This window comes from Rhodococcus sp. 06-470-2, assembly GCF_002258235.1.
Lineage (GTDB): Bacteria > Actinomycetota > Actinomycetes > Mycobacteriales > Mycobacteriaceae > Rhodococcoides.
The window spans coordinates 1-57,671 of the sequence record NZ_NOYB01000002.1 but is presented as its reverse complement, the minus strand read 5'-3'; the positions used below and the strand labels follow the sequence as shown (position 1 = coordinate 57,671).

The window sequence follows — 57,671 nt, the reverse complement described above, 5'->3', positions numbered from 1 at the left end:
GAGCGATTTGCTCTAGCGTGCATCGAAGCGAAGCCATCGCCCGGTCGTCGTCTTCCAACCACAACCAGTATGCGGACCGCAACGTCGACGACACCAGAGCCAGGGGAGTCGATGCTGCTGGTATCAGAGGACCGTTGCGTGTCCACAGAGCAGCAAGAGCCGCCAACTCGGCAACCACGATGTAGTTCGTCCCGCGCGAGGCCACCGAGTCAATGTTGAAATCGTCGCCTAGTTCGTCTCGCTCGGCGGCGAGGGCTCGTAGCGCAAACGATGCACTCGCCTGGCGATGAGCGCCGAAGGCTAACGTCGCAAGCTCGTCGTCCCGATACAAGCGACCTGCGGGCCGATGATTCCAGGCCAGCGACTCGTACGTGGATCGTTGATCGTCTAGGTAGCGAACAAACACCGGCAAGAGGCCTTCATCGGGCGACAATGGCATGACGGTAGGCAATCTCGGCAGTACGAACGATGACGAATACGGGAGGGCATCGTCTGGTGGTTCTTCACCCGCGACGTCAGCCGAAGGCCGTACGGCAAGGTTGATACTTGCTATCAACGTCACGGCGTCCTCGGGATCGCCCTGCCGATACAGGCCAGCAGCCGTCATGTATTGAATCTGGGTAAGGCTCAAGCTCAACGCATCCGCTATGCAGTCCACCGCGCCGTATACGACACTTGGTACATCGAATCTGCTCAGGAGCGCGGCCGACTCCCACCACATGGCTTCCTCGAAGAGTCGCGCATGCATTATTTCGCTGAGAACGCCGTAGACGACGGCTGGGCATACTTCACGTCCGTTCGCCAGGACGACGTGCTTATGAGGCGCGGTTGGCTCCTCTGTGCTTGCGGAGCTGTCGTCGCCCTCGATATCTTGCGCAGTAGTCGGGTCTGCGTCGCCCTCGATGTTGGATGATTCCGGCGGTGCGCCAGGATTTGGCATGCGCTCGGCGTATGCGGTCCACGCACGCGCAATGAAGTCCTCCACTTTTTCAGACGGATGTTGCTCGACTCCGACGACAGGTGCCATGACCGCAGTCCATCGTTCGAGTTGTTGTCGGGCGATCGTGGCAGCGGCCACCACTTGTCCTGCGAGAAGCAGTCGGGTGGCCGCGACGCAGCTGTCCACTCCCCAGCCGAGGTCGTGAGGCCATTTGCCATAATAGGCTGACGGTGCGCGATCCAAAGTAAGGTTCAGCTTGCGATGCGCGATATCCAGTATTGCTATCGGTGCCAGAAAAAGGATTGCTTCGAATCGGAATCCATCCGGCAGCTTCTCCGTGTTCTTCATCCTGACGTTGTGGCGCGCAATCAGAGTCTCGGCCAATCGATCGGGTCCAGATCCGCACATGCGCTCGTAATCGCGCACGTTGGTGCCGACTCGCCGTCCACGGTCATCTTTGCGCTTCGCTTTGCGTTCTGCGCTGCTCAGATGGTCCATATCGCCAGGCGACGGAATGCTTGCTCTGTCCATTCGTGCAGCCTACGAGGTCGAGCAATGCTAGGTCGCCGAATGCAGTCAGCCAGCTGTAGAGTGGTCCCAGCATGCACGACGCCTCCGGGGTGATTGAGGCGAGGTCTTGAATCGTTTTGGCCGGTGATCCGGGAAGTGCTATCGCAGGTATCGAAGCGGTCAATTCCGTAAGGTCTGCCGGGCAGCGGCGCGGCAGAATTGATGCGACAATAGGACTACTTAAAGTATCTGCCTTCTACTCTTCGCAGAGTTCGTTATCATCGTTTGGAGGAATGGGTTGCTCAAGCGAAAAGGTGAATTACCTGCTATAATTGGTGGATGCCGGAAAAGCATCGGTAAATCTATTGAATGGAGGACCTATTTGAATCGTGATAGATAAATTATACACCTTAGCGGCGATCATTGTTGCCGTGACAGAAGTAATTAAGGCAACAACGGGATTGGTTGTAGCAGCGTCTACATTGATCCCTTCGATATTAATGTTGATTTGCATTATTTCGGCGCTTTAATCGATGGAAAGACCCGTCACTCGACCTAGGGTGGCGGGTTTTCTGTATCTGTAATGTCAGTTGTCATGGTCGTGTTTTCGTTTCGGTCGGTCAGTGGTTAAGAATGCTGGTCGTGGCGACTTCGGCCAAGACGTCAATCAGGTGCTGACAGACAGAATAGGCCTATAAAATTCTAAATCCCACGCACGTTACAGCGTTCCGAGCAGTTCCATCCAGGGACAAAGCCGAGAGGTCAACCGGCCGGTGAACTAGCGAGTTCCTGAACGGGTAGTCGAACTGGAGTAGTTTGCGATCCGTTGGGTCAGCTGTTCTGCGACCGCCTCGGTGGAGGCGGGGTTCTGTCCGGTGATGAGGGTGTCGGTGATTTCGATGTGCTGCTGCCACGGGTGTCCTGCGGTGTACGTGCCGCCCCGGCGCCGGATTTCCTGCTCGACGGTGAAGGGGAGCGTGCCGAGCAGTCCTACATCGGCTTCCTCTTGGTCCGAGAAACTCGTCATCGTCAGGGCTGCATACGGCCACGTTGCTCCGGATGCGGTGTCGGCAAGCAACGCCGCAGTTCCATGGCAGACCGTCGCGATCGGGGTCCCCTCCCGTCGGAGCGCGCGGAGAAACTCTCCAACGTGAGAGTTCTTGTGCAGGTCCACCACTGGCCCGTAGCCGCCGGGCACAAAGATCCCGTCGACGGTAGAGGGGTCAACCGTTTCGAGCGCGGCCGGCGCGCGCAAATTCTCGCTCAGACCGGATAGGTACGTTCTGTACCCGTCAGGGTCTGGGCTGTGAGGGGCGTGCATGCTGTCGGGTTCGACGTGCGCAGCGCCGCCGCCGGGTGTCGCGATGATCGTCCGTATGTTTGCGGCCGTGAAGATTCGATGGGCTGTGATGAACTCTTCGGCCCAGAAGCCGCATGGTCGAGTGGAGCCGTCATTGAGCGTCAGGATGTGGGCTTCGGACAGCAGGATCGTGATGGTCGACGTTGGTGTCACCGTTGTGCGTCTTTCTCTTCGCGGTAGAGACCGAGGGCGGTCATCGCGGGCGCGTCGTTGAACTCGAACAGCACGGCTGGAATGTCGGTGTCGTTGACGTAGCTGACAGTCGACCACGATGGAACGGCGATGCTGTCTCCTTCGCTGCACCGGAACGGCTTTCCGTCGACGTGGATGGTGGACAACCCTTGTGCCCCGATCAAGACGGCGGAAGCGGTGCGCCGCATCGGTTGTGTTCGGATCCCTGCAGGTAGGAGTGTGAATGCAGCATCGATGACCGGTGTGACAGGGTCGTGGGTTCCTTCTGCGTGCAGGGTGTGTCGGTATGCGTGGTGCGGGTCGGCCTCGTGGGTCCGCTGTTGCTCACCGAGGGCGCGAAGTACGTTGTCCCACTTGTAGAGCAGCGGCTCGCTCAGGTTTCGGTGGTGTCTGTCCTGCGCGAAAATGTGGGGCTCGAGGTGGGTGTTGTCGGTGTGGAGCTCGAACTGTGTCGCGGCGAGGGCGGCGACGAGGGGGTCGTTGGTGCAGTCCTGCCAGATGGCGGGGGAGTCGGTGGGGCTGTCGTTGCCGTGCTCATGCCATTCGCCGGCGGGGGTGATCACCACGTCGCGAGGCTCGAGATACATCTTGGTTCCACCGACGGCCGTCCATGCCCCGTCACCCTCGTGCATGTAGCGCAGGGCCGTCGGCGCGTGCCGATGCGGGGTCATACCTTCACCGCGGTTGATGATCTGCAGCCCCGAATAGAGATATCCGACGGCGGCCTCGCGGGCATGGCCCGGATTGGCGAGGGTCAGTACCCGTAGAGCTGCTCGGTCGCCCTTGACCATGTCGGCTGCCGCGATCGCGAGCGGTCGAAGCTCGGCATAACTCCAGTGCACGGCATGGGAGTCGGGGGCCGGGGCCCACGGCAAGTTCTCGTTGGCCGCGGACCACCGCCCGATGGCGGATATTGCTGCCGCCTTCTCGTGCAGCATGGCCTCGGTGGAAATGGTGGTGGTCACGACGCGGATACCTCCTGTTGGGTGACGGTCACTGAAGCGAGTGGACGGGGTGTGCCGACGACGGCGTCGGCTGCCTCGGTGAGCTCGGCAACCAGTTGGTCGATGTGGTCGGCAGTGGTGTGGATGTTGCCGATGGACACTCGGATGACGTAGTGGCCGTTGAGCTCGGAGTGGGAGAGCAGCGTCCGGTGGGTGCTGTTGACGGTCTCGAGGATCTTCCGCGTCGCCTGTCCGTCGGCAGAGGAGATCCGGAGGCAGAGCAAGGGGAGCGGCGAATCGTTCGCGAGATGCCACCGCGGGTCTGCGGCAAGGGCGTCTCGCAGCCTCGTCGCCAGGGTGAGACTGTGTTCGAGTCGAGTTCGGATGCCTCGTATTCCGAAGGCGCGCAGGGTCCACCACAGTTTCAGAGCTCGGAATTGTCGCCCAAGGTTGAGGGTGTAATTCATGTAGTCGATACCGCCGGTGGTGTCGGTACGCAGGTATTCGGGAACCAGTGTGAAGGCGGCTTCGAGTGCTCCGGGGTGACGGCAGAACAGTGCCCCGCACTCCATAGGGGTGAAGAGCACTTTGTGTGGGTTGGCGACGAGAGAATCGGCGGCCGCGAGTGACGGAAGGACCTGCGCGATGGCCGGGGCTATGCGCCAGAAGCCTCCGTACGCGGCGTCGACGTGCAGCCACACTCGGTGGTCGCGGCACACGGCCGCAATCGCCTCGACCGGGTCGAGAGCACCTGAAGTGGTCGTACCGACGGTGGCGACAACAGCGATCGGTGTGTAACCGTCCGCGACGTCCGATCCAATGCGAGTCGACAGAGCAGCAGGATCGAGTTGGCCGCTAGCGTCGGTGGGTAGGCGTACGACATTGTCGAGCCCGATGCCGAGAGCGATCGCAGCTTTGTCGACCGACGAGTGGGCCTGGTCGGAGGTGTAGATCCGGCCGGGTTTCTGGCCGGATGTTCCGTGATGTCGAACCTCGGGCTGTGCCCGGTGGCGGGCGGCGGCCAACGCGTAGAACGTGCCCAGTGATGCACCGTCGACGAGCAGTGCGTCTGCGGCGGGGTAGTCGAGCAGTTCGGCGAGCCATCTGGTGACGGTGTCTTCGACGGCGGCAGCCGAGGGCGCGCTCTTCCACAACATGACGTTGACGTTCAATGCCGCAGCGGTCATCTCGGCGAGGATGGCCGGTCCGGAGGAACTGTTGCTGAAGTAGGCGTGGAATCGTGGATGGTTCCAGTGCGTCAAATGCGGAACGACGTTGTTCCAGGTGTCGTCGAGTATGTCGGCGAAATCTGTTGCCTCGGATGGCAGCTCGCTGTCGATCGCGTCGGCGACATCGGCCGCATCGGCCGGCGTCGTGACGGGCACGTCGTCGAGCGCGGCGAAGTGTCGACATATTCGATCGAGGGTGTCGGTGCCGAAGGCTTTGAGCTGCTCGGGAGTCCAGTCGCCAGTCGGCTTTGTTGGGTCGGGGGTCATTCGACGTCGACCGGCAGCTCGTGGGCGAAGACGACCTCGCGGGGGCGTTCGCAGTACCGGCGGTAGAAATCTTCGAGTAGTGGCGTCTCCGATTCGATGAGGTGCGTGGCGTGCTCGGCGCTTTCCCAGGGGTAGGTCATCGTTACGCGTTGGGGGTCCGATGCGTGCTGGAAGAAGCGCGCGTGGCCCGCCCACCCCGGGTGGTGGTGTGCGTTGTCGTCGAGGAGTTCGTCCATTTCTTGCAGGACCGAGAGGGCGTTCTCGGCCGCTTCGGCGGTCAGGTGCCAGGTTTCGATGACGGTGATCATGAGAGGGCGAAGCCTTTCTGTTTCAGTTGCTCTGACCGGTGCTGTCGAAGTGCTCTTGCAGCAGTGAATCGCCGCCGGGGACGAATCGTTGGCAGATGAGTTGGTGGGCGCGCCGGTTCTCGGCCTGGCTCTTCCAGAGCCGTCGTGCGGAATCTGCTGCGACGCCGGGAAGTTCAGCCGTCTTGAGTGTTGTACGGACGATCTTGGCGCGGGTGAGCATCACGTCGTGATCCCGGTTGAACACGGCGGAGAACCCGGGTTCGAGCCAGGGCGGTTCCATGGATGGCCGGACGAAGTCACGGTAGATCTCCGGTGAGAAATCGGACGCGTACCGCATGCTCTCGGTCGCCCCGGCGTAGAGAGTCCCTAGTTCGGTGAGTTGGTGGGCGAGAGCGGGCCACTGCTTGTTTGCAAGGCACTCCAGCACTGCCGCGAGCCGGCTGTTCATGGATATGACGAACAGGTGGAACAGGTGGTGGCCCTTCTTCCAGCGTGTGATCGCTTGTCGTGCAGCGTCGTTGGGAGCCTGCGGGGTGCGATCGTCCGTGCTGTGGTCTGCCGGCGCTGCCAGCGGGGAAGGATCTCGTCCCTGTGCGGCCACAGCTGCTGCGGCGGAGGCGTCGCCGACGACTACGGCCAGGGCGTCGAGTAGGCGGAGTCGTGAGTCGTTGTCCAGAGTGGACTGCGGCAGATCTGTGGTGATGGCGGTGACGACGGTCAGTGCGCTGACCGCCCACGCGTGCGGGTCGGCGCTGCGGGAGATCCTGAAGTAGGTGTCGTATTCGGCGCTGCGGGCGACGGGGATGGTGCTATCGGTGGGTAGGACGACTCGATCGATGCTCGTCGGAGATGGGGTCATGAAGGCCTCTTCCGTGGCTTGAAGTGGAGTCAGGGTGGTGGGGGTGTCGGGTTGCGGTCCAGACGGCTCCGACGACGACGGCGGCTCCGGCCAGTTGAATCCAGGTGGGTCGCTCGCTGAGGACAACGAATCCGAACGCGATAGCCAGCACAGGCTGCAGCAGGAGTAAGGCCGCGACGGTATTAGCCGCCAGCGATCGGGATCCCGAACTGATGAACAGCCAGGCGGCAACCTGTCCGAGCAAAGCGAGCGCGATCATCCATCCCCACGCGGCCGCGGAGATGTCGAGATCGAGGTCTCCGAGGCCTGCCGAGACAATGCCGGCAGTGACCGTTGCCGATGCGGTGGCCACACAGATCGGGGTGACCAGATGGCTGGGGCTTCGCTGGGTGGAGCGGCGGTTCAGGAACAGGTAGGCCGCGTACGCGGCACCGGCGGAGATTCCCAGGATGGACCCGCGGAGCGCGTTGTCGGCTCCTGTTCCGCCGATGAGTCCGCCGGCGAGTGCAACGCCGAGCAGCATGCAAGGCACCGCCATGAGGAATCGTCGGGGGATTGCGGTTCGATCGACGACGAGCGCGATCAGCGGCAGCACGACGACCTGGACATTGATAAGGACGGTGGCGATCGAGGCACCGACGTCGAGGATGCTCGCGGTCCACATCACGTAGTCCGCTCCGAGGAAGACTCCGGCACCAATGGCCATGGGATACAACCTCGTCGGCATTGCGCCGCGTCGGTGAAGTTCCCACAGCGCCATCGGAACGAGAGCCGCCAGCGCGATAAGACATCGTAGAAATGCCGCCGTCCCCGAGGTGACATCGGCGAGTTTGACGAAGGTGGCGGACAGCGACAGCGACGCGGCACCGGCGATGACCAGCGCCGCATTCCCGCCCACCCCCCGATCGGCGGCGTCAGCTCTCGGTATCGCGGTTCTGGTCACCTGGTCAAGGCAACCAGTTACAAACCGATAAGTCTACTAGCCAGTTCTACCGCTAAAACAGTAGTATCACTTATATGTTGTCGTGGGATCGGATGAAAGTTTTCGCCGCAGTAGCCGAACAAGGTTCTGTCACTCGAGCTGCAGAATCTTTACACCTCACCGGACCTGGAGTGTCGCAACACATCCGCAAGTTGGAGAAGGAAGCCGGCACCACCCTGGTCGAGAGAGAGGGAAGGTCGATACGGCTGACCCCCGCCGGTCGCGCACTGGCGACACGTGCGGCCGCCATGTCCGCTCTCGCCGAAGCCGCAGAAGACGACCTTGCCTCGATCGATACCGACGTTGCCGGAGCGCTGAGAGTAGGCGCGGTCGCAAGTGCATTACGTCGGCTGGTGGTCCCAGCTCTGGCAGACCTCGCTCGCACGTATCCACTGCTGCGCCCCGAGGTCGTCGACGGAGAAGGAATCGATTTGCTCGACCGCCTCCAGCACCGCACCCTCGATCTCGTCGTCTTCGAGTCCTGGGACCATCGGCCGGCGACGGTCCCCGCAGGTATCGACGTCCACACCCTCCACACCGAGGATGTACACCTCGCGGTACCGATCGAGGATAGCCGTGAGATGGCAACCCTCTCCGGCGAAACGGAATCGATCTGGACGGTATGCCCATCAGGGTCGGATGCGCACTCCGCGCTCGTGCACGCATTGCGCGAAGCTGGAGTCGAACCGACGATCCGCTACGAGGTGTCCGACTATTCGACCCAACTGGCCCTCGTCGAAGCAGGTCTGGCCGTCGCGCTGGTTCCGGACACCGCGCGAGTCCGAACGGCCGGGGTGCGGTATCTGCCGACCGAGCCGGCCGTGACGCGTTCGTTGCGTGCGGCGAGCTCGACCCGAATCCCGGCTGTCGGCGCGCTCCTGAATGCGATGAACGTGATTCTCGCAGGCTGATTCCGCGGCCGACCTGCACCCGTAACGCTCGGTTCTCAGGACTGCTCAAAAGGTAACGGGCAGGCATATGACATCTGCGAAACAGGTTGTATGGCAGTGATTGTCAGGGCGCAGGTATGCGCTAGATCCGGGTTCACGGCCACCGGAAGCGCGGGAGATCGCGAATGCTGAACGTCGGCAGGGCGACGGTGGTGGCCGAACACTGTCCGACACGCCCGTGGGATCAAGCTTCGTAGAATTCCCCTATTCGGGGAATTCTACGTTCCGTTCAAGACCTCCGCCATCGGTGCCACAATCGTTACGGTGCGGCGATGAACAGCATCACGCCCCATGAAATGACCCCACTCAGCCCGATTGCATCGGCAGGTTTGCTCGGACGAGCGGCGACGACGTGCTGAACTTCTGCTCCCTGGTAGTGGCAGTCACTGCCGTTATAGCGATCCGTTCCTTCACGGAGTTCCGATCCAGGCGGGTCACGATAGCCGTCTTCCTCGCGGTGTTTCTGCTCTTCAGGTTCGGTGTTCCTCGTCTTACGCCGTTCATCGGATGGCTGCTCGGTTTGTCCACCGAGTAACGGTGCGGGCCAAACGTGCAGAGCTGGCCCGCTGGCCGGGAGAGAAAGGAGAGTGATGTCGAGCGGTATCGTGCATCGAACGATCGATTAAAGGGTGGGTGCGAGTTGTGAGCTGCAGCGAACAGGGTTCGTTCGAGGACATCGTGCCGGGGCTTTTCAAGACCTCGAACGGCATCGCCGACGACGCCGTGAACGGGTGTCCGGGGTACAAATCGCCCCAGGTCCAGCAAGTGACTGGGGTAACGTACCGCCAGCTCGACTACTGGGCCCGTACAGGGCTTGTGTCACCGTCGATCCGCGCTGCATCCGGTTCGGGATCGCAAAGGATGTATGCCTTCTCCGATATCGTGGTGGTCAAAGTGATTCGTCGCCTGCTCGAGGCCGGAGTGTCTTTGCAAAATGTACGCATTGCGATCGAGTGCCTGCGTGCGCGTGACGCCCAGGGTCTGGCATCTGTGACCCTGCTCTGCGACGGTATTTCGGTGTACGAGTGCACATCTGACGACGAGATTGTGGACTTGTTACGCGGTGGGCAGGGCGTGTTCGGCATCGCGCTCGGGCATACAGTCGCGGACGTGGCTGCCGATATCCGTGCGCTCCCTGCAGTCGCTGCGGGAAGCGGCAAGGTCGCCGGGATCGACGAACTGCGATCGCGACGCGACCGCAGGACCGCTTGAAATCGACTACGGAATGAGTAGACACCCTCGGACCAACCATATGGTCCATGCAATGAATTTCGCTGCTTCCGACACGTGGGACCTGATGGAGACGGGAATTGCAGGCGGCATCGGACCTGGAGAAGAGACGCTCACCGATCTCAATTTGATTCGGTTGCAGACTCACATTCCGTCGTTGCGAGTGACGAAGTTCGACAAGGCTGTCGAAGCGGGAAACGGCGCAGATTGGGAGTGGTGGATCGGTTCTTCGGCCGAGGAGCGGTGGATCAAGCTCCGAATTCAAGCGAAACGCGCAAGTCACGATGCCGACATGTACGAGCAGCTCGGACACACAGTGAAGGGAGTCAAGCAATACGACAACCTGATCTTCAAGAGCCTGACCGAAGATGCAATTCCGCTGTACGTCTTTTTCAACGGGTGGCCCGAGGACAGGTTTCTCGTGGGAGGCCACTATCACGATGCGATCGCACAAAACCTCAGAGCGGTGCACGGTGGGCACGTTCCGTACCCGTTGTGGGGCTCGTTGGACTGGGGGTGTGCAATAGCCGCGGCGCAGAAAGTCAAAGCGATCCACGGCGATCCATCGGTATCGGACTTCCCGGCGGCTCTCATCCCCAGGAGACGCCGCAAAAACAAGCGCTACATCCCCCGCTATCTCGTGCACTCGACCCCCTGGGCATACCTCCTGCACTCCGGATCTGGAGGCGCGACACCCACAATTCGACAGGTGGCCGAAAATCTTCACCATATGGAGGGAAACAGATCGCCGCTCACCGACGACGCCTTCGAGGAAATGACCCATCCTCTGCCGTCAAGAGCAGCCGAGCAGGCCGCCTACAACGGCGGGTTCTCGATCCGGAAATCTCTCACCACAGTCGATGAAGCGCGCCATGCTGAACGTCTCGTCACCGCGAGGGAATTCGCTCGCGAGATCGGCAGAGACGATCTCGTGGGTCGGATGCTGAACCTGACAGATGAGACCGAGCGGACAGGACCGGGATATCGACTGTTGTTGGAGCTCAACCCTGAAAGCTCATTTTTCATGAGCCAGGGATAGCGGCGGTCGCCGGATGTGAGATCTCCTGGTTCGACACGAAAAAGTAGTCGGAGGCCACCGTGTGGTGTGCCTCCGACTCACCCTGTGCAATCTCAGTACCAGGAATGCTACACGCGCACAGTCGATATGGCGATCTACACGAACTCGCGTATTCGAGGGAGCACTGCGGCGATCTCCTCGAACAGGCTCGGCCAACCTCGACGCAGACGAGTGACCCTGCCCGATTCGAGAAAATTTCCGTCGAGAATGTGTGAAACCCGCAGATTCGCTGCAGGTGCGCCCAGCGCGGCCAGTTTGGCGTAGACAGGGTTGCTCGGAAGCTCGTGCTGATGGGAATAGGCCAGCACATCGTCCGCGGACCAGTCCCACACCGGACCATAGGCCACAGTTCCATCGTTGCGGCGAACCGTCCCCCCGTGGTGTCGACGCTGCTCCGCTTTGTTGCTGCAGCAGCTCGCGCCTTGGCAGCGCTCGTTGATCTCACGTGCGAGAGCGGAGTAGTACATCGACCACCTGCCGGTTCCTTTCCTGGATTCGTCTGCCCGCACGCCCCAGACCTCCCCGTCACCGAATTTGGTGTGCGCAGCCCGGGCAGGCTGCGCAATCAAGGTCTCGAAGCCTCGCGCGGGTACATGAGCCGACGGGCTACCGCCGTGGTCCCATTCCCCGGTCCGGGCCATCACAGTCAACAGCGTTGGTTCAGCGCGAATGATGTGCAGGTCCAGTCCCAGCTTCGTCGCAATCTGCTCGACGTAGGCGTAGGTCTCGGGGTATTCGAGACCGGAATCGAAAAAAGCTACCGGGACATCTGGGTCCGCCTGACGGGCGAGATCAACAGCAACGACGGAATCCTTTCCACCGCTGAATGCGACGTACCCATCGAATTCGTCGAGGTGTTCGGCCACGCGATCGACGATCGTCGAAATGTCATGTCGCGAGGATCGAAGGGACCGCAGGCGAGTGAGATCGAGGCCGTCGAAATCGTTGCTACGCACCGCCACAACGATAGTCGGGACACGGACACTTCAGACTGGACGAAGCAGAAGCTGCTACCCCGAACAGGCGGAATTACCGGTTACACAATGGGCGTCCGTGTGGTCGCTCGGCAGCAGTTTTCGGGTTGTTCGAGGTGTCCGGTGCCGGTGTTATGTTCGCCCGGATATCGTCCGTTGAATGAGCAAGAGGAAGAGGTGGCGACCGATGAGTCCCACAGAGTCCGACCCAGGCAGCGCGTTGCCCCGGTGGGTAGTTGATCCGTCGGCGGCGAACAATGCGACCGATCAGTCGAACGATTCCGAGCCAGAAGGGGGGTCGGAAGATCGCCACGATGGGCAGGACAGTGACCTCCTCCAGGACTCAGGTGCAGGTCAGCCAGAACCCGCCCGTGAACAGCCTGTAGCCAGCGAATTCGTGCCAATCGACGCACCCAGAATCGCAGCCGACAACGCTGATGAAAACGTGTCAAAAAACGTACCCCAAGCCCGGTCCAAAGTCGCATCCGAAATCGTGCCGAGAGACCGGCCCAGCGCCGCACCCAGCAGCTCCCCCTCGGCGAGCCAGCCCAATTCTGGTGCTCATCGACCCACCTCGGAGCCGGCCCCACGGCCGCCGCGCGTCAACGATGGTCAGGTACCAATACCGGACCGGCCCTCGGCCTGGCCAGGGCAGGGCGGCTCCGCACCCGCTGTTGAGCAATGGCACACCAACAAGTCGGCCGGCAGTTCAGCACCGACATCTCACCCGGAGCCAACAAGCGCCCCCGACTCTCCGGCAGTGACAGCTCATCGCCCCTTCACCTCGCAGCCCGTTCAGTTGGTAGAACCAGTGCCCACAGCAATTCCGACAGCAAGGCCGACAGCAGCTGTTGCCCCTCCGCGGTCGATCGACGAACTGGAGCTGATCCGCCGTGCGCAACTGCCACCTAGCAAAGGTTGGCGACGATGGCTCTACCGACTCTCCTTCGGTTCAGCCAATCCCGGCCAGTCGCCGGCTGAACTCGAGTACGAGCAGCTCCTGCGCCGCGTACGGCAACCGGTTCGAGGGAACTACAAGATCGCAGTCCTCTCCATGAAGGGCGGGGTCGGAAAAACAACCACGACAACAGGGCTTGGATCGACCTTCGCAGCACTGCGGGGCGACCGCGTCATTGCCTATGACGCCAACCCAGATTTCGGGACGCTCGCGTACCGCATTCACCGAGACAGTGACCGCACAGTGCGAGACTTGCTCGCGGACAAAGAAGTACACAGCTACTCCGACGTACGGAGCTACACCTCGCAAGCGCGAAGCAGGCTCGAAGTTCTTGCAAGCGAGCGTGATCCGTCCGTTTCCGAAGCATTCAACGAGCACGACTACACCGCCGCACTGCGCATCCTCGAACAGTTCTACAACATCATCTTGACCGATTGCGGCACCGGTCTCATGAACTCGGCCATGGCAGGCGTCCTCAAAGAAGCCGACGCACTGGTCCTGGTCTCCTCCGCAGCCAAGGACGGAGCACGCAGCGCTGGGGCGACCCTCGAATGGCTGTCGCGACACGGCTTCGACGACCTGGTCAAACGCACCGTCGTCGTCATCAACGAATCACGGAAGGGCTCGACCGCCCTCGATGTCGAGCAACTCAAGTCCTACTTCGCAGAACGCACTCGCGCCGTCCAGGTCGTCCCGTACGACGACCACCTTGCCGAAGGCGACACCATCGATCTCGAGTTACTGGGCAAGCCTGCACAACGCGCGTTCGTTGAGCTGGCTGCTCTGCTCGCCGACGACTTTCCTGCCAACGTCGGCCGGCACGCACCAGCGCCCGGCCCGAGTCCTTGGTGAGTTGGACTGTGCCGGTGAAAGTTGGCCTGTCCGTAGTGTCCGGGCGCGCCGTTAGAGTACAGATATGGCCGAACTATCAAGGGGCAGAGCAGCGCTCGACGTTGTGACGACCGCCTACGAGGCCGCGACAGGATTTGCGGTTTCGTGGCCACCAACCGGAGTTTCAGGTGACTCCGCGTGCGCGCGGTGCGGTGGCGCGACAGAAGGTTCCGGACGGCGAGTGCGTGAGACTGTGTCGAGAACGTTCACCGGGTTCGACGGGTGGGTAGACGTTGCGGCTCCTACGATGTGTCGCGTCTGCGTTTGGGTGTACACGACAACGGCACTTCGCTCGGACCTCCTGCTGGTCACCAGCGATCCACGGCGTGCCACGAAATTGTCGAAGACCCGCTTACGTCGCGTTCTGGGACAAGCGATCTCTCCGACGTCCGCCGTCGTCGTTCCGTTACGTCCTGGGCGCAAGCACATTCTTCCTCATGCCCGGTGGGGTCGGGTCGCCGTCGACGACATCGCGCTTCCATGGACAGAGCACGACGCGGAACGCCTGAGCGCAGTCGTGCGATTGCGACGGCGAGGGTTCTCCCTGGCCGCCCTTGCGCGCGCAGCGCCGGCATTCAGCACGCTCAAGAACATTCCGCATCGAACGTGGACGTCTGTGTTCGCGGATTGGGACAGCCTCGATCCGTGGCGAGAGCGGCCTGTGTACCTCGACCTCGCAGCGACGGCTTCAACGTCAACCAGAGGCACGGCATGACCCCGATCAGAGCTACGACACCGACCCAAACCTGGCTGGACGCAGCCAGCTTCCTGCCGCCCGTCACCGGTGCAGCAGCAATAGCCGAACGACTGTTGCTGCTGCTGCACTACGGAATCAACTGGGACACCGGGTGGGTGGGACGCCGGAGAGAGCTGTACTGGGACCACCACCTGCCAGACCGAGTCCGGGTCGCGACATACACCGGCGGAGCCGACCTCGATCGATGGTGGAGCACCGTGGCAACCGATCTCGAGTCAGCGCCGTCGACGAAAGAACAACGCCTCGAACTATCGGTCCTTCTACGCGAGGAATCGATACCGGTCCTGACCCTCTTACGGGAAAACACCACCGCCCTCGTACTCCGAACACGGATCGTGGCCGAAGCTGTTCAAGCGCGCCGGGCCACCACAGCGACTGCTACATCGCCCAGGAGGCAGAAGTGACCTCGACCCTGCGCTGGCAGCTCGACATCACAGCGGTCTCGGCGATCTCGCACCGCGGTGAACACAGCGCCACCACAACGACCTTGTTCCGGCGCGAAAAAATACTGCAGCCCAACGGTTCCGCAGCCTTGGTTCCGATTGTGTCCGGCAACTCCTTCCGAGGGGCGCTCCGGCGGATCGGAGAGGAGCTATTACGGGACGCCCTTGCATACGAAGGGCTTCTCAGCTTGTCTGCAGCTCACACACTTCGGAACGGGGGCAGCCTGACCAAGGTCACCGGAGAGCCACTGTCCGGCGAACGGCTCCACCGGCTCCGTACATTGAACCCACAGGTCAGCGTCTTTGGCGGCAGCGGCGGCGGTCGAATGATCGACGGCTGTCTCCGCGTGGGCAAAGTGATTCCGCACGTCCTCGAAACCGACCACCTCATGAGCCGTCCCGCACCTGACCGTGCTGTCTTGAGCCAATTCGACACCATGGCGCTCGAACGATACAGCCGGTTCGACGATTCCACCGATCATGACTTCCCCACAGTCGCCCGAACCGACGCAGCCACCGTCGACGGTAGCTCTCTGATGCGTTACGAGATCGAAACACTGCCTGCCGGTACACGATTCGAGTCCTTCTTGCGTCTCGATCGCGCAACCGATCTGGACGTGGCCTTCTTCTCCGACGTCGTCGGCAGGTTCGTCGAGTCCGGAACCATCGGCGGGCGTACAGCTATCGGACACGGTCTCGTCCGCACCAGCTTCGAGCGGACCCTTCTCGCCGGCGACGACCCGAAGGAGCTCGACTGGCGAACCCATCTTCGAGAGCGCCGTGAGGAGGCGCTGGAAGTCATGGAGGCGCTGACGTGATGAGGCCGTTTGAGGTGAAAGCACACCTGGCGGTCGGACTTGCGCATGCAGCTCCATGGGCGACGAGCCTCGATGGCTTGCTCGCATCCGAGATGTGGGAAGACGAGAAAGCCGCTGCTCGGGGCCGCGGACAGTACCTCGAAGCCGCCGGCCCCGACGAAGTGCCCGCCGATCTGGATCTGCCACTCGCTCGGTGCACTCTGGGGGGAGGCGACGACTGGCATTGGTGCGCTACATACGCCTATCCCGAAGACCCGGTCGACGCCCCGGAAATCCATCACTGGAGCGGACGCCCCGACCACCGTGCGCTCGAGCAACTCTCGAGGTACCGACCATCGGTCATCTCCGACCGGCAGGGCCGATATCGCGCACGCCAGATGCCGCTCCTACTGACCTCCACGCGGACTGTGCTCTGGCGAGGTGTCGGCGACATCGACCGGGTGAGCGCAACCCTGGCATCGATCGATGCAATCGGGAAGAAGCGCAGCCAGGGTGAGGGGCAGGTGCTGAGATGGGAAGTGCATCCCGTCGACATCGATGCCTGGTCGGCCGGCCACCTCCATCCGAACGGCCACCTCGGTCGCCTGAGCCCACGGATCTGTCTGCAGGGCAAACCAACAGTCGAAACAGGCGGTTTGGGCCGAGGCGCGATACGGCCACCGCACATGCACTGGTCGAGAATGCGCGAGGTATGCATGCCATGGACACCCCAGTGACCCGTGAATCGGCACCGGAAACGTTGCGGGACAGCAACTTGTCGGAGTCGAACGCCATACTGACAACTATGCGAATCCGAACCCTCGATGGTCCACCGCTACCTGCCGAAATCTTGGCCCATGCGGCGCGCGCGGTCGTTCTTGCGGACCTTCTCGCCGGCCAAGACATCTCCTGCGGCGAGAAGCTTTCAGCGAGGAGCGACGCAAGTCGAGACGCTTCAACAATCAACCGCGGTTGACCGCGCCGACTATAACGGGGTCGGCATCACCGGGCAGGTTTGACCGGCGACTCGCGCGTTGATTCACGCTGTGCGGGAGCGTATTCGGTACACCTGCCGGGTGGTGATTCCGAGCTGGCTTGCGATGGACTCGACTGGGACGTTCTGGGCCGAAAGCGTGGCTATCGTGAGCGCCTGTTGTTGATGCCGGGTAGGCCGGCTCTCTGTGGCTGTGGTGTGCTGAAGCTCTTGGCGCTCTCGTGGTGTCTTTCCGCCCCAAATGCCGTGCTGTTCGTTGTACGTCAGTGCATGGGCGAGGCAAGCAGCTCTGGCGGGGCATTCTGCGCAGACCCGCTTTGCTCTGCTGGTTGCTCCACCCGGGGGCGGGAAGAACTCCTCGGGGTCTGTCTGTGCGCACAATGCGTCCGAGCGCCATGACGAAATGTCCGCCGCCGCGGGCGGGGGCAGTGGCACGGCGATGGCTGTTTCGAGCGGTGTCACGTGTTGGGTCCTTTCTTTCGGGCGACCCGGCCTTTTTCGAGTGGGTTCGACGATATCGAGGGACCCGGACACTTCACCCAGCACACGTGGCGGTCCGGTGCTTTTTGAGCCCGGACCGCCACTGTCCCCGGCACTGAGTGCGCCGGGGACAGTGGCGGTTGGTGTGACTGGGTGAAAAGCGTTCTGGCGCGGTATGATTGAGGCGTTCTGTTGTTGGCGAGACTGACCATCTTGCCCATCTTTCGAGGAGTTTCAAATGCCGGATTTGGCGACTGCGGTAACTGTTGTGGATGCGTGCGGAAGGGCTGGTGTCCCGTCGTTGTTGATTTCGGGGCCGGGTATGGGGAAGTCGAGCCTGGTTCGAGCACTTGCTGCATCCGAAGGGGTGTTGTGCGAAACGGTCTTGGGGTCCTTGCGGGAGCCTGCCGACTTCGCAGGCCTGCCGGTAGTCCGTGAGAGTGGAGTGAGATTGGAGGCCCCGGATTGGGCGCGACGGCTACATGCAGAGGGCGGGGGCTACCTCTTTCTGGACGAGCTGACCACGAGTCCACCGGCCGTTCAGGCTGCGATGCTGGCAGTCGCACTGGATTTGAAGGTGGGTGATCTGCAACTGCCGAAGGAGACTCGGGTCATCGCAGGTGCAAATCCGCCCGATTGCGCAGCAGGGGGGTACGAGTTGGAGGCCCCCTTGGCAAACCGCTTCTGCCACATCGAGTTCACGCCGTCTGTCGATGAATGGCTCGACGGCATGGCCACGGGTTGGGCAAGCACAGCCTATTCGCGTGCGGTGACCAGCGACGAGCAGCGGGAGGCGTTGGTGCGCAGTTCCATCATCGGGTACATCCAGCGTGCACCCGAGGCGCTCGATGCGTTCCCGAAGGTCGGAGTGCAGACAGGTGGCGCATGGCCGTCTCGGCGCACCTGGTCGATGCTCGCGAAGGTGTTGCCACATCTTCGCGACGATGACAACGCCGCGACCAACGCGGTGGTGTTCGGCCTGATCGGGGAAGGCACCGGTGTCGAGTTCCTCGAATGGCGTCGCAACGCCGACCTCCCCGACCCCGTAGCCGTTGTCGAAAACCCCGAGACAGCGTTCGATTGGCGCTCGCGTCCTGATCTGGTGTGGGCCGTGCTGTCCGGTGTGACGGCGTGGGCGGCCTCGCGCGGCACTGTCGAAGCGTGGCGCAACGCCTGGGGTCCGCTGATTGCCGCCGCCGAGGCAGGAGCGCCCGACGTAGCCGGGGCTGCGGCACGAACCCTGGCGAAAGCGCGACCGGCGAAGGCCTCCGTTCCGGCCAGCGCGCGCCGATTTGCACCGATGCTGGTGGCAGCGGGCTTGGTCGAGGCAGCGGCATGAGCGGTGTGCGCGCGCTCGAACCGGCTGAAATGCGAGCGTTCCGACTCGCACGGCTGGTGTCGGCCGAACACATGCCCTACTTCATGCGCGCCCTGTTCGCAGCCCAACCCGTGGCGGCACCGGGCCTGGGTACCTTCGCGGTGGATGCTCGGTGGCGGCTGTACTTGGACCCGGATCTGTTGATCGGGCCTTGCGCATGGCCGGTGCCGATGGTCGGTGCAGTGCTACTGCACGAGGTCGGGCATCTGTTGCGGGCACATGCTGACCGCGCCGCCGCTCTGGGGAAGCCCATCGATCACCTGGTGTGGAACTTCGCGGCCGACGCCGAAATCAACGACGACCTGTTGGCTGCGGGAGTCGGCCTGCCCGAAGGGGTGATCACCCCTCAATCGTTCGGCTGCCTTCCCGGAGACACAGCCGAGCAGTACTACGACTACCTACGTGACCCGGTTGTGCAACCGATTGCCGTCGAACTCGCTGGCGCTGAAGGCGATCCGGGATGCGGATCAGGATCGGGGTGCCCTGCGGTCCCCGGCGAACTCATCGGCTCGGGAGAAGTGATCACGGAGGGACTGGACAATGCGGAAGCGGACCTGGTGCGCCGATCTGTCGCGCAGGCAGTTCGCGAAGCAGCTGGTACCGGTCGAGGTAGTGCCCCGGCGGGACTGGTCCGGTGGGCAGCTGATGTTCTCGCCCCGCCGACTGTGGCGTGGGATCGTCTGCTACGGGCCGTAATTCGGCGTGCGTTGGCAGAGCAGGCGGGTAGGACGAACTATTCGTACTCCCGTCCCTCCCGTCGTCGCATTCCTGGAATCGTCGCCCCGGCTATGCGGGGGCCGTCGATCACGGTTTCGCTCGTCATCGACACGTCCGGGTCGATGACGAGCGCAGACCTCGATGCCGCGATGGGCGAAGTGGCGGGAGTTCTCAAAGCTGGTGGCATCGCACGCGACCGGGTTCGGATTCTGGCGTGTGACGCCAAATCCACTACGGCACAACACGTACGATCGGTCGCTGATGTGACGTTGGTTGGTGGTGGCGGAACCGATATGAGGGTGGGAATCGCCGCAGCCAACGCTGCGCGCCCTGCACCCCACGTCGTCGTGGTGCTGACCGATGGCGATACACCCTGGCCCGACCGGCCCACGAGGTCGCACCTGGTGTGCGCAATCATCGGCGGCGTCCAGGGTAGGGGCGTCACACCGGCATGGGCATCGACGGTGCACGTGCCAGTCGGATCGGGGGCCACGCGATGAACGAAAGCGGACCCGTGGAACTGCTCAAGTACGCAGACAGGGTGCTCACCGGCACTGGAATCGCCGCCGCCGATATCCGCATCGTCGTCGCCAGCGCAGCGGCCGACGCCGCCACAATGGCGTTGCGCGCAGGGTGGGAGTGCGCGAGCAACGCCCTGATCCTCGTCGACGGTGACGAGCGATGAGCGTGGAGTGGTTCGACCTCGCGCAACGCCTCTACGCCGCCGAGAAGATGCAACCGGTCCCTCGGCTGGCACATGCAACCTTCAAGCCGTCCACGACCGCAGTGGCCGTGCGTGCGGTCACGCGAGGAACAACGCTGGCCGTGTCCGTCGCTCGAGATGGATGCACCGAAGAGTCCGCGCACGACACCGAGGCTCTGGCCCTGCTCGCTCGCAACGGGGCAACGACGGTGGGTACGGCTGAACCGGCCATGCTGCTCACTGATGACGCCGCGACGATACCGAGCCTGCTGGCCCTGGCGCGTGCGCACGCCCACCACCCTGATCCGGACATAGCGGGGGCTGCCGCCATGATCGGATGGTGGGCCGATCGGGCCGACCATCCCGGAACGTCGGCGGTGATCGATCTGGTTGCTGCGTCGTCCTCGCGTCTGGTCCTCGGCACTGCGCCCGACGCCGAGCGAGCGGCCCGAACATGGCGTTCCTGGCTCGGCATTACCGACGAGAGCGTCGCAGGCCTGCATGAGTGGGCAGCGTGCATCGCAACGGGACCGCTGTTGCCGCTTCTCGATCCGATACACGACGATGACCGATACTCCTGGGATCGGACATTGTCGGCCACGACTGCGGGCCACGACTGGTCACGGCCGGACAACTCAGCTAGTGCAGCCATGGGACTACGGACCCGATGCGATGCCGCCGACCTCAAAGCCGCTGCGTTGCTGAGTGATCCACTGTGGCGAGTACGAGCGCTGCACACGGGACACGTGGCCCAGGGCATCGCATCGGTGGCGGCACCGCCGACAGGTTCACGCCGCCGCAACGTTTCGGTGTCGGTGACCTGCGACCGGCTGGACTCGAGGATGCGGGTTGATTCGGCAGTTACGGGATGGGTCGGATCAGCACTCGATCAATTCTTCGAGCGCTTCTCTGCCGACGTCACGTCCGCACAGGTGGTCAACGGCAAACTGACGCTCGGTCTCGGCTCGGTCGGAGCGCACGCACCGAACGACGGAGACCAGGTGACCTTGATGCCCCAACCGCCTTCACCGGCGACGATGCGAGCAGGACGGGCGAGGTACTGGAATCTGTACCGCGCTCGCCGTTCCTGGCTTTCGACCGGACAAGCCCCGAGCGCCGTGCGCCGCGAAGTCCCGCTCGATGTCCTGATAGCGGGTGCAGAGGATGTCCAGGATCACTAGGGGATCAAAAATGTTCACTGACAACACATTAGAAGAAGAACGGCACAACAATGCGTATCGTCGCACCCCGAACGGACACCCCGAAAACCGCCGCAACACCTTTCACGGGAACCGAACCGTCATCGCCCGCCCACTGGCCCGGATCACAGATCATGGCCGACCCGATCACTGCACGCGTGCTGTTCTCTGTGTGGTCCGGAGACCCCGCCGTCGTCGTCCCGTCACCACCGGGCGCAGGAAAAACTCGACTGGTCGCGTTGCTCGCCGCCGCCTTGGCCCATCGCGCAGACCTACGGGTGGGTATCGCGGCGCAAACCCGAGAACAAGCCGTGGAAATCGCACGTCGGCTCGGCGCGCTGACAGATCGAGCAGCGTTGATCTGGAAAGCGAAAGCGCCCCTCCCCGACAGTGGAAACACTCCCGTAGTGGCAGGACGAAAAGTGCGGTGGTCGAATGAGACTGGCGCAATTCTCATCGGTACCACGGCGCGGTGGCTCTTCTCGGACCCGGACCGAATCGGTGCCGATGTGTTGATCGTGGACGAAGCATGGCAATGCACCTACGCCGATCTGGGGGCGCTCGGCGCGATGGCTCGACAGGTCGTCTGCGTCGGAGACCCCGGACAGATCGATCCGGTGGTCACAGGAGACGTATCGCGGTGGGAGGGCAGCGAGACCGCACCGAACCTGCCTGCCCCCCTCGCTCTGCAAGCAGCTCACGGCGATTCGGTCGGCGTGGTCCGTCTGCAACACACCTGGCGTCTCGGCGCGAGGACAACGGCCCTCATTCAACCGCTGTTCTACCCCGGCCTGCCTTTTACTTCCCGTCGCCCACCGGAGCATCTGACCGATTCCAGCGGCCCCGACCTGCCTGAACTCGCGCATCGGCCAGTGCGGGTCATCGGAGGCCCAACCGACCCCGTCCTGGCCACACAGTGCGCCCTGCGCGCGCGAGAACTGCTGGACGCCGATGTGACCACACCGGACGGGCAGCGGGCCATGACAGCGGCGGACCTGGCTGTCGTCGTCCCTCATGTCACGCAGGCTGCCGCTGTCCGGGCCTTGCTCTCGGATCACCCCGACGTACTTGTCGGCACCGCAAACTCTCTGCAAGGCCTCGAACGCGCCGCCGTTGTCGTGTTGCACCCGCTTGCCGGGTACCGGACAGCCGAGCCGTTCAATCTCGACTCCGGCAGAGCGTGCGTGATGCTCACCCGCCACCGAGCCCACATGACCGTGGTCATCGATGACGCCACCGCCCACGTCCTCCAACACGCCGAACCATCCCCGGCTCACGCCATCCATACCGGCCTGATGGCCGCACTGCACTGCACGCCCATCGTGTAGCGATTCCCACAAAAAGAAAGGCACACAACATGTCCGACGCATCTATCGAGTACAAGGCCGAGCGACTACCTGGCATCGAGACGTCGAAAGAACTCCGCGCATCGGTCGAGGGACGCGAGCGTCCGCGCATCGGCTACACCCTCGATACCCGAAGCCGGGACAACGGTGTTCGAGCGGCCAACGCTGCCGAAGGGCTGATCGCATACGCCAGGCCGATCGGCCTCGAAACCGAGGAGCTGACAACGGTGTTCGGAGACTTTCTGGGCGACCTGCGGCACCTTGCCGACGCCGTCGGCGTCGATTGGGACGCCGTGGACGAACGCGGTCAAGACCACTACCGCTGCGAGCTGTACGGGACCGAGTAGGGGACGCCTTGGGGAGAGGAGTGAGCGGCGGTTCGGTGCGCCGGGTCGCTGCTCGCCCCAGGCCCGTCCCCGGCACTGGGTGCGCCGGGGACGTTTTCGCTGCTGAGCCCTAGCGAACTCCGGGTCCGGTGGGTAGTGTCCTGGCGTATCGGCTTGGTGGGTGGTTCCACGAAGCCGCGGCGTCGACCATTTCGTTGTTGTCGCCGTTTTCACCAGATGAGCGGACTGACCATCCGACTTCCGAGAAGAGCAGAGGTGTGTCGAATATGAGAGTCCTCGTCCGGATCGACGGTAGGAATCATGGACCTGCGAGCAGTTCGGGTTCGCCGCGAGACTGCGCGCTGGCCGTAGCGCGTGGTGTGGCGGCAGTGTTGGCGGTTTTTGCTGCATTTGCCGGATTGGCCTGGGCTGCACTGCTACGCCGGACCGACCATGCCGCCATCGACGGAGATCCGCGCCGTGTAGCGATGGTGTTCGCCGCTTCTTGCTCGGCGTGTGCTGTAGCAACTGGGATCGAGTGGCTGCTTCGACGCCGCAGTGGCGCAATGGATACCGATCCCGTCCAGGGTGTGCGACCACCGAGAGAGGCTTCGTCGCAGCGCCACCGGACTGTGAACTCGAACAGTCGGGCGGCAGGGGAGTTCGACAGACCGGAGCGTCTGGCCGGTGCGACATCGTGACGAGAAAATTCGCCCCCGCACTTCGGATCGAGGTGATCGTCGTCCGCGATCCAGATGGTCCTACCCACATCCAAGTCTTCGTCGACGGTGTTCCGGCTGCAGCAACACAATTTCACATCGACGCAGGAAGGGGATGGACGTGGGGCGACTGGGCCGACACACGAGACTGCGATCTCGCGGTCATCTCATCCGGAGCGCGGGGAGCGCTCGAAGACGCCTACGACGATCCCCCCGGTGGTGACGCCGTCCGCGGCAGGATCGGTGACTGGCTGGACGGCGCTGAAAGATCGGAAAATTAAGCAGCAGAGTGATATCGCGCCGCGTTGTTGGTCGCATAGCGGCACAGAGACCAGTCAGAAATTGATCGACAGACCGACCATCTGTCCCACAGAAACGGGAGTACCCATGCAATCCTCGATCTCGACAACGCGGCCGCCCTCGGTCGACCTCTCACCGCACGCACGAGCTGCCGGCAGTACCGGCTGCAGCTCGAACAGTAAGGCGCACAGCGCCATCGCCAGCGAAGTCCATCGCCGGATGCAACACGGCCTGTCTGAGAGGTACTTTGCTGCTACTCCGAACGCCGCCGACCGCTTCCGACCAACCGTTCCTGACCATGAGCTGACGGACCACGTTTTCGAGGTGGTTTTCGGATTGCGGTGGCGGCAGGTGTTCGACTTGGCGCGCACCCTCGACGTCGAGTCCGATCTGCTGGAAACCGCACCGGAGACGGTCAGCGCCGCGTGGTGGTGCGCACCCGGCTGGCGGAAAGCGACACACGCTGCCCACACGGCGGCCTGCGGCGACAATCGGCGTCACGAACTCACAGCGACCATGAACCTGCTCGGCGTCCTCGGATGCGGGGCTGCCAGAGTCGCTGCCCGCGATGTCGGCCGAGGCTTGGTCGTACGAGATCTGATCGGTTCCGATTTCACTCAAGAGCACTACGACTACCTGACCGGGCCGTGGCGTCGCAACGTCGGCCCGGTCCATCCCGGCGACCGGCCACTAGACCAGTACCCGACGGCCCCGAACTCGCAACGCTTGTGACACCCGGGCGCATATTGCCCGCCCGGTGCGGCCACAGGAGAACGCTCCTGGGGTGCGATTCAGTGGCCGGCTGTCACAGACCTCACCGCGACGCTATCTACCCCGTGCAGGACTGCGTTTGCTATCGCGCTCACTACGAAAGGACTCCCTGATGGACCCACAATCCGGCCGAGACGGCCTCATCCACGACGTAGAGCGCCACCTCGCGGCCGAAGATGGCCGCCGCGAGGCTCGCACTGTTGCGCTTGCATGTGTCGGCTACGTCGTCGGCATGCTCGCGATCTTCAACGGGGCTCTGCCGATCGTGAAGGATCTGGTCACCGTCAGTTTGGTCATCTCCTTGGCCGGCACGTTGCTCGCTGCCTTCTCGGCTCTGACTCTGGCACTACTGCATCGTTGGTCAGACCGTTCGGACCGTAGGCGGCGCGGAAGCTGCGGGCATGCCGACTTGCCGGCGGAGGCGGTTCGATGAGCGCGCGCGGACGACTCCGCATCGCGGTGCCCATCGTGATGGCCGTACTCGCGGTCGGGACGTACACGTTCGGAACGCACGCCGATCCGCTCTCACGACCAGCGGTGGTCGACACCCCAGACCCAGCCGCGGCGAGCACGCCTGTACCCATCGCGCAGCTCCTCGCTCAGCTCGAAACGGTGGACTCGCTCGCAGACGTCGATGGATACGACCGATCCTGCAAGAAGGGCTCAGGGTGCGTGTTCGGCCCGGCGTGGACCGATGACTCGTCCGCCCCTGGATCGCACAACGGCTGTGACACTCGAAACGACGTCCTGGCAACCCAACTGATCGACGTCGAGTTCAAGCCCGGAACCCGCGACTGCAAAGTCGCAGCAGGGATACTCCACGACCCCTACACAGGATCGACGATCGACGACCTCGGGAAGATTCAGATCGATCACGTGTACCCGTTGGCGAGGGCGTGGGACGCAGGGGCGTGGGCCTGGTCGATCGACCAGCGAACCGCCTTCGCCAACGCCGTCGACATCAACTTGCTCGCGGTGGACGGACGTACGAATCAGCAGAAGTCGGACAAGGGAATCGACACCTGGCTGCCACCCAACGCGCCATACCAATGCCGTTACGTCACTTCGTATCTCACCGTGGCCGCGAAATACGACCTCGACATCACCAGCGCCGATGCGCAAACAGCGTCGAGCGTCTGCAGCCAATGACCCAACGTTCGGAGGACGCCATGACCGAAACCGACCCCACCACCGACACAAACGCTGTCCCGCTCCACCCCAACCCATGGATCATCACGACCGCACCTGATCGAAACAGCTACACGATCGAATTGCCCAGCAGGGGGATCTCGTTCGCGATTGACGCCGATCTACGATTCCAGCTCCTCGATGCCCTCCACGACCCGGAAGAGCGATGATGGGCGACGCCACGGCCATCGAATGGACCGACGCAACCTGGAACCCGGTCACCGGCTGCACCGCAGTCTCGTCGGGCTGCGATCATTGCTACGCCCAAACCCTCGCTGAGCGGTTCCGCGGCACACCGGGGCACTACTTCGAGCACGGATTCGACGTCGAGATGCGCCCCGGCAAGCTCGACCAGCCGCTGCGATGGAGCCGGCCACGCCGGATTTTCGTGAATTCGATGAGCGACCTCTTCCATCCAGCAATCCCGGACGACTACATCGCCCGGGTGTTCGCGGTGATCGCGCTCGCCCGCCAGCACACCTTTCAATTGCTTACCAAGAGACCCGCTCGGATGCGGGCACTGCTCCAGTCCGATGCCTTCCGCCGCGCCGTCGACGACGCCATCGCTGGCGTCGTCGCAGCCTTCCGCCCCGCCGATGTCTGGTACCAGAGCTGGCCGCTGCCGAACCTGTGGATCGGCGTCTCGGCCGAAGACCAGAAGACTGCAGACCTTGCGAGTATGGGCGCTGCTGGACACGCCTGCAGCTCTTCGGTTCGTCTCTGCCGAACCGCTCCTCGGACCGATCGACTTCACGCGCCTACGACCCAGCAGAATCGGAGGAGCGCTGACTCGCGACGGGCTCCGTTCGGTCGAAGACTCGAAATGCGGCGGCGAGCGCGAACCAGCGCTTGACTGGGTGATCGTCGGCGGTGAGTCCGGCCGCGGGGCACGGCCTATGCATCCGCGATGGGTACGAGAGATCCGGGACCAGTGCACCGCTGCCGATGTGCCCTTTCTGTTCAAGCAGTGGGGCGAGTGGGCACCAGCGGAGGTGATCGCCAGATTCCGTGACTACCACCACTTCGACGACGGCACCGAAGTTCGACGAGTCGGCCGTAAGGCCGCCGGCCGGATCCTCGACCGACGGGTGTGGGACAGCGTGCCCGACGGAGCCGGACGATGAGTGGATCGCTCGACATCACGGCATCGGACTTCTTCTGCGGTGCCGGCGGATCCACGACCGGAATGATCGCCATCCCCGGGGTGAGGGTATCGGCAGCGTCGAACCACTGGGACAAGGCAATCGAGACGCACCAGTACAACCACCAGCACACCGAGCACATCCTCGCGGACCTCTCTCAGATCACTCCGAAGCTGTTTCCTCGCACGACAATCGGATGGTTCAGCCCCGAATGCACCTGGCACTCGAATGCTCGCGGGGCCAAGCGCCTCGCCGCGCAGATCTCGTTACTGTCCGACGACCTACCGTCCGAGGCCGCCGAGCGATCGAGGGCGACGATGTGGGACGTCGTTCGGTTCACCGAGTATCACCGATACGAATTGGTTTTCGTCGAGAACGTCGTCGAGATCTACTCATGGCCTCTCTACAGGCCATGGATCGCGGCGATGCACGCCCTCGTTTACGAACATCGCCTTATCTGCCTGAATTCGATGCACTCATGGACTTTTGGGACACCAGCGCCGCAGTCCCGCGATCGCCTCTATGTGTGCTTCTGGAAGGCCGGCAACCGGGCACCTGACTTCGAGACCGTGGTCCGTCCGCCGGCAACCTGCTCTCGCTGCGGGCCCGTGCGTGCGTTGCAGGCCTGGAAGAACCCAGGGGTGGCTGTGGGTAAGTACCGTAGCCAGTACTCCTACCGGTGCCCCGCACGTGCGTGTGCGGACACCGTGCTCGAGCCCGACTGGCTCCCTGCCTCGACCATCATCGACTGGACCAAGACCGGCCAGCGGATAGGGGACCGCACTCGTCCGTTGAAGCCGAAAACGATCGCACGAATCCAGGCCGGCATCGACCGGTATTGGGCAGCTCCGCATGCCGAGGACGCGAGAGAAGCCGCGGGCACGCTGTTCGAGTATCGGCAGGCAAGATCACGGCCGTCTGAGGGGCGGGCCCCGGTGTTCGAGCCGTTCGTGTCGGTGCTGCGGGGCCAGTCGAAGAATCATCGAACCTCGGAGGCGCTGTCGACCGTATCCGCGGGCGGCCGCCATCATGCGGTGATCACCCCGTTCATCGCAGAGCTGCGAGGTGGAGGTTCGACTGCGCGATCGGTCAGCGACGCTCTCTGCACCGTGACGGCATCGGGTAACCACCATGGCTTGGTCGTGCCCGCTGCCGCTCACCATCGAAAGTCCACACGCCGACCGATCGCCGTCGAAGACCTGTCCTTCAGAATGCTCGACGTACCGGAACTCAAAGGCGCAATGGGATTTCCGTCCTCGTACGTTCTACGCGGGGGAACCAAGCAACGAGACGTCCGGATGTGCGGTAACGCTGTGACACCGCCGACCTCGCGAGACCTAGTGGGAATTGGTATTCGGAGTCTAGAGGCCGACTGTTCGTGAACACCGCTCACTTTCTGCTTCAGCAGCTTCTTTGTGTCAACCGAACAGCGACGTCCATCCCGAACCGTGTACCTTCTTCATCTCGTTGTCGAAGTCGGTGACGTCCGAGACAGTGAGTACGTGGTGGTCAACCAGCCAACGACTCATCCCTGGATTGAGGCCATCTTCGCTTGCCCATGACAGCTTGTTGATATCGTCGAAATGCTTATCCATGACTCTGTGGAGATTCTTGAATACGCCTGTCTCGCTGATCGAGTAGCTTCCAAGCCACTCTTCTATCTTGCCTTTTCTGACGATTTTGGGATTCGAGAACCCGCCGATAATGAATTCATATTCACGAAAGGTCAACCAGAAAAGAGTGCTTTTGTGCTTGTCGTCGTGTAGCCATTCGCGCAGCGCCCGAGCAATGTGTTCGTTGGATGAAAGCTGTTCGATATGCTCGTTCGGTACGAAAGTCGGGATAAGATCCGAATTCGATGTGTCGGGGCCTGCTTCGGGCGTGTCGACCAGTACAACGTACTCGCGCTGGCGGCGGATGGCGTGGACTGCAAACGCTGGAGGTGGTCCAACCGCTATGCGGTAACGGGCACCAGGTTCTGACAGTGCAAAGCGATTGCCTTTGCGCTCATCGCGGGCGTCTCCTGATTCGCGTGCTTCTCTGGGTAATTGTTCGAGTACTGCGCCGTAGGTGTGGCTACCCAGTCTGTGTTCAGGTTCTGCTGCATCAAGTTTCACCTGCCTGTATGACAAACTGGATGACTTAAGCGGTACGCTCATCGCGACGTATACGGGGTACTCGCTGTGGTTGACCACGTGATATGCGCCCGTCTCCGTGTCCCGGACAACTGCGGGGCACCAGTTGTTGCTCAGTCTTGGGTCGCCCTCGAAATTGTTGAGTATGTATCTTGTGAATGGCGTGTAGATCGATTCGACGTGGAATCCGTGCTGTCCAGTCTCGAGAGGTGGAAGGACATAGGGCGCTTTCAACGGGATCCTCCTTGTTCCGGTTCAGCACTGGGTGACAGATGCGCCACGACCACGGTGATGTTGTCGGCGATTGTGCCGTGGCGTTTGTGCTCAGAAAGGGCCGCACGAACGAGTGCTTCTGCTAGTCGAGCGGGACTGGCATCCGGTGGCTGGGATCCGAGAACCTCACGTATGGCGTCTTCAGGGTCTCGATCAGGTGTGGTGTCCATTTGGGTGTGCGGGCCGGACCAGGCGTTGAGGAAGCCGTCTGTGACCATGATGTAGCGGTCATTGGCTACTGCTGGCTGGTGCCATCGAGACAACTTGTAGGTGTAGCCCGCTGGGGCGTCGGAGAAGAACCCGATTGCGTTGTCCAGGGCAGCGTGCTGATGCAGGGCTGGTGTCATCGCTGTGACGTGAACGGTGTCGTCGGCTGTGTCGGTGTGGGCACGAAACACCTGACTGTCTCCCACGTGCCCGCCGGAGACAGTGAAAGTGGAGGTGTCGAGTGTCAGGACGTCGAGCGTGGAAGGCGCGGCGAGAACCGAGCGTCCGCGGAGTCCTCGAAGTGCTTGATCAGTGGCGGCGAAGACGTCGTCGATAGGCGAGGTGGGCAGAAGGGTTCGTAGTGTCGCGCGTACGGTTCGGGCTGTGAGGACGCCGTCTTCGCCGCCGCCCGCGGCATCGGCAATCGCTGATGTGTGTCCTCGAATCAGGAAAACGTCGTTGTTGTGACGGCGGTCGCCCGCCGAGGTCTCCCCGGCTGCTTGGAGTTTGAGAGGCGCTGCTGCTGCGGGTGCCATTGCCTGCGTGGGTGACTCGTCACCGGCTGGTTGGGGAATAGGTCGTCCGAGTGTGTGGGGCAGGCTTTGTCGCACGGCGGGCGCAGCACGCTCGGTGTGTACCTGTCCGACGGGGATGGTCGGCGGGAAATGTTGCTCGCCGACGTACGTGACGCGATACACCGAAGCCCCCACAATCAGGACCGCGCCGTCGTGTATCTCGAACGGCGGTTGGCCTGCGTACAGGCGATGCCCATCGACGGTGATGGGCGCGCCGGACAACGCTGTCACCCACCACCGACGCGTCTGTGGGTGACGGACGAAGTGCGCACGCTGGCGTCTTGTTTTTCTATCGGTGACGACCGCTGTTTTACCTCGTGCGCGCCCCAACGTCACTGTTTCGCCTCGCAACTCGATGGGTGGAATATCGCTCGTGCCGCGCAGATCATGTAGAAAGACGCGCTGCGTGTTGTCGAGCGACGCCTTGCCGAGGCGGTCGGTGGTGGGCGTGTGCGAGACGGGTCTCAGTTCGACGGTTCGGGCAGCACCGTTTCGTGTGCCGCGTCGAGACGCCAACCACCACAGTCCGCAGCCGGCCAACAGCGCGGTAATGATCGCCATGCCCATCCGCCAATCGATCATCCACAATCCGGCCGCGATGAGAGCACCCACCGCGATGGTCCCGACTCGTCCGATCAGTGGGCAGTGCCGAAGTCGGTCGAGACGTCGCCGCAGCGAACGCTTCGACACGCGTGGCCGTGGAAACCGCCGGCCTGTTGACTTGATGGGCATCGGAACTCCGTTAGCGATTGATGGCGGGTGAGCGCGGCGCGTCCGGATCGTTGTCCGGTGGCAGGTAAGGGGGGTCGTCGGTCGGCACACTGTCGGGGTGCGGTGTTCGCGGCTGGTGCTGCTGTTGAACCAGATGGCCAGCATTGCCGATGACGTCCTGTTGCTGTTGTTGCTTGGGAGGTTTCTTGAAACGCGTGAAGTTACCGACCTGTTGGGCTGCCGGTATCGCGCCGCCTGCGTCTACGTGCAGAGCATCTTGTTTGACGAGTCGTAGCCATCGAATGAGCTGGTCCGCGCTACGTTCAGCTGCTTTCACACGTGCGTCGAAACTGTTGTCCGTCGGCACTACGTGGCGTCTTTCGGGTGCAGGGTCGAGGCATCGACGCAGCAAGTTGTCGAGACCTTCGGGTACAAACGGTGCGAACTTCGAAACCGGGGTGAGAGGCCCACTGCGCAGTCTGCGATATGAGTCCAAGGCCCTTTCGGCACGAGGGTTGCCGTTTTGGAAGTCGTTGAGGGTGATTCCTTGCTGTTCGGCCTCGTACAGATACGGCGGCTTCCCGGTGATCATCTCGTACAGAGTTGCGGCCCAGGCGTAGATGTCGGCGGCAACGAGGTGGGTCGGCCACAGCTGCCCTGCTGAGCCTTGCTCTGGTGGCGAGTAGAAGAGGCTTTGCAACCGCAGCCGTGAGCTGGTGTGTGCGGCCTCATCGAGACTGCGAGAAAGTGCCCAGTCGATGATCTTCGGGGTGCCGTCGTTGTCGATGCAGATGTTGGGGGGCTTCATATCCAGGTACGCGCGAGCCCCCTTCTCTCTTTTCGTCCACGACCAGGCCAGTGCGCTGAGTAGTCGTTCGGCGATCTGCAGTACCAGGGCAAGGTCGAAGCCCCCGGGCTCGTTGCCGTTGATTCGGGCGTCTTGAAATGTATTCAGGGTGTGGGGATATCGTCGGGTGACGATCACCATCTGGTCTTGGTAGATGTCCGAAAAGTAGACGTCTGCGACGGCGTCGTTTATCGACACGCCCAGTGCGGGAACAGCATCGAGTTCGGCGAGGCCTTGGGCCCGATCACGCTTTCGGAGCTTCCAGGAGCGGTCGGGGAGGTAGACCTTGATCACGTATTCGATTCCGTTGTCGGGACTGTCCTCGTCGACGGCGAGTAGAAGAGAACCGCCGTTGACGTGTCGCCAGAACTTTGTGATTCGCCAGTGCCTGTCGAGCGGGTTGTCGACTGTGTCGTCGGGAAACACATTGCCGATCTCGAGTCCGTACTCATCGCGCGGCGAAGCAGCAGGAGGTCTGTGGTTGCTTGCGCGCGGTGCCGGTGCCGGCGCCGGTGGGGGTTGCGGTTGCGGTGTCTGTGGGGGTTGCGGTGTCGGAGTTGGGGTCTCGCCGCTGAGGTCGTCGGGTTGTTGTTCACCTTGCTGTGCGTTGCGCGGGTGTTGTTGTGTGTATGGCTGGGTGGGGGTTGCGCGCGGACGGTGGCGGCGCTCTTTCAGGTGTGCAAACGCGGTCTTGAGATAGTGGTCGGCCAGATCCTTTGCGGCGGCGGAGTCGTCCGACAGTTTGTGCAGCGCTTCACGGGTCTGTGCGACGGCGTGCTTCGCGGCAGCGTCGGCCAGGGTGTGCTCGTGTTCTCGGGTCAGCGAGTCCATCCGGTTGCGGTGCTCGCGTTCGTCGAGGTCACCGGCATGGGCCACAGTGTTCGCCCGGTTGCGGTGCTTGCGGTCGTCCAAGTCGTATTGGGCGTCCGCTTCGCCCTTCGCGCCTTCGATTACTTGGACAGTGGTGCGGGCGCGCAGACGAGCTGCGTCCCGTCGCGCATTTTCCAGGTAGGGAGTGTGAGGGCCGAATAGTTTGAGCAGCAGTGGGGTGAGGTCGACGACAAGTAGCGTGACGATGATGACGATGTAGAACCATCTGTATCCGAGGTCGTCGCCGATGAGTCGGACAAGGGCTCTGTGGCGAGTCACAGCATTGGTGTCGGCGGCGTTGACCGCTTCGTATTTGGCGGCCTTCTCGTCGATTCGAGTCTGGCGGGTGCTCTCCAGCGTACGAACGAGGTCCTGCGCCTCTAGGGCCTTCTGCTGGCTGGTAATTGCAGTCGTGTCGGCTTGGTTGTACACGTATCTTCTGTTGCTTTCCGCGCAGATCTCCCGCGGGTCGCTCGGAAGTAGACAGTTCGCGCTGGGGGGACTGTCGCCGGCGTCAAGCGTGCCTCCAGTCCCCCGACGTTCATCCTGCCAATCAGCCTGGGCAGTCTCCCGGGTGCTATTGGCTATATCTTCGAGCGTTTTCGGCGGCTGTGCGCGCATCTTTCGCATCGGCGATTGCTGTGTCGTACTCTGCGCCTATGGATGCTTTGTAGTCGGTGAGGTTGTCGGACTGGATGCTCGGCAGCTCCCGTTCGATTGCGGTGTTGAACATGCCGAGAGCGACCGATTCGGAGATGACGTAACCGACGACGACCGCCATCCCGATGCGTGCGAGGTAGAACCATGCCGAACGCCATGCTCGCCGAAGCCAGTTTTGGGGTCCGACCAATAGGTCGCCGTAGTCGATCGAGGTCATGATCCATCGGTCGACGCAGAATACGAACAGTGCCCACACGGCGGCAAGGACCCAGATGAACCAGTAGTTGAAGCGGTGCCCGACGTTGACTGCCCAGGCACTGGCCAGAACGCCGCCGAAGGCGATGGTAGGCACCAGAATCAGGATCCCGGCTTGGGCGGCAAGTTTGGAGGCGTCGGAATTGTTGTCGATCCACGGGCGGTGGAAGCCGCCGATCCGCAGCAACATTCTGGTGAGCCAACCGCAGTTGTTGTCGACGTCGAACTTCGGCTTCTGACGACCATCGGGCCCAGGGGGGTCCATGCCGTCGTCTTCCTTGGCCGAATTGTCGGGTGGAGGCGCGCCGCCGCTCATCGGATCATCGGGGTCGGCGGAGTCGACGCGTGAGCGGGGACGTCACTGCTCAAGGCGGTTCTCCTCCGAGTGTATTGGGCTAAGAAGTGTCGCACAGGGTCGGCGGTTCGGCGTGGCGAGAACAGCAGGTTCCGGTCAGCGGGCAGCATGGGCACCCGTTCGGTAGAACGTGGCGGTGTTCGTGCCTGATGTGGTGCCGAACGCGATGCGGTCGCCGTCGGCGAGTTCGGTCCATCTGCCGGGGGTTACACGCACTCCGTTGATCCAGGTACCGGTCTTGCTGTTGTCGGCACACCACCACACGCCATCGTTGGAACGCAGGGTGAGGTGATGTCGCGAGATGCTGGTGTCGGCGCTGATGGTGATGTCGCAGTAGGTGCCCCGCCCGACGGTTATCTCGGTACCGACGACGCGGTGCGCTCGACTATCGGGACCGACCAAGGTCGGTCCACGCCCGGGTGAGTCCGGGATGAGAGTTGTTGCCACCTGACTGTCGCTGGGGTGGAGGTCGGTTTGGTCGCCGTAGGCGCGTGTGGGTTCCACTGGGTGGTCGGACATCGGATGCGTGGAGCCACGCAGGGCGTAGTGGCGAGCGCGGACCTTCGGGTTGGAGACGATCTCGACCAGGGGCAGCATTCCGCTCGGAGTGTCCGCGGAGTAGCGGCGCGTGACATCGACGGCTTCGGCGGTGAGATGGGTGATGACGTCGTTGATATCGAAGTGATCGCTGAGGTCGGTGAAGTCGGCGGGATTCAGACCGACGGTAATGCAGTCGGGTAGATACCAGCGCCCGTCGGAGTGACGGAAGACGAGGGTGCAAATGTGTTCGCGGGCGTTGTCGCACAATGCAACTGGATTGCTGCGACCTGGTCGTCGCCATTCCCCGCGCACGAGATGCACAGCGGCGATAGCGACGACGGCGGTCATCACGAACAACACGGTTCCGCCGGTGAAACCGCACACAATCACGAAGATCAGCCACGCTATGCCGAACACGGTGGTTACCGCTCGAGAGTGGGGTGTCCATGCGCGGATCCATTGCAGGACTGCGACGGACGTGGCGCGCAGCTCATCGGAGGCTACGCGGATCAGATCGGTCATCTCCGGGTACTCCATTCGCTGTGACAGGTGGGGACTCTCCTAGGGGAGAACTTAAGGCGCACAGAGGTGGATGAACAGAGTCCGGAAGGTTGGTCAAGTCCAACCCTGAATGGGGTTGACAAGGAGCGAAAGTCGTGGACTAGAACCTCGACAGAGCCCGGGGTCAAGTGAAGTCTGGAATTCGTCACATCTCAAGTGGGTACCCCCAGGTTTCACGATGCGTCAGCCAGTGGGTCAGGGGCCGGACGTAGCGCGCTCAGCGCGCCCGTCAGAGGGCAGCGGCCGGTGACGACAACGAGCCCTCGAAAGGTCAACGCAGGGTGAGCTATGACGTCGTCGGGTGAAAGATCGGGCATCAGGTTCAGTGCCCGGGCAAGTACCATCGCCGACCATGGGTTGGGGCTGTGGTCGGCTCGGCAGTCGTCGCTGGTCCACACCGTGGCGGCGGCGACGTCGGTACGCACGATCCGGCTGCGGGCAGCGGTAGCGCGGAGTGCGTGGAGTACTTCCTCTGGTGTCTGATGACCGTCGGTTGTGGCTATGTCGAAAACGGTCACATCACGGTCTAGTCCAGGACGAACGAGGAAACCAGTAACAATATTCATTCCTGCATCGCACCGAATGAGTAACTGTTATAGCTAGTTGGTGTTGACCCACTTGACAGCCTGCGCGATATACGTTGGCGGACGTGCGTCCGTCCGGGCCGTTCGATTAGTTCAGCACGTACCGTCTGAAATGTAGCAAGTGGACGGTTGTGACCGGATCGTACCGCCCCTGTTGCCGAAACCGGACAGAGAACGGTTTCGGCAACAGCTGATCAGTTCGTATGCCGACGTACGGTCCGGGTACGAACTGCTCCTTCGACGTTATTGAATGCTCGTATTACCTGTGGATCGGCGAATGGTATGAGCTGGGTGAACAACACTCCTGCTGACGATCTATCGTTGTCGGTGTCGGCCCAGTAGTAGGTGTTCGCGCCCCCGGCCCATGCCATGGTTCCGACTGGGCGGCCTGCGGGTGTGACTTGCTCGTTTCGCATGCCGAGCAACGACCACGATGTGTTGATTCCTGGGATCAGGTCGATGTCGTGCGACGTTGCGTAATCAGCGGATTCGATGGTCCCGAAAGATGCTGAGTGGCTTCGTTGTGCGTCGACGAGGGTATCCGGCTGTAGGTACTGCACACCGTTCCAGGCTCCGCCGGCACTGAGCATGCGAAGGAACGTCAGGTAGTCCTGGGGTGTTCCGTACAGCCCGCCGCCGCCTGAGTGGAATTCTGGATCGGTGGGCAGCTCGAATGGTGTGGGTACCAGGCCGTGAGGTGTTTTCGTGTGTACATCCGCCAAGCGAGTGCGATCGGTGATTCCGAACGTTGTGTCGCGCATACCCAATGGGGAGAAGATCGTCTCGTGGAGGTGGGTTGCCAGGTCGTGTCCGGTCAGGCGGGTGATGGCAAGTCCCACCCATTCCAGGCCGGTGCCGTACATGGCGTTGGTGCCTGGGTGGTAGACGAGCGGGGCGTCGACGATCGAGGCGAGTTTGAGTTCGAGGCTCGATGGCACCTTCTTGTCGTGAAGATAGCGCGCGAGATCGGCGTGTAGGAACGAGTAGCCGGTTCCGGCTGTGTGCGAGAGCAGCATTCGTAGTGTGATGGGTCCTCGTGCGCGGACGAGCCGGGGCTGATCCTCGTCGTATCCCTCGAGGACGTACGCCGCGGCGAGTTCGGGCAACAGATCGGTAGTGGGAGTGTCGAGTTCGATGAGACCGCGCTCGACGAGTTGCAGTGCGGCGACGGCGACGATCGGTTTGGTCATCGATGCCAGCCAAGCGATGGTGTCGTCGGTCCATGGGTTTGTGCCATCACGTGTTCCCGCTCCGCCGGAGTACGTGATGCCATCGCGGTCGGCTGTCATGACGTAGAGGCCGGTGACCACTCGGTCGTGCACCGCTGTGGTCAGGATCGTGGAGATGGTGTTGCGCAGGGCTGATTGCCCTGATGGTTCTGGTGTCATGACCAGGTCATGGGGAGTTCGTCCACCCCATAGATGCCGATGGCGTGTTCTCGGAACTTGATGTCTTGCAGGGGTACAGCACGGTGGAGGGTTGGGATGCGCCGGAGCAGGGTGGGGATGGCGATTTGGAGTTCGAGTCGTGCGAGGGGCATGCCCAGGCATTGGTGCGGGCCGTATCCGAAGGTCAGATGTCGGTGCACTGGCCGGCGTAGGTCGAGGCGATCCGGGTCGGTGATCGCTGATGCGTCGCGGTTGGCGAGGTCGCCGGCGATGATGAGGCCGTCGCCGGCGGGGATGGTGATCCCGTTGATGTCGATGTCTTCTGTTGCGACTCGGCGTCGTCCGCCTTGGGGGACGGCGGTGTAGCGGAGGAGTTCTTCGATGGCTCCGGCGATTTCGTCGTGTGTGCGCATCGACAGGAGGGTGTCGCGCTGTTCGGGGTTTTCTGTCAGGGCCAGCGCACTGAGGGAAATGGTGTTGGAAGTGGTGTCGAATCCTCCGAGGAGCATCAGCATCCCGGTCATGGCTGCGTCGTGTTGGGAGATGTCACCGGTGGCGACGTGTTCGTGGGCGAGTTCGGAGAGCATGTCATCGCCGGGGTCTGTGCGTTTGACGGTCAGTAGCTGGTAGATGTAGTCGATCAGGCCTTGGCGGGCGGTTTCGGCGTCCTCTGCGGTGGCGTGGGGATCGATCAGGGATTTGGCGCTCGTTGTGAAGAACTGGTGGTCCGCGTAGGGCACGCCCAGCAGATGGCAGATCACGGTGCACGGCGCGGGTAGCGCGAAAGCTTCGAGGAGGTCGACAGGTCGCGGCCCGGCAAGCATTCGGTCGATGAGGTCGTTGACGAGATCTTCGATCGGAGTGCGCATCGCCTCGATGCGTTTGGCGGAGAACGGTTTGGCCACGAAGTGGCGTTGACGGGTGTGCTCGGGGGCGTCCATGGTCAGAAATCCCAAGCGGTGCATGAATTTACTGGGGGTGGAGTGGGGATAGTTGGGGTGCTCGGGTACGGCGCTGAGGCGTGGGTCGCGCAGCAGTGTCCGTGCTTCGTCGTACCCGCTGATCAGCCAGGGGGTGCTGCCGTCCCAGATCTGCGCGCGTGTGATCGGTGAGTCATTCTGTACTGCACGCAGTTCCGGTGACGGGTCGAAGGGGCACTTGGGGTTTCGGGGGGCGGGGTAGGTGGGCAGGGTGTCTGTGCGCTTCGCGTCGTGCGGTGCGTTGTCGGTCGCGTCCCCTTCTGGGCGGTGCGGGGCGCGCATCACTGGTCTCCGAAGCTGTCGAACAGTTCGTTCGCGGTGTCGAATCGCGGGCCTTTTCGCGGCCCTGGGGCAAACTGTGCGGGCATTGTCACGAAACCGTTGATCTGACCGACCGTGGGGTATCGAACGGCGGCATTGTCGACAAGGCGGTAGCCGGGGAGTCGGTCGAGAACTTGGCCGACGACGACCTCGAAGTCGATTTGCGCGATGTGGCGGCCGATGCATCGGTGCAGTCCGAGTCCGAACGCTGCATGTTTGCGTGTGTCACGGTCGAAGTCGATGGTGAGGGGGTCGGGGAAGACCTTTTCGTCGAGGTTGGCTGCTGCCCAGGAGATCAGGACTCGTTCGCCGGGTTCGACGGTGGCTCCGTCGATCTGTGCCTCTTCGGTGGCTGTTCGTCCGACACAGACAACAGGGGTGAAATAGCGCAGGAGCTCTCCGCATGCTTTCGGTAGGTCGTCCGGGTGATCGATCAGTCGTGCTCGATCATCGGTGTTGCGGTCCAGGTACTCGAACGTCGACGAGAGCAGGGCGGTGGTGGTGTCCATACCGCCGGCGATCATGGCGTTGCAGACGGCGATGATGTCTGCGTCGCTGATGTTCTCACCGCCGATCTCCATCTGGGTCAGGAAGCTGATGAGGTCGTTGCGGGGATGGGCACGGCGGAGGGGAATGGTCTTGATTACTTCGCCGATGAGCATCGCGAAGCCGGTTTCGACCGTCTTGTATTCCGGGGTGTCGGATGGGGTGTAGGCCAGGGCATGCACGGCCTCGGCGTAGATGCGCCAGTTGTCCATCGACAGGCCCACGATGTCGAGGGTGAGCAGAGCCGGCACGGCATTGGCGAGATCCATCACGAGGTCGATCTCGCCTGATTCGATGGCTTGGTCGATGCACCACGTCGTGTAGGCCTCGATCCGTGGGCGGAGCCGTTTTGCAGAGGTGGGAGAAAAGTAGGTGTTCAGTGCTTTTCGCCAGTCCAGATACTCGGGTGGGTCCATTTCCAGTGGTAGGGCACGAAACGTCGACGCGGGGATGATCGTTCCTTGCGGTCGCCCTGGCGTGTTGGGTAGCTCGTGGGCCGAGGAGAACACTTCCGGTCGACGTGCGACTGAGGCGACCTGCTCGTAGCCGCTGACCACGTAGAAGCCACCGTAGTGGGAGCTGTGGGCTACCGGGCACTTTTGGGTCATGGCGGTGTTGACTGCCCACGGGTCTGCTGAGTATTCGGGTGAGTGGTGGTCGAAGTCGATGTTTGGGACGGTGCTGTTCGGCATGACGGGGGCTCCTAGGGGCGTGTGGCGGCCGAGACCGGTTGTGGGAGAAGTTGAAAGCCGGGGTAACCGTCTGCGGTTACTTGCTCGCAGCGGGCGGCGTAATCGGGGAACCCGATGAGGGGCATGAAGACCCTTTTCTTGCCGGGGATGTTCGCCCCGAGGTACCACGAGCCACACGAGGAGAGGAGAGTTCCGGCGGCGACGTCGGTGACGTGTCGACCCCAGTCGTGTTCGGCCTGTGGTGTGGCTTCGATGCTGTGGATGTGATGGTCGGTGAGGTGTTGCAGACAGGTTCTGATCCAGGTTGCGTGTTGATGAATTGCCACCAGCACGTTGGCCAGGACGGACGGGCTACCGGGGCCGGTCATGGTGAACAGGTTGGGAAAGCCGGAGGTGGCCAGGCCCAGGTAGCTGCGGGGGCCCTCCGACCACGCCTGGCGCAGCGTTCGACCGCCGCGGCCGCGGATGTCTATGCGTGTGAGAGCGCCGGTGATGGCGTCGTAGCCGGTGGCGAACACGAGGATGTCCAAGTCGTGCGAACTGTGTGTCGTCCGTAAGGCGGTCGGTGTGATCTCGGTGATCGGGTGGGATGCAATGTCGACGAGGTCGACATTGGGACGGTTGAACGTTTCGTAGTAGCCGTCGCCGAGGCAGATTCGTTTGCATCCCATGACGTGGCGAGGGGTGAGGGTTGCAGAGACTGCAGGATCGGCCACGGTCGAGCGGATCTTGGTGCGGACGAAGTCGGCGACGACCTCGTTTGCCGCAGGGTCGACGAGGAGATCTCCGAAGGAGCGTAGGAGCAGCGGCCCACCCCTGTTCCACAGGTGCTCGAACTGTGCTTCACGCTCTGTCTTCGAGAAATGGAACACCGAGTTCGGGTTGGTAGGAAACCGGGACAATCCGGCTGTGGGAACTGTGTTGTTGCGTGCACGAAATCCCGCGTAGTCGGCCTTGATTGCGGCTTGGAGCTGAGGGTCGAGCGGTTCGTCGCCTGCGGGCAAGGTGTAAGCAGGGGTGCGTTGAAAGACGGTGAGCTGACGAGCGTCTCGGGCGATCAGGGGGATGGCTTGTACCCCAGACGAACCGGTCCCGATCACACCGACTCGTTTGCCTCCGAGTGCCACGTGATGGTGGGGCCACCGTCCGGTGTGCAGGATGTCGCCTGCGAATGAGTCCAGGCCGGGGATCTCGGGCACGTTGGGTTCGGACAGGCAACCTGTCGCGGTGATGACGTACCGGGCGATGATTTCGTGTCCGGTATCGGTCCGGACGGTCCAGGAGGCGGTGGCGTCGGAGTAGACCATTTGTTGTACGCGCGTGTGGAACTCGATGTCGCGTTCGAGGTCGAAGCGATCCATCACGTGCTCGATGTAGCGCATGATTTCAGCTTGGTCGGCGTATCGCCGTGTCCATTCCCAATCTTGTTGCAGCTCATCGGAGAATTGATACGAGTACTCCAGGCTCTCCACATCGCAGCGCGCACCGGGATATCGGTTCCAATACCAGGTGCCGCCGGCATCACCTCCTGCCTCGTACACGCGGACGGTCAGGCCGATCGTGCGTACTTCGTGCAACATCTGCAGTCCTGCGAGCCCCGCACCCACGATCAGAACATCGACATGCTCGTCCATGTCATCGCTCCGTGCTCGTGTTCACGGTCTGCTGATATGGCATCTCCGATGACGGCGCGCGTTCGCTGCGAACTGCCGCGACGCTCGCCGCAGCAATCCAGACAATGACAGCGAACACACTGGCATAGGTGATGAAACCTCCCGCCTTGATGGGGCTCTCGGGTGCCAGGAGCGGAACGCAGCCCAAAATCTGCACCACGACGACGATCGCCGAGAGTGGTTTGAGAAATCCGGGCCATCCTGCGGCGGCGGTGGTGCACAGGGCTGCGGACACGACGATGACAGCGGCCGGGACGGCACTGAACATGAAGCCCAGTACGTAGGCATCGGAAAATGCGTGCAGTAGTGCGTGGGAGTCCGGGTCGGCGGCCCAGCCCGAGAAGATTTGGAACAGACCGAGATAGACCGTGGCGAACCCCACCCACGCCGTGCCGGCCGCCATCATCAGCATCGGCAGCGGACTGTGCGGTACTTCCCGCCGAAACCGCACGTACAGATAGCACAGGAACCACAGGGCGGCCATCAACGCGATGCCTGCGACGAACTGGTAGATGTATCCGCTGGTGGTGTGGGTGGCGTAGAAAGTCACCACCTCGTCCTCCGGTGAGCCGAAAGGCGGGATCGGTGCCAACACGAAGATCGTCGACGCCAACACCAGCAGGCTGATGATCCCACTTGCGGCGTGCACGATGTGGGGGCGGGTGCGATCGGTGTCGCGTTGGGATTGTGGAGTGTCCATTACTGCACCGCCTCGAGGTTGAGTTGTGCTGCGATGTGCAGGGCGAGCGCCGCGGGGCTGGAGTCTTGGCGCATCTGTTTGGGTGTGACCCGAATGTCGAATTCCCGGTTGATCCGGGTGCTGAGTTCGAGCGCCATCAGAGAGTCGAGGCCGTGGTCGCCCAGAGATCGGTCCGGGTCGAGTGCAGCAGCGTCGACGCGCAGAATCTCCGCGGCGTGTGCGGTGAGGATGCTCTCCAAAAATCGTTGCTGCGCTGGGGGTTCGAGATTCTGCAGTTCTGCCAACGAGGTAGATGCGGTCAGGTCGATCCCGCGTTCTGCGCCTCGATCGGCAGGGATGGCCGCGAAGAACGACGAGGTGCGAAGTTTGTCTGCGAGCATCGACTGCCACCCGGGGTCGAGGATCGGGAGGTAACCCGCGCGCGGCCGGTCGTAGCGTAGGAGCGCATCGCACGCGTGGAGGCCCTCGTCGGGGTCGATCATGGCGTTCCCGCGGTCGGCGAACATCGTGCCGCGCCCGTACTCGGCCCACGCTCCCCAGTTGACACTCAGAGCTGGCAAGCCGTGGTCCCGCCGCCACATCGTGAGGCCGTCGAGCAGTGCGTTCGCCGAGGCATAGCATGCCTGACCCGCGAAACCCACGAGTGCCGAGGCCGAGGAGAATCCGAACCACCAGTCGAGTTCACTGTGCGCACACGCCTCGTGCATCTTCAACGCGCCGTGCACCTTCGGTGCCCACACGCGCTCCATCAACGCATCGTCGACCGTGGTGATCGCGGCGTCGTCGACAACTGCTGCTGCATGAATGACCCCTCGCAGCGGCAGTCCGGTGGCGGTGGCAGCACGGACCAGGTCCGTGGCCGTGTCCCCGATCGCGATGTCTCCGCGAACGATCTCGATATCGGTTCCACCCGAACGCAACTCGTCGATGAGTGCCATCGCCTCGACCGAGGGCGCGGATCGGCCGTTCAAGACGACCCGTCCGGCACCGTGTTCGGCGAACCACCGCGCAAGGATGAGGCCGAGACCGCCCAAACCGCCGGTGACCACGTAGGAGCCGTCGGCGCGGATCACCGGTACGTCGTCGGGGCGGATCGCTGCGTGCCCCTCACCGTCCTGTGGAACGGTCAGAACGAGCTTGCCGATGTGATCTCCCGCAGCCAGGGTGCGGAACGCGGTGCTGGCATCGCTGAGCGGATAGGTGGTGTGCGGGGTCGGGGTGAGAGCGCCCGAGGCGAGCAGTTCGTGTACTTCGCGGAGGACATCGCCGAGTTCGTCGTAGGGCAGAACGCCCAAGTCGACACTGTGCAGAGAGATGTTGCGACGGAACGGGAACAGCCCGATCTTGGAGTCGGCGTAGATGTCCTTCTTGCCGAGCTCGACGAATCGGCCGCCGATGCGCAGCAGGTCCAAACCAGCTCGTTGCGCGGCGCCGGTGAGCGAGTTGAGTACAACGTCGACGCCCTCGCCGCCGGTGACGTCTCGGATCTGCTCGGCGAACGCGGTCGATCGAGAATTGAAGACACGTTCGATGCCCATGTCGCGCAGGTACTGCCGCTTGGCGGCGGTACCTGCGGTGGCATAGATGGTTGCGCCGAGGTGTCGAGCAACCGCGATCGCTGCGAGCCCCACTCCGCCGGTCGCCGAGTGGATCAATACCCGCTCACCGGGACGAATCCTGCTCAGCCGATGAAGCCCGTACCACGCAGTGGCGAACACGCTGGGCCGCGCAGCTGCAGCAGCGAACGTGACGTCGTCGGGAAGTCGGTTGACTTTGCATGCGGGGACCACTGCGAAAGACTCGAAGACGCCTGGATGCATTGCGGCCACGCGATCGCCGGGTCGGAATGTGGTGACCGATGATCCGGTGGAGACAACTGTTCCGGCGCAGTCGAATCCGAAGGGCATCGGTGCGCCGTCGACGGTCTTGTACAGACCCATCGCGTTGAGGACGTCGGCGTAGTTCACGCCGAGTGCCTCGACTGCGATCTCGATCTCGTCGGCCGCGGGCGGACGGGCGGTGGTTGCGACCAGTTCGAGGCTGCCGAGGTCGCCGGCGTGTTGGGGAGCGAGCGCGTAGCGATCACGCCCGAAACGAATGGGGCGGTGTCGGCGCTCGTTATCGCGCAGCGGGGCCACTTTCAGCCGCGCCAGGAAGAGTTCGCCGTCGCGTAATGCGATCTCGTCTGCGTCGTCGTCGGCGAGGAGGATCTGGGCCACCAGTGTGGGCTCGGCAGGGGATGACACATCGAGGTGACGGATACCGAGCTCGGGGTGTTCGTGACCGATCACTCGGCACAGGCCGCGTACCGCAGTCTGCTCGAGGTTGCGGCCGTCGCCGGAGCCGACCCTCTGAGCATCATGGGTCACCACCCACAATCGCGGCCGGTGTGTGTCGGTACGTTCGACGAGGACGCGAACGAGCTCGATGAGCTGTCGGATGCGGTCTTGGGCGCGCTGCGCAGTGTCGTGGTCTGCGGTGTTGGTCGGTGGGGCGCAGAGCACCACCACCTGATGCGGAGGATGCGCCGCTAGGTCGGCGTCGAGTGCGTCGGAGTCGGTGTGAAAGGCGCGAATATCGATGTCGTTGCCCAGCGCGGCTGCGAGGTCGACGGTCAGTGGGTCAGTGGTGCTTGCTTCGGTGAGGACGAGCCATCGCCCGGCCTGTGTTTGGGGCGCGGGGAGGTCGGCGCGTTCCCACTCGACGGTGAGGAGTCGTTCGGCCAGTCGCCGGTCTGCGGTGGCCAGCCGCACGCCGGTGGCTTCGGCGACGACGGTGCCGTCCTCGTCGAGCAGTGTTATGCCGCCGATCGCGAGCTGTTCGTCGAGATGGTGCAGTTGAGCAAGGCAGTAGCGAGCGTGGTGGGGGTTGCGGTGTACCCGCAGCGAACCAACTCCGGTGGGGAAGGCGTCGCGGATGAGGGCCGGGTGAGACGCCAAGGTCTGAAGGCAGCCATCCATCAGAACGGGGTGTAGGGAGTACGCGTCGACTTGGCTTCGCGCGGTGGCGGGAAGCGACACTTCAGCGAAGACGGTCTGCGCTGTACCGGTGTCGTCGGACAGGTGCAGCGCGGTCATCGCTGCGAACGCGGCTCCGTGGTGTACGCCAGCCCCGTGGAACTTGGCGTAGGCGTCTTTGGTGTCCAGAGGCGTCGGATGGGAGGCCAACAACTCGGCAACGTCGAGACGCTCGGGTTCGACGGGTGGCCTGATTCGGAGTGTGCCGCTGGCAAGGAGGGTCGATGCATCGCCGTCGTGGCGGGTCAGTGACTCGAACCGAACCGATTCGTGTCCCTCGGGCCGGGTGCGAGAGGACACCACAGTGTTCTCGTGGAGGTGAAGCATCTCGTGGATGACGAGATCGGTTATCTCGACGCTGCCCAGGTCGGCTGCGAAGACCGACTGTGCGGCGACAAGCCCCATCTCGCAGTAGCTCGCACCGGGCAGTGCTGGCTGATCATGGACCTGATGATCGTCGAGGTACTGCAGATCGCGGCCACTCATGGTGGCCTGCCATCGGTGCTCGTCATCGGCGTCTATCGGTGTCATGTGGACGCCGAGCAGCGGATGAGCGTCGACGCTGGCTCCGGGCTTTTTCACGTGCAGGGCCAGGACGCCGAGATCTTCTCCTGCCCAGGTGGGAAGTGGAACGTCGACCAGCTGACCAGAGGGGTATACGCGCTCCCAGTCGACGGTGACGCCGCTGCAGTGCAGGTCCGACAACTGGGGGAGCAGGCCCAGTGACTGGTCTCCGTCGCGGCGCAGCGTTCCGATAGCGGTGGCATCTCGACCGATCGATGTCGCGGTCTCGGTGATGGCGTAGGTCAGGAGTGGATGTGGTGAGAGCTCGACGAAAATTCGGTGCCCGTCCAGCACCGCGGCAGTCACGGCATCTGCGAAACGCACCGGCCGCCTGAGGTTGTCGACCCAGTACCCGGCATCGAAGGCCGCGGGTTTTCTCGGATCTTCGAGCACAGTGCTGTAGACCGGAATCTTCGCGGCGTCGGGGGCGAGGCATTCGAGCTGTAGCGCGACATCGTCGAGAATCGAGTCCACGTGCGGTGAGTGGGATGCATAGTCGACGGCAATGGTTCGCGCATGAAGATCGCGCGCGTCCCACTCGGTGACCAATTGCTTGACCCGGGCGGGGTCTCCCGCAACCACGGTGGAAGTGGGGGACACGATGACCGCGACGGTGACGTCGTCGATTCCGGCGGCCTCGAGCTCAGCGGCGACCTGCAGGTGGGGTAGCTCGATTGTGGCCATCGCGCCGCCGCCGGCGATCCGGGTGACCAATTGGGAACGCCGGCAGATCACCTTGACGCCGTCGTCGAGGGTGAGCGCGCCGGCGACAACGGAAGCCGCGGCTTCGCCGAGCGAGTGGCCGATGACCGCGGCTGGCTCCACGCCACGTGAGCGCCACGCCGCCGCGAGAGCAACTTGCACGGCGAAGATGGTCGGCTGGATCTTCTCGATCCCGGTCACGGTCTCGTCGGCCACGAGTTCACCACGTACCGAAAACCCTGCTTCGCGCGCGATGAGCGGCTCGAGTTCATCGATCATGGCTGCGAACGCCGGTTCGGTGGAGAGCAGTTCGCGCCCCATTCCCGCCCATTGAGACCCTTGCCCGGAGAACACCCACACCGGTGCGCCGCCGTGGCTGCCGATGGCAGCACTGACCACACCCGTCGCGGGTTGCAAGGCTGCAATGCTGCGCAGTTGGTCGGTCAGTTCCTCATGTGAGGCCGCAAGTGCGACAAGACGTTCGGTGCGATGTTCGCGGTGGCGTGCGAGCGTGGTGCCGATGTCGGTGAGCGAAGCGTGAGCGCCGGGGCCCGTCAACCACTGCGCCACGCGGCCGGCTGTCTGTGCCAGGGCCTGGGGTGTGCTGGCCGAGAGCAAGATCGGCTGGGCTGTCGTACTGTCTGCGGGTTCGTCTGCGCTGGGTGCCGTCGCTGCAGCTTCTCCGACAACGACGTGAACGTTGGTTCCGCTGAACCCGTATGACGAGACTGCGGCCAGCCGAGGTGATCCCGGGTTGTCCCATTCTGTCAGCTCGGTCGGAACGTACAAGCGGGTGTCTTCGGAGGATATGTCGGGATTCCATGACGTGAAGTGCAGATTTCCTGGAATCTGCTTGTTGCGCAACGACATCACGGTCTTGATCAGCCCTGCGAGACCCGATACCGACTCGGTGTGCCCGATATTGGTCTTCACCGACCCGAGAGCGCATGGTGTGTCGCCGTTTCCGTAGACGGCAGACAAGGCTTGGAATTCGACCGGATCGCCCGTGGGGGTTCCCGGGCCGTGCGCTTCGACGAACTCGACATCTGACGGGTCTACGCCCGCCACACGGAGTGCACTGCGCTGCACGGCTTCTTGAGCTGAGGCGGATGGGACGACGATGTTGTCGGATCGGCCATCGGAGTTCGCCGCCGACCCACGTATGACCGCCAGGACACGGTCACCGTCGCGCTCGGCGTCGTCGAGGCGTTTGAGGGCGATCACCGCGCACCCTTCGCTGCGTACGAATCCGTCTGCCGCAGCGTCGAATGCCGCGCATCGTCCGTTGGGTGAGAGCATCGACCACTGCGAAAACAGCACGCCGACCTCGGGACCGAGCTGCAGCATGGCCGCGCCGGCCAGGACGAGATCGGTTTCTCCAGAACGCAGGCTCTGGCATCCCAGGTGCACCGACAGCAGCCCCGATGAGCATGCGGTGTCCACCGCAACCGAGGGGCCGTGAAGCCCGAGGAGGTAGGACACGCGACCTGCTCCCACAGAATGGGCATTGCCGGTCATGACGTACGGGTTGTCGACCAACGAATCGTCGAAGGTGCGCAATAGATAGTCGTGGTGGGCGAGACCGAAAAAGACACCGGTCTGCGAGTCTTTGAGTGAGCCCGGAGCGATGCCTGCGTGTTCGAGTGCTTCCCAGGACATTTGGGTCAGTAGACGGTGCTGCGGGTCCATCGCTTCGGCTTCGTATTCGGTGATGCCGAAGGCCGTGGTATCGAAGCCACCGATGTTGTCGAGAAAGCCGCCCCATCGAGAGACGGTGCGACCGAGGACGCCGGGCTGCGCGTCGTAGACGTCGTCGGCGGCCCAGCGTTCGGGCGGGACCTCGCTCACGGCATCGCCGCCACTGGCCAGAAGATTCCACAGTGCGTCGGGGGAATCGACACCGCCGGGGAACCGGCAGCCGATTCCGACAATGGCGATGGGGTCTACGGTGGCTGCGTGTCGGTCGGGGCTGTTGGTAGCGTGCTGCACGGTGAGATCAGACATGGTTGAGCTCGCTTCTGTCCGAGGTGACGGGGGTGACGATCATGGGGAGGCTGTTCGGGCGTGGCATCGCCGCCGCGACGCGGCGCACGGTGTGGCGGGGAGCCGGAATCAGTCGCCACCGTCCGAGGATCGTTGCCAGTGCAATGACCGCTTTGGCCTGGGCGTAGGACTCGCCTATGCACCGGCGATTGCCCTCGCCGAACGGGAGGAAGGCGGTGCGGTCGGGTAGCTGGTCGCGGTCGACGAGCCACCGCTCCGGACGAAAGGAATCCGGGTCGGTGAAGGCGGATCCGTCGCGGTGCAGGTCGATCTGGCTGAACATGATGTCCGCGCCTGCGGGGAGCTCGACCCCGTCGATGACGACATCGGTCTCGGCGCGGCGGAAGAGCATCAGCAGTGAATATCGACGAAGCACTTCGTTCACCACGGCGCGGGTGTAGGTGAGGTCGTCGATGTCGGTGAACTCGGCCGGCCGGCCGTCGAGCACTGTGCGCAACTCGGTACGGAGTGTGCGTTCGACGTCCGGGTGTTGGGCAATCTCATGGAATGCCCACGTCAGCGTCGCTGCGGTTGTTTCCGTGCCCGCCATCATGATCGACACCAGTTCGTCTCGGATGAGGTCTTCGCTCATCGCCTCGCCGGTGTCGGGATCTCGGGCAGCGCGAAGGTGGGAGAGCAGATCTGCGCCGTCTCCGCTCTGGTCGGTGCGCACGACGTGATCGACTGCTCCGCGCAGGCGGTCGGCTGCGCCCATGAATCGCCTGTCGAATCCCGACGCCTTGCACAACCAGGACGGCAGGACTGTGCGGGCGACCATGCCGTAGGTGAAGATCGGTAACGATCGAATAATCTCTTGCACAACGTCTTTGGGTAGGCTTCCGGTGAACATCGATCGCGCGATGGTGGTCAGCGTGAGCTCTACCATTGCTTTTTGCACGATGACTCGCTGTCCGGGAACCCAGGATTCGGCGAGGGCATGGGATTCGGCGGTCATGATCTTGGCGTACGAGGCAATCATCTGCTTGTGGAACAGGGGCTGGATCAAGCGACGCTGCCGCCGGTGTAGCGCGCGGTCAGAGGCCAGTAAACCGTTGCCGCTCAATGGATGTACGGCTTCCCACACCATTCCTTTGCCGAACGAGCGGGCGTCTTTCACGAGGACGTGGTGGGCCAGCCGTGCGGTGGTGAAGAAGTAGATCGGACGCTTGCCGATGAAAATCTGAACCATGTCGCTTTGCGCGCGCAGGTCGGCGAAGAAGTCGAAGGGGTTGCGCATCAGCGGAAATATGTGGCCGAGCATGGGCCACTTACCGGGTGCGACCGGTACCGCTCGGGTGGGCGGGCCGTCGTGCGTTTGCTCAGTTCCGGTGTACGGGCATTGCGATCCAGGCTGCATCGATGAGTCGCTACTGCTCAAGGTGTGTCTCCGACCAAATCAGGCCTGAAGCCGAGTACCAGCTCCAGGGCGTGGATGTCGAGCGATTCGGGAAGCGAGGCTGTGTGATCAATGGCACTGTACAAGTTACTCCGGCTAAGTGTAAGTAGTTAGTCATTACTAATTTGTAAAAGTTAGGATCGGTGGCATGGACCAACAGCGGAAAATGAGCGGCGCGGACCGGAGACAGCAGGTTCTGCAGATGGCCGCAGACGAATTCGCAAACGGTGGACTACACGGAGCATCGACAGAGTCGATCGCCCGGCGGGCCGGAATCACCCAGGCCTACATCTTCCGAATATTCGGCACCAAGAAAGCACTGTTCCTCGAGGTCATGACCGCGTCGTTCGAACGGCTCACCGAGGGCATGCGCGAAGCCGCCGGCGACGCGACCGGGCAGGACGCACTGGCCCTGATGGGTGCCCGATACAACGACATGCTGACCGATCGCAGCGCGCTGCTGCTCCAGCTACAGGGGTTCGCCGCGTGCGGCGACCCCGAAGTCCGCGACGCGGTCCGGAACAGTTTCGGGCGCATGTGGAAGACCGTCGCCGACATCACCGGGCTCGACGCCGTCACCATCAAGGCCTTCCTGGCCTTCGGGATGCTCCTGAACAATGCCGCTGCCCTGCAGGTATCCGAATTGGAGGAGCCATGGTCCGAAGGCGTGCGAACACGCATTCAGTCCGGTCTGTTCGATCACATCACCAGCGAGACCAACCGATGAGCGCCGACGCGGTCACTCACGAGTCCCAACCGCCGAAGCTGCTGGTTCCATCGTTGGTGTTCATAGCGCTCGTGGTCGCCGCGGTAGGAAGCCTCGGGGCACCACTGATCACCAGTGTCGCCACCACACTGCACGTATCACTTGCCAGCGCCCAGTGGACTCTGACCATCACGTTGCTGGCCGGAGCCATCGCGACCCCTGTCCTCGGACGACTCGGTGCAGGCCCCCACAGACGAGCAACCATCCTCGCGACCCTCGCCGTCGTGGTGACCGGCAGTGTCCTCACCGTGATCCCACTGCCGTTCGCATGGCTGCTCGTCGGACGCACCGCACAGGGAGTCGGTCTCGGCCTGACCGCCCTCATGATGGGCGTCGCCCGCGATCACCTCCCCAAAGAAAAATCGGCCTCCACCATCGCCTTGGTCTCCGTCGCGTCGACCATCGGCATCGGCATCGGTTATCCACTGGCCGGCCTTCTCGTCGAGGTCGGCGGCCTTCGAGCTGCATACGGACTCGGGGTGGTCGTGACCGTGATCGCGTTCCTGGCTGCCTATCGCAGCATCCCGGCCTCACCCGCTGGCCGGTCGGCTCACGTGGACCTGCCCGGCGCAGCACTGCTGGCCGCAGCGCTGTTTCTGGTGCTGTTTCTCGCCAGCGAGACCAGCCTGTGGGAAAGTCACCTCACCGGTGCCCTGGTACTCGCAGTGATGGCAATCGTGCTCCTCGCCGGATGGACACTGATCGAACGTCGCACCAGAGAACCCCTGGTCGACATTCGATTGCTACGGCACCCGGCAGTCGCGGGAGCGAACGTCGCAATGTTCATCGGCGGCATCGGCATGTACCTCTTGCTCACCCTGATCACTCGCTACGCACAAACCCCCAGCAGCACTGGATACGGATTCGGCCTGACCACTTTCGTCGCCGGACTCGTCCTCGTGCCATTTTCCGCGCTCGGATTCGTCGCGGGCAAAGTGACACCGCGGGCACGTGAACGCATCGGTGCCCCTTTGGTTCTCGCGGCCAGCGCGGTGATTGTTCTCATATCGTTCGTGATCTTTGCGACGGCACGCACGAACATCGTCGAGCTATTGGTTGCAATGGCCATCCTGGGCTTCGGCGTGGGTAGCTTCTCCTCGGCGATGCCCGGCGTCATCCTCGCTGTCACCCCTAAAGACGAGACATCGAGTGCAATGAGCGTCAACCAAGTCGTTCGCAGCGTCGGATTCTCCCTCGGCAGCGCTACCGGCGGACTCATGCTCGCGGCCGGCACGACCGGTGAGTTCCCCAACGACGGCGCGTATACCGTCGCGGCGTGGATCGGAGCCACGGTCATGGCCGTCACTGCTATCACATGCATTGTCCTGCATCGGAGGTCGCCGCAACGCGCATCGTGAACACGGACACCCACCCGGCCCGCCCAGAGAAGGAAACTGGGCGAGCCGGGTGGCTGCGCGTACGGGTTTCAAGACTAAGTCGAGAGGTTGCGACTGGTGCGCAGGAAACCTGTCATGTACTCGATCAACGTCCAACCCCCGGACTCGTCATATGAGTTGCTGCTGGACAGATGTCCGAGCGGATACGACTCGACCGCAATCGGTGCGATCTCAGCGGGTCGAATCGACCCCACGCCGAATAGGGCCATCCGCCTGCGTCGAACGTCCTGACGAACCCGGTAGAGGGTGCCGTCGACACCGACTGCGTGCGGATCGCGCATCTGCATGAACGACCAACCGATGACCGATGACTCGAAGATCTGGCGACCGTTCCAGCACGTCCGATTCAAGAAATCAGCATCGATATAGGGGCCTAGGGCCGGCACCGGGCGAGGCGAAACCCCGTACTCCTGTGCCAATCTCACGAACTCAGTGACAGCCAGCCAGCCCTCGGCTTCTTCTCGAGACTCCCGCTCGCGAACCATCTTCAAGCGGGCCCGCTCGGCGTCATCGAGACCATGGATATTGTCCTCTATGCCCACGCGCTTCACCGATCCTTATGCATGAGCTCGACGGCGTTCTCCTGCAGTGAGTCCGCTATCGACCTCAGTTTTGGAGTTGGCCTGATCCAGTGACTGGATGAGTGTCATGATCGAGAGAGTACCTCGTGGATACGAGTCGAAGTGTATGTCGCACGTGCTGTCGATGTTCATATCTGTGTGGCTGCTGGGAAATCGGCCCCGAACTCGTCGATAACGGCAGGACCGACAGGTCTGCGAGCGACAAGGGGACGCAGCAATTGTTGAATGGTGGCCGTGATCGGCCAGTGCTCGACTGGTAGCGAGTCGAGCAGTAGGGTCACGGCGGTTTCTGTGTCTGGGTCGTCCATGACGGCGGATAGCCCGTTGAGGATTATGGGCGTAGTTCGGTCGATCAAAATGGTCAGTGTTCCGAACTCGTGGTCCACGAACGTTTCTACAGTGGAAAAAGAGACGAGGAATGTGTCGAATTTTTGGTACTGAGCGTCGTTGAGCCCGAATCGATCTTGGGTCTCCAGCTCCGCGGTCAAGATATCATAGATCGCTATTCCGTTTAGGGGTGGTCCATCAGCTCGGTGCGCCGCGCGTTTATCCGAGACGGGGGTGGCCCACTTAGTGACCGCTTGCATCGTTTGGGGTGGTAATTCGTTGTTTCTAAGGATGAAGTCAGCTTTGTGAAAAGTCTGTTTGCTATTCCGAAGTGCTCTGAGGAGAAAGTAGGCATTGATCTGTCGGATGCCCCGTCCGCGAAGTGCGGCAGTCAGTTCGGTGAACACAGGAGTCAGGTCATCGCTGTTGCACGCGTGTGACAGTGCTATTGCAAGACCATTGAAGTCCTGTCCGGGGTAGCTGTCGAGGCAACTTATCGCTGCGCTTATGTAGGCCCTTCGGGAACTGGGTGCTCTGGAAGCGAAGCCGTCATCGAGGACGTTGCAGGCCAGCATAGGGGCTGTTGGGACCGTCTCGTGGAGGCCGCCACTTCGGCGATCGCAGGCGGTGACTAGCTGCACCAGATCATTTTGTAGATGTTCGCGTTCTTTGAAGATTCGGCCGGCGGCCAAAAGCCATGTGTTTCGCCAATGGGGGTGGTGGGCGGTGAGTTGAAGCAGGGCGAGGACTTTCGTGTCTTGTCCCATCGTCAGCGCGTTTGCTCCCATCAGTTCTTGCATACTGCGAACTTCGAATCCTACTCGGTCGTCAGTAGGGACGAGTAGAACCAGTCGGTGCGTGGCAGCCCTGACCAGTCTGCTCGCTATAGAGCTCACGTCTCGGGGACCGAACTCCTGGGTGATGAGTCGGGTCCGCACTATCTCGTCGAGTCTCGACGCAGGCATTGTTGCTTCCGAGCGGCTGCTGCTTTCGGCGGCCACGTGCAGTTCGAGCGCGACTTGGCAGTGCAAATGGAAGACATCGGGTCGATGTTCGTTGAGCAGTGCGGACAGGCCATGGACCCCAGGCTTGTCAATTTCCCGTTGATAGACGGTTCGGTAATACAGCTCGAAGAGGCTGTAGCGGTCGAGCGGTAGGGTCCCGAAGCTTTCGACAATGAACGACATGATCGTCACTTGCAGTGGGGTTTCCATCAGCCGTGCTGTGTTCGGGTCTTTGGCCGCGGTTCGTAGCCTGCGTAGGACGGTGTCGCGTCTTTCGGCGTCGTCAGCCAGCCTCAACCGAACGAGGTCGGTTCCGAATCGTTGCGATTGCGTGGAATTGAGGCGACTCAACGTGAGCTCGGTGAACAAGTCGCTATCGAAGCGTTCGTCGTAGCCCAAAGGCCGAGTTGTGGAGACCAGCAGTAGGTCTGCGTCGAGCTGGTCCGCAGCTTCCATGAAATCGGTGATCCGTTCGATCAGGAGTCGACGCATGGAAGCTGCGCTCACCTCGTCGAGACCGTCGAGTACGACGATCCACGGCCATATGCGTAACCACCCTTCAAGATCGCCGGGACTGAGAGTGCGACCGGCGCGGTTGCCGATGACTTTTGAGAGGTATCCGAGGACACTCAAATCCGGGACCGACGACAGTTCGTCTGCGTACAGTGCGAGGTCGATGCGGATGGGCCAACGGAGGTTTCGTGGCTTTGTGATTCCTGAGCGTTCCATCGCGCTCTGCGTGGCCGAGGTGATTGTGGCAACTTCGGGTGTCATGTCACCGCGGGACAGAAGGCCGCTGCGGTAGATCTGTGCGATCAGTGCGCTGAGTGTTGTTTTGCCCTGTCCGGGTCCGCCGATGATGACCCAGTGCGGTCGTCGTACGCGGTCTTGGAGGCCGCTGCGGAGGACTTGATCGGCGTGCTCGATGATGTGCGCAATTGTCTGCACATCGTGGGGGTGTCCGTCCGGACTCTCGTAGCGTCCTGGCAGGTCGCGTCCCGCTTCTTCTAGCTTTGCTCGTTGGCCTGCTGTTGCTCCAGATTCCGAGAATCGAACCCAGTGCTCGTTTCGGAGGCATTGTGCCGCATGAAGTCTCATAGCGGGTCCGAGATCGGAAGAACTGCTTCCTGGTGCAGTGTTGGCACCGATACAGGCGAGAACATCCCCGATCGTTAGAAGGGCAGGGAATGCATAGCGGACACTCGGGTGCCCGTCGATTAGCGCGGTGATCTGCGCATGGTGCCAGATGCGGATGGCGCGAATCCCGAGGCCGTGAATGGGGTCCTTGTCATCGTGGAGCCTGCCGAGCAGGTAGTTGTTCAGTTGATCGATGCCACCGGAGACTCCATTGCTCGACAATCTGACATTTGAGGCGAACACCATGTAGTCAGGTGGACGCATACGCGACCCTTTGTCCATGGCTTCGACCCACCGGAGCAATTCGGCGTCAATTTGCTTCTTGAACCAGACGAGGTTCGATGCCGGGTCACCCTGGTCGTAGTGGAACTTTGCTTGGAATACGGTGTACCCGGTCCAGTGTTCGTGCACGTGATCGTCTGTGCCGGCGGACCAGTCAATCGTGCCGGCGTAGGTCGCTTCGCGGCCTCCGTCGGGGCCGTCGCCGAAGGCTTCTATCCCGGCCCCGATTGCTCGGACGCACAGCGCAACGACGAGCTGCTCGAAGGGCCGGCTTCCCAGCTGATTGATGTCGTAGTCCGGCACAGGATCAATCATGCCCTCTATGGCTTGTCCGGCCCTGTGTATTTGAGTGGAGGCGCACCCAAGGCAGAATCTGGTGCAGCCCGACGAAAACGGGCGTGCGAAGCGATCGGGCGGCCCCCGGCCTGTCCTTTACCGACCGACAGAATGTCGATCCCTGGCGGTTCAACAGCTGGCCGGGCGGGTGCAGACCGCGCGAGTTGGCCATTAAGGGAGCCATTCTGGAGCTCCGAAGCGATGAATGAATTCCAGGTCCAGCTGCTGCAGATGGGGTGCTTGTTGGAGGCCGATGACGCGGGTGGCTGCAAGCCAACAGCTGTCCGGGTCCGATCGCTTGAGAATCAGATCTTGATGCCACTGGCCATTGCGTGCGGTGAAAAAGATCCTCCAGTACGCCGAGTCCGGGAGGCTGATATTCACGTTGTAGTACTCGGCCGGCGCGACGAGGTTCCCCCAGTCGAGGCGGTGTAGATCGGTGCCGGGACTGACATTCATGTCGACGATTCTCAGCGATAGGTCGTAGAGGGGATACTGACCGTCCTTGAGAACTGCGGCGTGTTGAGCGGTGCCTGCCTTCATGTCATAGGTAGAAAGCATGAAACGGGCGGTGGTGTCGCCGCCGGTCTGGTTGCCGTTAACTCGATCGTCTGAGTTCTCGTCTTCGAGATAGAACTGGCGGCGTACAGGGCCCATGCGGGGCATGTCAAGGATCGCTACGCACCGTTCGAGGTGGTAGAGCTCGACATCGCAAGACGCAAGGTTGGAAAGTTTGGTTCGCTCTCCGACCGTCAGAGCTTGGTTGGTTACAAAGACAATGCCGTTGGCACCGTTGGTGGCCACGCCGGCAACGTCTCCCAGAAATTTCTTCTTGACTGCGCTGAAAGTTTTTCTGGTGTTCGGAAAATAGGCCGCCATGACCCATTTCTTGCCGTCGCGGTGGGCTATTGCGTCGTGGGCATTGTCGGGACCGCCCATCGGCTGAGAGGGGTCGAGGTTTTTGAAGTCGTCTGCGAGAAGGATCTGGGCAGCGAGGCGCTCCGACAGTTGTCCGTGCGTCCAGTCGCGGAGTCGGTGCAGCGTTTCATCGGGCCTTTTCGGTGCCATGTCAGTCGATCTCCTGTAGGGAAAGTTGAGCAGTCCTATTCTGTCAGGCTCGGTAAAATCGCCTGCGCACTCGGTCCCCGGCACCGAGTGCGTCGGGGACAATTGCGGCTGCTGCCGGGTTGCGTCCTGCTGATAGTTGTGATCCCAAACGCTCTGTTTATCAACATGTTTCGATGACTCTTACGTCTTCCAGTGCAAGTGTTTCGATGGTAGATTCAGAGGCGTTCTGTTGATCGGCGGACTGACCATCCGTCACCCGAATTGAGAGGCTGAAATCTGCCATGACATCGATCGTCGATTCAGTGTTACCAGTTGCGTCCGTGCTCGAGGTGGCCTTCGACAATGGGTCTCTAGGGGGTGCCGACTGGTCGAACCGGGCCGTCGTGCTCGAGGCCTTGCCAAAGCCCCTGGTTGCGGGATACCCCGCAGAGGGGACCTATGTGCAGATAAGTGATGGACGCGGCGGTATCGCCGCGTCAGGATGGTTCTCGGTCGATGAGCGCAATGCCACCGAGACCCATGCAAGCGTTGCTGTCGTGTGGCGTGAGCCGTTGATGGCCGTGGAGCACACCTACAAGAGCTGGACGGGGTTGGTGCGTCCACGTGACATCTCACCGGTCACTGTGTCACCTGGGGTCGCTCCCGCATGGTTCGGTGAGTACGTGCGGCCGATCCACGAACGGGCCGCCGTCGAACGGACCTTGCAGGCCGTACGCGAGAGCGCCAATACCGAGCGTGCGAACCATCACGAGTGGATCAGGCGGCTGAATGAGTCTGCATGCGAATGGGCGGACGAGAACAGTCTGTGCAGCGAGTTCGAGAGGTTCTGCGAACAGTGGGGGTTCGAAGGCCGAGAACGTGATTTCGATGTAGAAGTGGATGTCACAGTTTCATTAACAATGACGCGATCGGCGCGTAGCCAAGAAGATGCGGACGAGTCCGTAGATCTGGACGATGTACGGCAGCATCTACGGGACAATTTCTCGTATCTCGATGTGAATTTCACTGTGGGGGAGTAGTAGCCGTACCACAGTGGGGTGCGCGCAGCGTGCCCCACTGCGGTAGCGGTTGATCGGCCGGGGCGCGCAGCGGTCCGAAGGTTGTACCGATACGAAAGATATTGTCAGACAATCAAGATAGGTGATTCGTTGGCCGTTGGCGCGCAGCGCCCGGCAAGGAAAGTCCGCACTAGGCCGCCTTGGCGGCCGGCTTCTGGCGGTGGGCGCGCAGCGCTCACCGGAGCCAC

General features: G+C 62.4%; 47 protein-coding genes and 1 pseudogene (1 of these 48 running past the window's edge). 23 read left to right on the top strand and 25 right to left on the bottom strand.

The window, feature by feature from the left end; all coding sequences use genetic code 11:
- The 7 genes from CH276_RS00415 to CH276_RS00385 form a co-directional block, all read right to left on the bottom strand.
- Window positions 1–1,471, bottom strand: partial view of a hypothetical protein gene (locus CH276_RS00415; protein WP_032364823.1) — the 5' portion only. 434 nt of this gene lie to the left of the window's left edge; only the first 1,471 of its 1,905 coding nucleotides appear in the window; the start codon lies at window positions 1,469–1,471; its stop codon lies off the left edge, out of view.
- Between the two features lie 757 nt (window positions 1,472–2,228).
- Window positions 2,229–2,963: a type 1 glutamine amidotransferase domain-containing protein gene (locus CH276_RS00410; RefSeq protein ID WP_052049296.1), complete on the bottom strand. Its 735-nt coding sequence runs from the start codon at window positions 2,961–2,963 to the stop codon at window positions 2,229–2,231.
- Window positions 2,960–3,967 (bottom strand): cupin domain-containing protein, encoded by a 1,008-nt coding sequence (locus tag CH276_RS00405; RefSeq protein WP_052049297.1) that lies wholly within the window; start codon window positions 3,965–3,967, stop codon window positions 2,960–2,962. The genes CH276_RS00410 and CH276_RS00405 overlap by 4 nt, the downstream gene beginning before the upstream one ends.
- Window positions 3,964–5,442 carry a pyridoxal phosphate-dependent decarboxylase family protein gene (locus CH276_RS00400; protein WP_052049298.1) on the bottom strand — a complete coding sequence of 493 codons (1,479 nt, stop codon included), beginning with the start codon at window positions 5,440–5,442 and terminating at the stop codon, window positions 3,964–3,966. Before CH276_RS00400 ends, CH276_RS00405 begins: the two co-directional genes overlap by 4 nt.
- Entirely contained in the window at window positions 5,439–5,750 is a 312-nt protein-coding gene (locus CH276_RS00395; RefSeq protein WP_032364824.1) for a hypothetical protein, read from the bottom strand. The genes CH276_RS00400 and CH276_RS00395 overlap by 4 nt, the downstream gene beginning before the upstream one ends.
- Before the next feature lie 22 nt (window positions 5,751–5,772).
- Window positions 5,773–6,609 (bottom strand): hypothetical protein, encoded by an 837-nt coding sequence (locus CH276_RS00390; RefSeq protein WP_052049299.1) that lies wholly within the window; start codon window positions 6,607–6,609, stop codon window positions 5,773–5,775.
- Window positions 6,560–7,552, bottom strand: a complete 993-nt coding sequence (locus CH276_RS00385; RefSeq protein WP_230591638.1) for a DMT family transporter — start codon at window positions 7,550–7,552, stop codon at window positions 6,560–6,562. Before CH276_RS00385 ends, CH276_RS00390 begins: the two co-directional genes overlap by 50 nt.
- Window positions 7,553–7,626: 74 nt before the next feature.
- Here CH276_RS00385 and CH276_RS00380 point away from each other — a divergent pair, with 74 nt between their 5' ends.
- The 3 genes from CH276_RS00380 to CH276_RS00365 all read left to right on the top strand — a co-directional run bounded on the left by CH276_RS00380 (window position 7,627) and on the right by CH276_RS00365 (window position 10,810).
- Complete coding sequence (locus tag CH276_RS00380) at window positions 7,627–8,502, top strand: LysR family transcriptional regulator (protein WP_032364825.1); 876 nt, start codon at window positions 7,627–7,629, stop codon at window positions 8,500–8,502.
- Window positions 8,503–9,183: 681 nt separating this feature from the next.
- Window positions 9,184–9,753, top strand: a complete 570-nt coding sequence (locus CH276_RS00370) for a MerR family transcriptional regulator (RefSeq protein WP_303396048.1) — start codon at window positions 9,184–9,186, stop codon at window positions 9,751–9,753.
- A gap of 13 nt (window positions 9,754–9,766) precedes the next feature.
- Window positions 9,767–10,810, top strand: a complete 1,044-nt coding sequence (locus CH276_RS00365; RefSeq protein ID WP_306436749.1) for a DUF6615 family protein — start codon at window positions 9,767–9,769, stop codon at window positions 10,808–10,810.
- 134 nt (window positions 10,811–10,944) lie between these two features.
- Here the strand turns inward: CH276_RS00365 and CH276_RS00360 are convergent, their stop codons facing one another.
- Window positions 10,945–11,811 carry a phosphoadenosine phosphosulfate reductase domain-containing protein gene (locus tag CH276_RS00360; protein ID WP_052049301.1) on the bottom strand — a complete coding sequence of 289 codons (867 nt, stop codon included), beginning with the start codon at window positions 11,809–11,811 and terminating at the stop codon, window positions 10,945–10,947.
- Between the two features lie 1,066 nt (window positions 11,812–12,877).
- Here CH276_RS00360 and CH276_RS00355 point away from each other — a divergent pair.
- The 4 genes from CH276_RS00355 to CH276_RS00335 all read left to right on the top strand — a co-directional run bounded on the left by CH276_RS00355 (window position 12,878) and on the right by CH276_RS00335 (window position 16,406).
- On the top strand, window positions 12,878–13,633 hold the full coding sequence (locus CH276_RS00355) for a MinD/ParA family ATP-binding protein (protein WP_441344163.1): 756 nt from the start codon (window positions 12,878–12,880) through the stop codon (window positions 13,631–13,633).
- Between the two features lie 750 nt (window positions 13,634–14,383).
- Window positions 14,384–14,833 (top strand): hypothetical protein, encoded by a 450-nt coding sequence (locus CH276_RS00345; protein WP_032364830.1) that lies wholly within the window; start codon window positions 14,384–14,386, stop codon window positions 14,831–14,833.
- Window positions 14,830–15,690, top strand: coding sequence for a hypothetical protein (locus CH276_RS00340; protein WP_032364831.1), 861 nt, complete (start codon window positions 14,830–14,832; stop codon window positions 15,688–15,690). The genes CH276_RS00345 and CH276_RS00340 overlap by 4 nt, the downstream gene beginning before the upstream one ends.
- Entirely contained in the window at window positions 15,690–16,406 is a 717-nt protein-coding gene (locus CH276_RS00335) for a hypothetical protein (RefSeq protein ID WP_032364832.1), read from the top strand. The genes CH276_RS00340 and CH276_RS00335 overlap by 1 nt, the downstream gene beginning before the upstream one ends.
- A gap of 302 nt (window positions 16,407–16,708) precedes the next feature.
- Here CH276_RS00335 and CH276_RS29210 read toward each other — a convergent pair whose 3' ends face one another.
- A complete protein-coding gene (locus CH276_RS29210; protein WP_254923898.1) occupies window positions 16,709–17,098 on the bottom strand; it encodes a WhiB family transcriptional regulator in 390 nt (129 codons plus the stop codon).
- Between the two features lie 283 nt (window positions 17,099–17,381).
- Here CH276_RS29210 and CH276_RS00325 point away from each other — a divergent pair, with 283 nt between their 5' ends.
- The 13 genes and pseudogenes from CH276_RS00325 to CH276_RS00265 all read left to right on the top strand — a co-directional run bounded on the left by CH276_RS00325 (window position 17,382) and on the right by CH276_RS00265 (window position 28,314).
- Entirely contained in the window at window positions 17,382–18,482 is a 1,101-nt protein-coding gene (locus CH276_RS00325; protein ID WP_032364833.1) for an ATP-binding protein, read from the top strand.
- On the top strand, window positions 18,479–19,738 hold the full coding sequence (locus CH276_RS00320; protein WP_032364834.1) for a vWA domain-containing protein: 1,260 nt from the start codon (window positions 18,479–18,481) through the stop codon (window positions 19,736–19,738). Before CH276_RS00325 ends, CH276_RS00320 begins: the two co-directional genes overlap by 4 nt.
- Window positions 19,735–19,923: a hypothetical protein gene (locus CH276_RS00315; protein ID WP_032364835.1), complete on the top strand. Its 189-nt coding sequence runs from the start codon at window positions 19,735–19,737 to the stop codon at window positions 19,921–19,923. Before CH276_RS00320 ends, CH276_RS00315 begins: the two co-directional genes overlap by 4 nt.
- On the top strand, window positions 19,920–21,122 hold the full coding sequence (locus tag CH276_RS00310; RefSeq protein WP_032364836.1) for a hypothetical protein: 1,203 nt from the start codon (window positions 19,920–19,922) through the stop codon (window positions 21,120–21,122). Before CH276_RS00315 ends, CH276_RS00310 begins: the two co-directional genes overlap by 4 nt.
- A gap of 50 nt (window positions 21,123–21,172) precedes the next feature.
- Window positions 21,173–22,468, top strand: a complete 1,296-nt coding sequence (locus CH276_RS00305) for an AAA family ATPase (protein WP_032364837.1) — start codon at window positions 21,173–21,175, stop codon at window positions 22,466–22,468.
- 29 nt (window positions 22,469–22,497) lie between these two features.
- Entirely contained in the window at window positions 22,498–22,833 is a 336-nt protein-coding gene (locus tag CH276_RS00300; protein ID WP_032364838.1) for a hypothetical protein, read from the top strand.
- Between the two features lie 676 nt (window positions 22,834–23,509).
- Window positions 23,510–23,812 carry a hypothetical protein gene (locus tag CH276_RS00295; RefSeq protein WP_032364839.1) on the top strand — a complete coding sequence of 101 codons (303 nt, stop codon included), beginning with the start codon at window positions 23,510–23,512 and terminating at the stop codon, window positions 23,810–23,812.
- Window positions 23,813–24,155: 343 nt separating this feature from the next.
- Window positions 24,156–24,563 carry a hypothetical protein gene (locus CH276_RS00290; RefSeq protein ID WP_032364840.1) on the top strand — a complete coding sequence of 136 codons (408 nt, stop codon included), beginning with the start codon at window positions 24,156–24,158 and terminating at the stop codon, window positions 24,561–24,563.
- Window positions 24,564–24,714: 151 nt separating this feature from the next.
- Window positions 24,715–25,035: a hypothetical protein gene (locus tag CH276_RS00285; protein WP_015586223.1), complete on the top strand. Its 321-nt coding sequence runs from the start codon at window positions 24,715–24,717 to the stop codon at window positions 25,033–25,035.
- Window positions 25,032–25,751, top strand: coding sequence for an HNH endonuclease family protein (locus CH276_RS00280; protein ID WP_032364841.1), 720 nt, complete (start codon window positions 25,032–25,034; stop codon window positions 25,749–25,751). The genes CH276_RS00285 and CH276_RS00280 overlap by 4 nt, the downstream gene beginning before the upstream one ends.
- Window positions 25,752–25,771: 20 nt before the next feature.
- On the top strand, window positions 25,772–25,960 hold the full coding sequence (locus CH276_RS00275) for a hypothetical protein (RefSeq protein ID WP_139278549.1): 189 nt from the start codon (window positions 25,772–25,774) through the stop codon (window positions 25,958–25,960).
- Window positions 25,960–26,914 (top strand): annotated as a pseudogene (locus CH276_RS00270) (DUF5131 family protein). The gene CH276_RS00275 and the pseudogene CH276_RS00270 overlap by 1 nt, the downstream one beginning before the upstream one ends.
- On the top strand, window positions 26,911–28,314 hold the full coding sequence (locus tag CH276_RS00265; protein ID WP_032364842.1) for a DNA cytosine methyltransferase: 1,404 nt from the start codon (window positions 26,911–26,913) through the stop codon (window positions 28,312–28,314). The pseudogene CH276_RS00270 and the gene CH276_RS00265 overlap by 4 nt, the downstream one beginning before the upstream one ends.
- A gap of 36 nt (window positions 28,315–28,350) precedes the next feature.
- Here the strand turns inward: CH276_RS00265 and CH276_RS28085 are convergent, their stop codons facing one another.
- From CH276_RS28085 to CH276_RS00210, 13 genes are all read right to left on the bottom strand, one after another.
- A complete protein-coding gene (locus CH276_RS28085; RefSeq protein WP_141214628.1) occupies window positions 28,351–29,049 on the bottom strand; it encodes a hypothetical protein in 699 nt (232 codons plus the stop codon).
- 248 nt (window positions 29,050–29,297) lie between these two features.
- Window positions 29,298–30,854, bottom strand: coding sequence for a SpoIIE family protein phosphatase (locus CH276_RS00260; protein WP_170945381.1), 1,557 nt, complete (start codon window positions 30,852–30,854; stop codon window positions 29,298–29,300).
- A gap of 10 nt (window positions 30,855–30,864) precedes the next feature.
- On the bottom strand, window positions 30,865–33,171 hold the full coding sequence (locus CH276_RS00255) for a DUF4407 domain-containing protein (RefSeq protein ID WP_176459058.1): 2,307 nt from the start codon (window positions 33,169–33,171) through the stop codon (window positions 30,865–30,867).
- Window positions 33,128–33,781, bottom strand: coding sequence for a DUF4407 domain-containing protein (locus CH276_RS00250; RefSeq protein WP_094629272.1), 654 nt, complete (start codon window positions 33,779–33,781; stop codon window positions 33,128–33,130). The genes CH276_RS00255 and CH276_RS00250 overlap by 44 nt, the downstream gene beginning before the upstream one ends.
- A 135-nt stretch (window positions 33,782–33,916) precedes the next feature.
- A complete protein-coding gene (locus CH276_RS00245) occupies window positions 33,917–34,882 on the bottom strand; it encodes an FHA domain-containing protein (protein WP_032364845.1) in 966 nt (321 codons plus the stop codon).
- A 212-nt stretch (window positions 34,883–35,094) separates the two neighbouring features.
- A complete protein-coding gene (locus tag CH276_RS28080; protein ID WP_032364846.1) occupies window positions 35,095–35,439 on the bottom strand; it encodes a hypothetical protein in 345 nt (114 codons plus the stop codon).
- A gap of 260 nt (window positions 35,440–35,699) precedes the next feature.
- Window positions 35,700–36,893, bottom strand: a complete 1,194-nt coding sequence (locus tag CH276_RS00240; RefSeq protein ID WP_052049303.1) for a serine hydrolase domain-containing protein — start codon at window positions 36,891–36,893, stop codon at window positions 35,700–35,702.
- The gene (locus CH276_RS00235; RefSeq protein WP_080733000.1) at window positions 36,890–38,155 is read right to left on the bottom strand and encodes a cytochrome P450; all 1,266 of its coding nucleotides are present in this window, start codon (window positions 38,153–38,155) and stop codon (window positions 36,890–36,892) included. Before CH276_RS00235 ends, CH276_RS00240 begins: the two co-directional genes overlap by 4 nt.
- Window positions 38,155–39,432: a cytochrome P450 gene (locus CH276_RS00230; protein WP_032364847.1), complete on the bottom strand. Its 1,278-nt coding sequence runs from the start codon at window positions 39,430–39,432 to the stop codon at window positions 38,155–38,157. Before CH276_RS00230 ends, CH276_RS00235 begins: the two co-directional genes overlap by 1 nt.
- An 11-nt stretch (window positions 39,433–39,443) precedes the next feature.
- Window positions 39,444–41,066 carry a flavin-containing monooxygenase gene (locus CH276_RS00225; protein ID WP_032364848.1) on the bottom strand — a complete coding sequence of 541 codons (1,623 nt, stop codon included), beginning with the start codon at window positions 41,064–41,066 and terminating at the stop codon, window positions 39,444–39,446.
- A 1-nt stretch (window position 41,067) separates the two neighbouring features.
- The gene (locus tag CH276_RS00220; RefSeq protein ID WP_052049304.1) at window positions 41,068–41,805 is read right to left on the bottom strand and encodes a hypothetical protein; all 738 of its coding nucleotides are present in this window, start codon (window positions 41,803–41,805) and stop codon (window positions 41,068–41,070) included.
- Entirely contained in the window at window positions 41,805–48,092 is a 6,288-nt protein-coding gene (locus tag CH276_RS00215) for a type I polyketide synthase (RefSeq protein WP_052049305.1), read from the bottom strand. Before CH276_RS00215 ends, CH276_RS00220 begins: the two co-directional genes overlap by 1 nt.
- Window positions 48,085–49,488 (bottom strand): cytochrome P450, encoded by a 1,404-nt coding sequence (locus CH276_RS00210; protein WP_230596631.1) that lies wholly within the window; start codon window positions 49,486–49,488, stop codon window positions 48,085–48,087. The genes CH276_RS00215 and CH276_RS00210 overlap by 8 nt, the downstream gene beginning before the upstream one ends.
- A gap of 187 nt (window positions 49,489–49,675) precedes the next feature.
- On the opposite strand from CH276_RS00210, the gene CH276_RS00205 reads away from it, so the two are divergent.
- The gene (locus CH276_RS00205) at window positions 49,676–50,254 is read left to right on the top strand and encodes a TetR/AcrR family transcriptional regulator (RefSeq protein WP_230591897.1); all 579 of its coding nucleotides are present in this window, start codon (window positions 49,676–49,678) and stop codon (window positions 50,252–50,254) included.
- Window positions 50,251–51,651, top strand: a complete 1,401-nt coding sequence (locus CH276_RS00200; protein ID WP_032364850.1) for an MFS transporter — start codon at window positions 50,251–50,253, stop codon at window positions 51,649–51,651. The genes CH276_RS00205 and CH276_RS00200 overlap by 4 nt, the downstream gene beginning before the upstream one ends.
- Before the next feature lie 74 nt (window positions 51,652–51,725).
- Here the strand turns inward: CH276_RS00200 and CH276_RS00195 are convergent, their stop codons facing one another.
- The 3 genes from CH276_RS00195 to CH276_RS00185 form a co-directional block, all read right to left on the bottom strand.
- Complete coding sequence (locus tag CH276_RS00195) at window positions 51,726–52,040, bottom strand: hypothetical protein (RefSeq protein ID WP_033188529.1); 315 nt, start codon at window positions 52,038–52,040, stop codon at window positions 51,726–51,728.
- A 359-nt stretch (window positions 52,041–52,399) separates the two neighbouring features.
- Window positions 52,400–55,336 carry an NACHT domain-containing protein gene (locus tag CH276_RS00190; protein ID WP_032394243.1) on the bottom strand — a complete coding sequence of 979 codons (2,937 nt, stop codon included), beginning with the start codon at window positions 55,334–55,336 and terminating at the stop codon, window positions 52,400–52,402.
- Window positions 55,337–55,528: 192 nt separating this feature from the next.
- A complete protein-coding gene (locus CH276_RS00185) occupies window positions 55,529–56,425 on the bottom strand; it encodes a hypothetical protein (protein WP_032364853.1) in 897 nt (298 codons plus the stop codon).
- Window positions 56,426–56,706: 281 nt separating this feature from the next.
- Between CH276_RS00185 and CH276_RS00180 the strand changes: the two genes are divergently transcribed.
- Window positions 56,707–57,444 (top strand): hypothetical protein, encoded by a 738-nt coding sequence (locus tag CH276_RS00180; protein WP_141214626.1) that lies wholly within the window; start codon window positions 56,707–56,709, stop codon window positions 57,442–57,444.
- Window positions 57,445–57,671 lie beyond the last annotated feature (227 nt).

Excerpts from the sequence above, each read along its gene's own strand:
- CH276_RS00305 (WP_032364837.1), top strand. The coding sequence starts at position 21,173 with ATGCGTATCGTCGCACCCCGAACGGACACCCCGAAAACCGCCGCAACA.
- CH276_RS00310 (WP_032364836.1), top strand. The coding sequence starts at position 19,920 with ATGAGCGTGGAGTGGTTCGACCTCGCGCAACGCCTCTACGCCGCCGAG.
- CH276_RS00205 (WP_230591897.1), top strand. The coding sequence starts at position 49,676 with ATGGACCAACAGCGGAAAATGAGCGGCGCGGACCGGAGACAGCAGGTT.
- CH276_RS00300 (WP_032364838.1), top strand. The coding sequence starts at position 22,498 with ATGTCCGACGCATCTATCGAGTACAAGGCCGAGCGACTACCTGGCATC.
- CH276_RS00390 (WP_052049299.1), bottom strand. The coding sequence starts at position 6,609 with ATGACCCCATCTCCGACGAGCATCGATCGAGTCGTCCTACCCACCGAT.
- CH276_RS00210 (WP_230596631.1), bottom strand. The coding sequence starts at position 49,488 with ATGCAGCCTGGATCGCAATGCCCGTACACCGGAACTGAGCAAACGCAC.
- CH276_RS00180 (WP_141214626.1), top strand. The coding sequence starts at position 56,707 with ATGACATCGATCGTCGATTCAGTGTTACCAGTTGCGTCCGTGCTCGAG.
- CH276_RS00215 (WP_052049305.1), bottom strand. The coding sequence starts at position 48,092 with ATGTCTGATCTCACCGTGCAGCACGCTACCAACAGCCCCGACCGACAC.
- CH276_RS00355 (WP_441344163.1), top strand. The coding sequence starts at position 12,878 with ATGAAGGGCGGGGTCGGAAAAACAACCACGACAACAGGGCTTGGATCG.
- CH276_RS00225 (WP_032364848.1), bottom strand. The coding sequence starts at position 41,066 with ATGGACGAGCATGTCGATGTTCTGATCGTGGGTGCGGGGCTCGCAGGA.
- CH276_RS00190 (WP_032394243.1), bottom strand. The coding sequence starts at position 55,336 with ATGATTGATCCTGTGCCGGACTACGACATCAATCAGCTGGGAAGCCGG.
- CH276_RS00185 (WP_032364853.1), bottom strand. The coding sequence starts at position 56,425 with ATGGCACCGAAAAGGCCCGATGAAACGCTGCACCGACTCCGCGACTGG.
- CH276_RS00200 (WP_032364850.1), top strand. The coding sequence starts at position 50,251 with ATGAGCGCCGACGCGGTCACTCACGAGTCCCAACCGCCGAAGCTGCTG.
- CH276_RS00230 (WP_032364847.1), bottom strand. The coding sequence starts at position 39,432 with ATGCCGAACAGCACCGTCCCAAACATCGACTTCGACCACCACTCACCC.
- CH276_RS00285 (WP_015586223.1), top strand. The coding sequence starts at position 24,715 with ATGGACCCACAATCCGGCCGAGACGGCCTCATCCACGACGTAGAGCGC.
- CH276_RS00240 (WP_052049303.1), bottom strand. The coding sequence starts at position 36,893 with ATGACACCAGAACCATCAGGGCAATCAGCCCTGCGCAACACCATCTCC.
- CH276_RS00395 (WP_032364824.1), bottom strand. The coding sequence starts at position 5,750 with ATGATCACCGTCATCGAAACCTGGCACCTGACCGCCGAAGCGGCCGAG.
- CH276_RS00245 (WP_032364845.1), bottom strand. The coding sequence starts at position 34,882 with ATGACCGATCTGATCCGCGTAGCCTCCGATGAGCTGCGCGCCACGTCC.
- CH276_RS00265 (WP_032364842.1), top strand. The coding sequence starts at position 26,911 with ATGAGTGGATCGCTCGACATCACGGCATCGGACTTCTTCTGCGGTGCC.
- CH276_RS00255 (WP_176459058.1), bottom strand. The coding sequence starts at position 33,171 with ATGCGCGCACAGCCGCCGAAAACGCTCGAAGATATAGCCAATAGCACC.
- CH276_RS00260 (WP_170945381.1), bottom strand. The coding sequence starts at position 30,854 with ATGCCCATCAAGTCAACAGGCCGGCGGTTTCCACGGCCACGCGTGTCG.
- CH276_RS00275 (WP_139278549.1), top strand. The coding sequence starts at position 25,772 with ATGACCGAAACCGACCCCACCACCGACACAAACGCTGTCCCGCTCCAC.
- CH276_RS00235 (WP_080733000.1), bottom strand. The coding sequence starts at position 38,155 with ATGCGCGCCCCGCACCGCCCAGAAGGGGACGCGACCGACAACGCACCG.
- CH276_RS00365 (WP_306436749.1), top strand. The coding sequence starts at position 9,767 with ATGAGTAGACACCCTCGGACCAACCATATGGTCCATGCAATGAATTTC.
- CH276_RS00345 (WP_032364830.1), top strand. The coding sequence starts at position 14,384 with ATGACCCCGATCAGAGCTACGACACCGACCCAAACCTGGCTGGACGCA.
- CH276_RS00400 (WP_052049298.1), bottom strand. The coding sequence starts at position 5,442 with ATGACCCCCGACCCAACAAAGCCGACTGGCGACTGGACTCCCGAGCAG.
- CH276_RS00280 (WP_032364841.1), top strand. The coding sequence starts at position 25,032 with ATGAGCGCGCGCGGACGACTCCGCATCGCGGTGCCCATCGTGATGGCC.
- CH276_RS00320 (WP_032364834.1), top strand. The coding sequence starts at position 18,479 with ATGAGCGGTGTGCGCGCGCTCGAACCGGCTGAAATGCGAGCGTTCCGA.
- CH276_RS00220 (WP_052049304.1), bottom strand. The coding sequence starts at position 41,805 with ATGGACACTCCACAATCCCAACGCGACACCGATCGCACCCGCCCCCAC.
- CH276_RS00250 (WP_094629272.1), bottom strand. The coding sequence starts at position 33,781 with ATGAGCGGCGGCGCGCCTCCACCCGACAATTCGGCCAAGGAAGACGAC.
- CH276_RS00335 (WP_032364832.1), top strand. The coding sequence starts at position 15,690 with ATGAGGCCGTTTGAGGTGAAAGCACACCTGGCGGTCGGACTTGCGCAT.
- CH276_RS00380 (WP_032364825.1), top strand. The coding sequence starts at position 7,627 with ATGTTGTCGTGGGATCGGATGAAAGTTTTCGCCGCAGTAGCCGAACAA.
- CH276_RS00325 (WP_032364833.1), top strand. The coding sequence starts at position 17,382 with ATGCCGGATTTGGCGACTGCGGTAACTGTTGTGGATGCGTGCGGAAGG.
- CH276_RS00315 (WP_032364835.1), top strand. The coding sequence starts at position 19,735 with ATGAACGAAAGCGGACCCGTGGAACTGCTCAAGTACGCAGACAGGGTG.